Annotated in this window: 56 protein-coding genes (1 of these 56 running past the window's edge); 23 read left to right on the plus strand and 33 right to left on the minus strand. The window is 70.0% G+C overall.

Annotated features, from left to right (window positions below):
• The 4 genes from VF106_RS16555 to VF106_RS16570 form a co-directional block, all read left to right on the plus strand.
• Positions 1-352, plus strand: a 352-nt coding sequence (locus VF106_RS16555; RefSeq protein WP_330840610.1) for a roadblock/LC7 domain-containing protein, incomplete at its 5' end; no start/stop codon positions are given.
• A gap of 68 nt (positions 353-420) precedes the next feature.
• Positions 421-729 carry a DUF742 domain-containing protein gene (locus tag VF106_RS16560; protein ID WP_330840611.1) on the plus strand — a complete coding sequence of 103 codons (309 nt, stop codon included), beginning with the start codon at positions 421-423 and terminating at the stop codon, positions 727-729.
• Entirely contained in the window at positions 707-1309 is a 603-nt protein-coding gene (locus VF106_RS16565) for a GTP-binding protein (RefSeq protein ID WP_330840612.1), read from the plus strand. The genes VF106_RS16560 and VF106_RS16565 overlap by 23 nt, the downstream gene beginning before the upstream one ends.
• Positions 1306-1890, plus strand: a complete 585-nt coding sequence (locus VF106_RS16570; RefSeq protein WP_330840613.1) for a GAF domain-containing protein — start codon at positions 1306-1308, stop codon at positions 1888-1890. Before VF106_RS16565 ends, VF106_RS16570 begins: the two co-directional genes overlap by 4 nt.
• A gap of 693 nt (positions 1891-2583) precedes the next feature.
• On the opposite strand, the gene VF106_RS16575 is transcribed toward VF106_RS16570, so the two are convergent.
• From VF106_RS16575 to VF106_RS16635, 13 genes are all read right to left on the minus strand, one after another.
• Positions 2584-3819 carry an acyl-CoA dehydrogenase family protein gene (locus VF106_RS16575; protein ID WP_330840614.1) on the minus strand — a complete coding sequence of 412 codons (1236 nt, stop codon included), beginning with the start codon at positions 3817-3819 and terminating at the stop codon, positions 2584-2586.
• Between the two features lie 239 nt (positions 3820-4058).
• Positions 4059-7241 carry an FAD-dependent oxidoreductase gene (locus VF106_RS16580; RefSeq protein WP_330840615.1) on the minus strand — a complete coding sequence of 1061 codons (3183 nt, stop codon included), beginning with the start codon at positions 7239-7241 and terminating at the stop codon, positions 4059-4061.
• Complete coding sequence (locus VF106_RS16585) at positions 7238-8080, minus strand: ferredoxin (protein WP_330840616.1); 843 nt, start codon at positions 8078-8080, stop codon at positions 7238-7240. The genes VF106_RS16580 and VF106_RS16585 overlap by 4 nt, the downstream gene beginning before the upstream one ends.
• Entirely contained in the window at positions 8077-8802 is a 726-nt protein-coding gene (locus VF106_RS16590; protein WP_330840617.1) for a DUF4142 domain-containing protein, read from the minus strand. The genes VF106_RS16585 and VF106_RS16590 overlap by 4 nt, the downstream gene beginning before the upstream one ends.
• Positions 8803-9276: 474 nt before the next feature.
• A complete protein-coding gene (locus tag VF106_RS16595; protein ID WP_330840618.1) occupies positions 9277-9981 on the minus strand; it encodes an anti-sigma factor in 705 nt (234 codons plus the stop codon).
• Entirely contained in the window at positions 9978-10538 is a 561-nt protein-coding gene (locus VF106_RS16600; protein WP_330840704.1) for a sigma-70 family RNA polymerase sigma factor, read from the minus strand. The genes VF106_RS16595 and VF106_RS16600 overlap by 4 nt, the downstream gene beginning before the upstream one ends.
• A 94-nt stretch (positions 10539-10632) precedes the next feature.
• On the minus strand, positions 10633-11436 hold the full coding sequence (locus tag VF106_RS16605; protein WP_330840619.1) for a Rieske (2Fe-2S) protein: 804 nt from the start codon (positions 11434-11436) through the stop codon (positions 10633-10635).
• Complete coding sequence (locus VF106_RS16610) at positions 11437-12204, minus strand: DUF6529 family protein (protein ID WP_330840620.1); 768 nt, start codon at positions 12202-12204, stop codon at positions 11437-11439.
• 89 nt (positions 12205-12293) lie between these two features.
• Complete coding sequence (locus VF106_RS16615; RefSeq protein WP_330840621.1) at positions 12294-13019, minus strand: hypothetical protein; 726 nt, start codon at positions 13017-13019, stop codon at positions 12294-12296.
• A gap of 135 nt (positions 13020-13154) precedes the next feature.
• Positions 13155-14582, minus strand: coding sequence for a dynamin family protein (locus VF106_RS16620; protein ID WP_330840622.1), 1428 nt, complete (start codon positions 14580-14582; stop codon positions 13155-13157).
• Positions 14579-16309 carry a dynamin family protein gene (locus VF106_RS16625; protein ID WP_330840623.1) on the minus strand — a complete coding sequence of 577 codons (1731 nt, stop codon included), beginning with the start codon at positions 16307-16309 and terminating at the stop codon, positions 14579-14581. The genes VF106_RS16620 and VF106_RS16625 overlap by 4 nt, the downstream gene beginning before the upstream one ends.
• A gap of 5 nt (positions 16310-16314) precedes the next feature.
• Complete coding sequence (locus VF106_RS16630) at positions 16315-16956, minus strand: IniB N-terminal domain-containing protein (protein ID WP_330840624.1); 642 nt, start codon at positions 16954-16956, stop codon at positions 16315-16317.
• Positions 16957-17047: 91 nt separating this feature from the next.
• Positions 17048-17674, minus strand: a complete 627-nt coding sequence (locus VF106_RS16635; RefSeq protein ID WP_330840625.1) for a hypothetical protein — start codon at positions 17672-17674, stop codon at positions 17048-17050.
• 210 nt (positions 17675-17884) lie between these two features.
• Between VF106_RS16635 and VF106_RS16640 the strand changes: the two genes are divergently transcribed.
• Both VF106_RS16640 and VF106_RS16645 read left to right on the plus strand, forming a co-directional pair.
• Entirely contained in the window at positions 17885-19903 is a 2019-nt protein-coding gene (locus VF106_RS16640; protein WP_330840626.1) for an Hsp70 family protein, read from the plus strand.
• Complete coding sequence (locus VF106_RS16645; protein ID WP_330840627.1) at positions 19903-21270, plus strand: LuxR C-terminal-related transcriptional regulator; 1368 nt, start codon at positions 19903-19905, stop codon at positions 21268-21270. Before VF106_RS16640 ends, VF106_RS16645 begins: the two co-directional genes overlap by 1 nt.
• 158 nt (positions 21271-21428) lie before the next feature.
• Here VF106_RS16645 and VF106_RS16650 read toward each other — a convergent pair whose 3' ends face one another.
• A complete protein-coding gene (locus VF106_RS16650; protein ID WP_330840628.1) occupies positions 21429-22223 on the minus strand; it encodes an alpha/beta fold hydrolase in 795 nt (264 codons plus the stop codon).
• Positions 22224-22269: 46 nt separating this feature from the next.
• Here VF106_RS16650 and VF106_RS16655 point away from each other — a divergent pair, with 46 nt between their 5' ends.
• Positions 22270-22698 (plus strand): MmcQ/YjbR family DNA-binding protein, encoded by a 429-nt coding sequence (locus VF106_RS16655; RefSeq protein WP_330840629.1) that lies wholly within the window; start codon positions 22270-22272, stop codon positions 22696-22698.
• Here VF106_RS16655 and VF106_RS16660 read toward each other — a convergent pair.
• The gene (locus VF106_RS16660; protein ID WP_330840630.1) at positions 22613-23851 is read right to left on the minus strand and encodes an MFS transporter; all 1239 of its coding nucleotides are present in this window, start codon (positions 23849-23851) and stop codon (positions 22613-22615) included. The two genes, VF106_RS16655 and VF106_RS16660, sit on opposite strands and share 86 nt — an antisense overlap.
• A gap of 49 nt (positions 23852-23900) precedes the next feature.
• Between VF106_RS16660 and VF106_RS16665 the strand changes: the two genes are divergently transcribed.
• Positions 23901-24797, plus strand: a complete 897-nt coding sequence (locus VF106_RS16665; RefSeq protein WP_330840631.1) for an HxlR-like winged helix-turn-helix transcriptional regulator — start codon at positions 23901-23903, stop codon at positions 24795-24797.
• Here the strand turns inward: VF106_RS16665 and VF106_RS16670 are convergent.
• On the minus strand, positions 24765-25592 hold the full coding sequence (locus VF106_RS16670; RefSeq protein WP_330840632.1) for an ATP-grasp domain-containing protein: 828 nt from the start codon (positions 25590-25592) through the stop codon (positions 24765-24767). The two genes, VF106_RS16665 and VF106_RS16670, sit on opposite strands and share 33 nt — an antisense overlap.
• A gap of 19 nt (positions 25593-25611) precedes the next feature.
• Complete coding sequence (locus VF106_RS16675) at positions 25612-25977, minus strand: MerR family transcriptional regulator (protein ID WP_330840633.1); 366 nt, start codon at positions 25975-25977, stop codon at positions 25612-25614.
• 56 nt (positions 25978-26033) lie between these two features.
• Here VF106_RS16675 and VF106_RS16680 point away from each other — a divergent pair, with 56 nt between their 5' ends.
• Entirely contained in the window at positions 26034-26891 is an 858-nt protein-coding gene (locus VF106_RS16680) for a polysaccharide deacetylase family protein (protein ID WP_330840634.1), read from the plus strand.
• A gap of 8 nt (positions 26892-26899) precedes the next feature.
• On the opposite strand, the gene VF106_RS16685 is transcribed toward VF106_RS16680, so the two are convergent.
• Together VF106_RS16685 and VF106_RS16690 are read right to left on the minus strand one after the other, a co-directional pair.
• Entirely contained in the window at positions 26900-28057 is a 1158-nt protein-coding gene (locus VF106_RS16685; protein WP_330840635.1) for a 4-hydroxybenzoate 3-monooxygenase, read from the minus strand.
• A gap of 36 nt (positions 28058-28093) precedes the next feature.
• A complete protein-coding gene (locus tag VF106_RS16690) occupies positions 28094-28858 on the minus strand; it encodes an IclR family transcriptional regulator (protein WP_330840636.1) in 765 nt (254 codons plus the stop codon).
• A 71-nt stretch (positions 28859-28929) separates the two neighbouring features.
• Here VF106_RS16690 and pcaH point away from each other — a divergent pair, with 71 nt between their 5' ends.
• From pcaH to VF106_RS16720, 6 genes are all read left to right on the plus strand, one after another.
• Positions 28930-29712: a protocatechuate 3,4-dioxygenase subunit beta gene (pcaH, locus tag VF106_RS16695; protein ID WP_414638989.1), complete on the plus strand. Its 783-nt coding sequence runs from the start codon at positions 28930-28932 to the stop codon at positions 29710-29712.
• The gene (pcaG, locus tag VF106_RS16700) at positions 29709-30227 is read left to right on the plus strand and encodes a protocatechuate 3,4-dioxygenase subunit alpha (RefSeq protein ID WP_330840637.1); all 519 of its coding nucleotides are present in this window, start codon (positions 29709-29711) and stop codon (positions 30225-30227) included. Before pcaH ends, pcaG begins: the two co-directional genes overlap by 4 nt.
• A gap of 115 nt (positions 30228-30342) precedes the next feature.
• Complete coding sequence (locus VF106_RS16705) at positions 30343-31512, plus strand: thiolase family protein (RefSeq protein ID WP_330840638.1); 1170 nt, start codon at positions 30343-30345, stop codon at positions 31510-31512.
• Positions 31509-32204, plus strand: coding sequence for a 3-oxoacid CoA-transferase subunit A (locus VF106_RS16710; protein ID WP_330840639.1), 696 nt, complete (start codon positions 31509-31511; stop codon positions 32202-32204). The genes VF106_RS16705 and VF106_RS16710 overlap by 4 nt, the downstream gene beginning before the upstream one ends.
• Positions 32201-32821, plus strand: a complete 621-nt coding sequence (locus VF106_RS16715) for a 3-oxoacid CoA-transferase subunit B (protein WP_330840640.1) — start codon at positions 32201-32203, stop codon at positions 32819-32821. The genes VF106_RS16710 and VF106_RS16715 overlap by 4 nt, the downstream gene beginning before the upstream one ends.
• A gap of 94 nt (positions 32822-32915) precedes the next feature.
• Positions 32916-33692: a hypothetical protein gene (locus tag VF106_RS16720; protein ID WP_330840641.1), complete on the plus strand. Its 777-nt coding sequence runs from the start codon at positions 32916-32918 to the stop codon at positions 33690-33692.
• Positions 33693-33912: 220 nt separating this feature from the next.
• On the opposite strand, the gene VF106_RS16725 is transcribed toward VF106_RS16720, so the two are convergent.
• The gene (locus VF106_RS16725) at positions 33913-34578 is read right to left on the minus strand and encodes a GntR family transcriptional regulator (RefSeq protein WP_330840642.1); all 666 of its coding nucleotides are present in this window, start codon (positions 34576-34578) and stop codon (positions 33913-33915) included.
• A 125-nt stretch (positions 34579-34703) separates the two neighbouring features.
• Here VF106_RS16725 and VF106_RS16730 point away from each other — a divergent pair, with 125 nt between their 5' ends.
• Positions 34704-35915 (plus strand): threonine synthase, encoded by a 1212-nt coding sequence (locus VF106_RS16730; protein WP_330840643.1) that lies wholly within the window; start codon positions 34704-34706, stop codon positions 35913-35915.
• Between the two features lie 21 nt (positions 35916-35936).
• Here VF106_RS16730 and VF106_RS16735 read toward each other — a convergent pair whose 3' ends face one another.
• The 4 genes from VF106_RS16735 to VF106_RS16750 form a co-directional block, all read right to left on the minus strand.
• Positions 35937-37100: a pyridoxal phosphate-dependent aminotransferase gene (locus tag VF106_RS16735; RefSeq protein ID WP_330840644.1), complete on the minus strand. Its 1164-nt coding sequence runs from the start codon at positions 37098-37100 to the stop codon at positions 35937-35939.
• Positions 37101-37204: 104 nt separating this feature from the next.
• On the minus strand, positions 37205-39067 hold the full coding sequence (locus tag VF106_RS16740) for a GTP-binding protein (protein ID WP_330840645.1): 1863 nt from the start codon (positions 39065-39067) through the stop codon (positions 37205-37207).
• Positions 39068-39196: 129 nt separating this feature from the next.
• Entirely contained in the window at positions 39197-40033 is an 837-nt protein-coding gene (locus VF106_RS16745) for an MBL fold metallo-hydrolase (RefSeq protein WP_330840646.1), read from the minus strand.
• Positions 40034-40585, minus strand: a complete 552-nt coding sequence (locus tag VF106_RS16750) for a TetR/AcrR family transcriptional regulator (RefSeq protein ID WP_330840647.1) — start codon at positions 40583-40585, stop codon at positions 40034-40036. It lies immediately after the preceding gene.
• Positions 40586-40692: 107 nt separating this feature from the next.
• Between VF106_RS16750 and VF106_RS16755 the strand changes: the two genes are divergently transcribed.
• The gene (locus tag VF106_RS16755) at positions 40693-41880 is read left to right on the plus strand and encodes a cytochrome P450 (protein ID WP_330840648.1); all 1188 of its coding nucleotides are present in this window, start codon (positions 40693-40695) and stop codon (positions 41878-41880) included.
• Here the strand turns inward: VF106_RS16755 and VF106_RS16760 are convergent.
• Positions 41867-42205 carry a DUF6204 family protein gene (locus VF106_RS16760; protein WP_330840649.1) on the minus strand — a complete coding sequence of 113 codons (339 nt, stop codon included), beginning with the start codon at positions 42203-42205 and terminating at the stop codon, positions 41867-41869. The genes VF106_RS16755 and VF106_RS16760 overlap by 14 nt on opposite strands.
• Positions 42206-42414: 209 nt before the next feature.
• On the opposite strand from VF106_RS16760, the gene VF106_RS16765 reads away from it, so the two are divergent.
• Entirely contained in the window at positions 42415-45609 is a 3195-nt protein-coding gene (locus VF106_RS16765) for a S8 family serine peptidase (RefSeq protein WP_330840650.1), read from the plus strand.
• Here the strand turns inward: VF106_RS16765 and VF106_RS16770 are convergent.
• From VF106_RS16770 to hemE, 5 genes are all read right to left on the minus strand, one after another.
• The gene (locus tag VF106_RS16770; RefSeq protein WP_330840651.1) at positions 45591-46337 is read right to left on the minus strand and encodes a metallophosphoesterase; all 747 of its coding nucleotides are present in this window, start codon (positions 46335-46337) and stop codon (positions 45591-45593) included. The two genes, VF106_RS16765 and VF106_RS16770, sit on opposite strands and share 19 nt — an antisense overlap.
• A 4-nt stretch (positions 46338-46341) precedes the next feature.
• On the minus strand, positions 46342-47526 hold the full coding sequence (locus VF106_RS16775; protein ID WP_330840652.1) for a CoA transferase: 1185 nt from the start codon (positions 47524-47526) through the stop codon (positions 46342-46344).
• Complete coding sequence (gene hemQ / locus VF106_RS16780) at positions 47527-48219, minus strand: hydrogen peroxide-dependent heme synthase (RefSeq protein ID WP_330840653.1); 693 nt, start codon at positions 48217-48219, stop codon at positions 47527-47529.
• Positions 48220-48223: 4 nt separating this feature from the next.
• Entirely contained in the window at positions 48224-49630 is a 1407-nt protein-coding gene (hemG, locus tag VF106_RS16785; RefSeq protein WP_330840654.1) for a protoporphyrinogen oxidase, read from the minus strand.
• Between the two features lie 193 nt (positions 49631-49823).
• Complete coding sequence (gene hemE / locus VF106_RS16790) at positions 49824-50930, minus strand: uroporphyrinogen decarboxylase (RefSeq protein ID WP_330840655.1); 1107 nt, start codon at positions 50928-50930, stop codon at positions 49824-49826.
• Positions 50931-51063: 133 nt separating this feature from the next.
• On the opposite strand from hemE, the gene VF106_RS16795 reads away from it, so the two are divergent.
• Complete coding sequence (locus tag VF106_RS16795; RefSeq protein ID WP_330840656.1) at positions 51064-51627, plus strand: DUF3000 domain-containing protein; 564 nt, start codon at positions 51064-51066, stop codon at positions 51625-51627.
• 57 nt (positions 51628-51684) lie between these two features.
• Entirely contained in the window at positions 51685-51849 is a 165-nt protein-coding gene (locus tag VF106_RS16800) for a DUF397 domain-containing protein (protein WP_330840657.1), read from the plus strand.
• A gap of 45 nt (positions 51850-51894) precedes the next feature.
• Here the strand turns inward: VF106_RS16800 and VF106_RS16805 are convergent, their stop codons facing one another.
• Complete coding sequence (locus tag VF106_RS16805) at positions 51895-53043, minus strand: dipeptidase (protein ID WP_330840658.1); 1149 nt, start codon at positions 53041-53043, stop codon at positions 51895-51897.
• 254 nt (positions 53044-53297) lie between these two features.
• On the opposite strand from VF106_RS16805, the gene VF106_RS16810 reads away from it, so the two are divergent.
• From VF106_RS16810 to VF106_RS16820, 3 genes are all read left to right on the plus strand, one after another.
• Positions 53298-54014 carry a response regulator gene (locus VF106_RS16810; protein WP_133902500.1) on the plus strand — a complete coding sequence of 239 codons (717 nt, stop codon included), beginning with the start codon at positions 53298-53300 and terminating at the stop codon, positions 54012-54014.
• Positions 54015-54190: 176 nt separating this feature from the next.
• Complete coding sequence (locus tag VF106_RS16815) at positions 54191-55387, plus strand: HRDC domain-containing protein (protein WP_330840659.1); 1197 nt, start codon at positions 54191-54193, stop codon at positions 55385-55387.
• A gap of 36 nt (positions 55388-55423) precedes the next feature.
• Positions 55424-56269, plus strand: a complete 846-nt coding sequence (locus tag VF106_RS16820) for a DUF72 domain-containing protein (protein ID WP_330840660.1) — start codon at positions 55424-55426, stop codon at positions 56267-56269.
• Here VF106_RS16820 and VF106_RS16825 read toward each other — a convergent pair.
• Positions 56223-57368: a sensor histidine kinase gene (locus VF106_RS16825; RefSeq protein WP_330840661.1), complete on the minus strand. Its 1146-nt coding sequence runs from the start codon at positions 57366-57368 to the stop codon at positions 56223-56225. The genes VF106_RS16820 and VF106_RS16825 overlap by 47 nt on opposite strands.
• A gap of 27 nt (positions 57369-57395) precedes the next feature.
• Positions 57396-57671 carry the 3' portion of a response regulator transcription factor gene (locus VF106_RS16830; protein ID WP_330840662.1) on the minus strand. The gene runs 399 nt beyond the window's last position, so the window shows 276 of its 675 coding nt (coding positions 400-675); its start codon lies beyond the right edge, outside the window; its stop codon occupies positions 57396-57398.

The following is a 57671-nucleotide window of genomic DNA, read 5'->3' on the forward strand; positions in this document are numbered from 1 at the left end:
CGCGCTGTTGCTGTCGGTGGACGGCATTCCGAAGTACTGGTACGGACTCGACATCGACGACGCCGACAGGCTCGCGGCACTGGCGGCCAGCATGTGCTCGCTGGCCAACCAGGTCGGCAAGAAGTTCTCCACCGCCGGCTCGGACGGCGTGCGACAGGTGATCACCGAGCTCAACGAGATCATCCTGTTCGTCACGGCGGCCAGTGCGGGCAGCGTCCTGGCCGTGCTCGCGGCCAGAGAGGTCGACGCCGGCATCCTGAGTTACGAGATGCAGCGGCTGTGCACACAGGTGCCGGCCGTTCTCGTGACCCCGACACGCTTCACCGCACACCAGGTCAATGGAACGCGGTGACGATGACCGGTCCGGAGGAAGCCACTGGGGGCGAGGACCACGATTTGTTCGGTGTACGCCCGTATGCGATGACCAGCGGGAGAACCCAGCCCAGCACGCCGCTCGACCTCATGTCGTTGGTGCGAGCGACGGGGCGGGGCATGGTGGGACCAAGTCAACTGGGGGTCGAGCACGCGAAAGCGTTGGAACTGTGCCAAATACCCACGTCCGTCGCGGAGATCGCCGGCCGGCTGCGCCGGCCGGTCACCGTGACCAAGGTCGTGTTGTCCGACCTGATCGAGCTCGGGGCGGTGATCGCGAAGTTCGCGCCGAGCGAGTACTCCGACGACCCAGCCATTCTGGAGGCGGTGATTGATGGCCTCCGACGGCTTGTCTGATCTGTTCCCCATCCAGGTCAAGATCCTGATCGCGGGTGGTTTCGGTGTCGGCAAGACGACGTTCGTCGGCGCCGTCAGCGAGATCGAGCCGCTGACGACCGAGGAGACGCTGACCACGGCCAGCGCGCGCACGGACAGCGTCGCCGGTGTCGAGGCCAAGTCGACCACCACGGTGGCGATGGACTTCGGCCGGCTTTCCTTCACCGACAAGAACCTCGTGCTCTACCTGTTCGGCACTCCCGGCCAGGACCGGTTCTGGTTCATGTGGGACGAGCTGTCCCGCGGCGCGGTCGGCGCGGTCGTGCTCGCCGACACGCGCCGGTTGGCGGACTGTTTCGGCGCGGTCGAGTTCTTCGAACGGCGGAACATCCGGTTCCTGGTGGCGCTCAACGAGTTCGACGGCGCGTACCGCTACTCCGACGCCGACATCCGGCAGGCGCTCGCGTTGAAGCAACACGTGCCGCTCGTGCGGTGCGACGCTCGTACGACCACGTCCGCGAGCCAGGTGCTGATCACCCTGCTCGAGTCCGTCCTGGCGGCGAACCGCGCCAGTACCCCGATGATTCGGAGCCCACAGTGAACTATGACATCCTCGACCAGCGACTGCTGACGGCGCCGCACGACATCGAGATCCCGAAGCGGTTGGCACGCCTGCAAGAGCTGGCACAACTGGGCCTCGGCGACCGGCCGGACCCGGAGTTCGACGCGTTCGCGGCCCGCCTCGCCGCGGCGGCGAACGCACCGTACGCGATGGTCAACTTCGTCGGCGACGAACAACAGTACTTCGCCGGCCTGTACGGCCCGACGAGCACGAAGGCGGACGCACTCGAGGCGGCGTCGTCCGCGTCGCGCGAGACACCGGGGCGCACCATGTCCCGCGAGCACGGCTACTGCCCGCACGTCGTGGTGCGCCGCAAGGCTTTGGTGCTCGACGACGTGTGCGCCTACCCGAGGTTCGCGGTGAACCCGGTGGTGAACAGCATCGGCGTACGGTCCTACATGGGTGCACCGCTGATCGACCGCACCGGCACCGCGATCGGCACGATCTGCGTGGTGAACACGGAAGAAAGCACCTGGGGCCGCTCCGGCCTGGAAATGATCAAGTCAATGGCGTCCGAGGTAATGGACCTGATCCACCGCCGCGAACAACAACCCCGCTGAAACCCCGCGAGTCTCGCGTTCGGCCCCGGCGAGTCTCGCGTTCAGCACCCCCGAGTTACGTTTTCGGGAACGCCCGGGTGTACCCGAAAACGTAACTCGCAGGGGCCGAAAGCGCGACTCGCGGGAACCATCGATGACTCTGTGCAGCGGCGGCAAGGCGCCGGCACCGCACCGGCAAGCCGCCAATGTTGAACTCGCGGGTCCCCAATGTTGAACTCGCGGGTCCCCAGTGTTGGACACGCGGGTCTCCAGTGTTGGACACGCGGGTCTGGACGGTTGGACTCGCGCGCCGACCAGCCATCTGGCGTGGTGACCAACCCGAATGGGTTCGGTGGTGGCGGCGGGCCCGGGCCGGGCAGGCGCCAGCCTGCCCGGTGATTTGCCTGCCCCAGGGCGGTGGAGGCTCACGGGTCAAGGGTGGGCGAAGCCCATCGGCGAAGCCGACGCCGAAGGCGCCCTTGAGGCGTGAGTGCACCGCCCGTAAAATCCGCCGCCACCACCGAACCCACAAACCCCACAGACAGCACCAACACCCCCCGAACGAACACGAAACTCAAGGCTGCCGAACGCGCGACTCACAGGCGCCGAAAACGCGACTCGCGTGTACACGAAAACGCAACTCGCAGGGGCCGAACGCGCGACTCGCAGGGGCCGAACGCGCGACTCGCGGGGGCTGAACGCGCGACTCGCGGGTTAGCGGCGCCACCAGCGGGATGGGGTTGGTTCTGGGAGTGGGGTGCGGAGTTGGTCGGCGAATCGGGCTGACCATTCTTCGCGGTAGGTGCCGAGCGCGACCTCGGCCAGGCGTAAGCGTTGGACGTCGGAGGTGCCGGCGGGAGCGTAGATGTGGTTGGCGTCGCGGAGGAAGCGTTCGATGTGGCGGCCCGGGTGGAGGCCGTAGGCGGCGTGCACCTCCATCGCGGTGCGTGCGGAGTCCAAAGAGGACTCGACGTTGGTCAGCTTCGCACTGATCAGGTCCGCGTCGCACGGGGCGCCCTCGTCGAGCAGGTGGGCCGCGTGGTAGGCGGTGAGGCGCGCGGTCATCAGTTGTGACTGCAGCTGGCCCAGTTTCTGTTTCACCGTGGGGAGTTCGGCGAGCGGTTCGCCGTAGCGCCGGTGTGTCCTGGCGAACTCCACGGTGTGCTCGACGATCGCCTGGTGGATGCCGAGTGCGACGGCGGTCAGGTTGGGCCGGCCGTAGAGGACGCTGGACGAGTACGCGACCGCGAGGCCGTCGCCTTCAGCGCCAAGCAGGTTCGCCGCCGGGGCGCGACAGTTCTCGAAGATCAGTTCGCCGAAGCTGAAGCCGTGCAGGCCCATGGCAGGCTGATGCGGGCCGAGCGACAGCCCCGGTGCGCCGTTCTCCACCAGAAACGCTGACAGGCCACCGGAACCGGCGCCGGTCCGCACGACGACGCCGTGCAGGTCGCCGACGTGGCTGTTGCCGACGAACACCTTCCTGCCGTTGAGCACGTACTCGTCGCCGACACGTACGGCGCTGGCGGACATGCCGAGGACGTGCCCGCCCGACTCCGGTTCCGTCACGGCGATCGTTGGCATGCACCGGCCGTCGCTCACCGCGGGCAACCAGCGTCTTTTCTGTTCGTCGTTGCCAAAATGCACGATCTTCGCGACGCCGAGCTGGGAGGCCTGCACCATCGCGCCCATCGCGCCGCTGACCCGCGACAGCTCCTCGATGATGATGGTCTTGGCCAGATGTCCCATCCCCATGCCGCCATAGCTGGGATCCACCGTGACGCCGAGCCAGCCCTGATGGGCGATCAGCCGGGAAAGCTCGACGTGGACCGCCTTGCTCTCCTCCATCTCCGCGACGCGCGGAGCGACCTTGGCCTCGGCGAAGTCCCGGACCTGCGCACGCAATCGCTCATGCTCAGGCGTGGCGAAATAGCTTCCGGTTGCGGCGCTCACTTGACGACCCCCGATGATTCGTCACAGACCAACGCGAATTCATGGTTCTTTGTGTGCGGTGCACAACTTTGCCACCGATCAGACCACTTGCGGTACCTCCTTCTTGGTGACGCAGATTACTATGCGTTACGGAACGTGATACCCCAAATGGTCTACAAAGGACTGGCCGCGCGCCGCCATCGGATGTATGCGATGGTCAGGCGCGCGGCCAGACAGTATTTGGTTGTCCCTGTGACAGATCAGGCGCGAGCGCGCCGGCGACCCCCGGAAGAGTGAGCCGGGCGATCGACCGCCGGCATGCGGTCGTACGAGTCCTCCGGGCCGGGGCGGGTCGACGGCACGAACCCGTAGTCCTCGGGGCGACCGTGCTTCGGCATGCGGGCGGGCGGCAGGTTCTCGTACGAGTCGTCCATGCTGGACAACGCGGGCACGAGACGCAGGCTGCTCAACTCGGGGTTGACCTTCCGCCGCTTCCCGGGGACACCGAAGTCCGGTGTCAGGTCCTCGGCGCGGTGCGCACCCTGGTGGTTGTCCTCGATGGCCATGGTGCTGAACGAGTCCTCGGGGGCGCGACGCCGGCCGCCCGTGCTGCTCTCCGCGCCGTGGCGGGGCGGCGGGTCGCCGAACGGGTCGTTGGGACCGCGGACCGACGGCATACGGCCGAACGAGTCCTCCGCGGACAGGCTGGCCGCCGGCATGCTCGAGAACGACGACTCGGGACCACGGGTCGCCGGCGCGCGGCCGCTGTCCGACTCGCGAGCCACCGGCGGCAAGGCGCTGAACGACTCCTCGGCCCGACGCCGACCGCCTGACTCGCGTTGGATCGGCGGCAGCACCGGCGGAAGCCCGCTGAACGAGTCGTCCGTGCCACGCGAGGGGCGGCCATTGTCCGCGGCACGACGAGCGGGAGGCATGCTCCCGAACGAGTCCTCGGGACCACGCCCGGTCGCCCGGCGCGCCGGCGGCAGACCGGTGAACGACTCCTCCGGGCCGGTCGACCGGCGCCCACCCGACTCACGCCGGGCCGGCGGCATACCACCGAACGAGTCCTCCGGACCACGAGCCGCGGGCGTCCCGTTCGTCCTGCGACGAGCGGGCGGCAGGCCGGTGAACGAGTCCTCCGAGCCGCGGGGCGTCCCGTTGTTGCCACGGGACACCGGCGGGAGGCTGCTGAACGAGTCCTGCGAGCCACGCACGGGCGGCATCGCGCTGAACGAGTCCTGCGAACCACGCGCGGGCGGCATGGCGCCGAACGAGTCCTCCGGACCGCGAGCGACCGGCATCCCGTTCGAACCACGACGAACCGGGGGAAGGCTGCTGAACGAATCCATCGGACCGCGAGCCGGCGGCATGCCACCGAACGAGTCCTCCGGACCACGGGCGACCGGCATCCCGTTCGAACCACGACGAACCGGCGGGAGGCTGCTGAACGAGTCCTGCGAGCCACGCACGGGCGGCATCGCGCCGAACGAGTCCTGTGCGCCGCGGCGCGGCGGGACGTCCGAGAACTCCGGGGCATGCACGTTGCCGTTGGCGTCGAGCGGGGGCATCTGGCCGGTGACGTCGTTGCCCGGGTTCGCGCGGCTGTGCAACGGCTCGGGAAGGGAACGGATCTCCGTCAGCTCGGCCGCGCTGAACCGCGGCTCCCTCGGCCGGTCCGCCGGGGGCTTCTGCGCCGGGATGCGACCGGTGGGCGGGGTGAGCATCGGACGACCGTTCGGCGGCGTGGCGTCGCCGCGGGGGCCGCCGACGGCGGGGAACAAACCACTCGACGAGGCGCCGTCGCCGAAGGGGGCGCTGATCGGGCCGCGCGGGCCGGTCGGGGCGGCCGGGGTCGGGAAGGGGCCGGTGTTGGCCATGGCGCGGCTGGGCGGGGCGGGGGGAATGGGCGGAACCGGGGGAACCGGAGGAGGCGGCGGCGGAACCGGGCCCCGAGCGGCCGGGGGACGGGCGTTCATGGGCGGGAGGCCCTGCTGCGGCTGGCGAACGGCGACCGGGAGCATCCGGCTGAACGAGTCGACCACGTTCTGCGGGCGGCCGGCCGGCACCACGGCGCCGAGGCCGACGCCGACTGGGGTCGGCTGCTCGACGTAGCCGATCTCGGGGTCGCGGCGCTCGCCGCGCTGGAACTGCTTCTCCTTGGGCGGCGCCACGTGCTTGCCGGCGGGGCGCTTCTGCAGCGAGCCTCCGACGGTGATCGGCTGCTGCTGGCGCTCTTCCTGCGGAACGCGGGGCTTCGGCGCGGGGTTCTGACGGCTCAGGCTCTCCGTCCACGAGATCATCGCGGTCGGGCAGTCCACACCGGACACCGCCATGAGCCGGCCCTCCAGCGAGTAGCCGTACACCGTGCCGGTGCCCTCGTCCGGGGTGCCGAGCTTGACGATGTCCTTGCCCAGCTTGATCATGCCGGCCGCTTGGATGCGGTAGCTGTACTGGTCGGTCCAGAAGCGCGGCATCGGGCTGAACGGCTCGGCGTTCTCCCGGCCGGCAAGCAGGTTCTCGGCGGCCGCGCGGCCCATCTCGACCGCGTTCAGCCAGTGCTCGACACGCCGGGGAACGTTGTCGAAGCGGAGGTTCGGCCACTGGGCCACGTCACCGGCGGCGACCACGTCGTCCGCGCCGACCACGTGGCAGGTCGGCTCACAGACCACGCCGTTGTCCAGCGGCAGGCCGGAACCACGCAGCCAGTGCGTCATCGGCTTGGTGCCCGCGGCGAGGATCACGCAGGACACCATCAGCGTGCTGCCGTCGGTCAGCTTCAGGCCGACGCCCTCGGAGGTGGGGTTCCACTCCTCCACCGAGTTGCCCAGCGCCAGGTCGACGCCGTGCTCGCGGTGGGTGTTGGTCAGCCATTCGCCGAGCTCGGGGCCGAGCACGTTACCAAGCAGGTTCTTGCCACGACCGATGAGCGTCACCTCGCGGGAGAGGTGCCGGAGGCTGGCGGCCAGCTCGCAACCGGTGAAGCCACCGCCGATCACGGCGACCCGGCCCTTGGTCGCGCCGAGGACCCGCTCGAGGTCCATGCCGTCGGACATCGTCCGCAGCACCAGCACGCGCGGGTCGTGGTATGGCACGCCGCTCTGTCGCGTCGCCTCGACGCCGGTGGCGATGATCAGACCGTCGTAGGTCATCTCCTCGCCACCGGGCAGCAGCAGCGTCTTCTTGTTCGGGATCAGCTGGCGGACCTGGGTACCGAACCGCCAGCGGGCATTGAGGTCCTCGTATGCGGGCAAGGTGAGGTCGCTCGATCTCAGCTCACCTTTGAGCAGTTGCTTCGACAACGCTGGCCGGTGGTAAGGCGGCAGCTTCTCGTCGCCGAGGATCGTGATCTCACCCTCGAACTTGAGCTCGCGGAGCCGTTCCGCCGCCCGCAGGCCCGTGAGCCCGCCGCCGACGACAACGATCCGTTCGTCCCGGTTCATCGGGCACGTACCTCCTGCAACTGAATGGCCTGCATCGGACAGACCCGGGCCGCTGCCTGCGCCTGGGCACGGCTTTGTGTATCGGGATCACGGACGTAGCGCAAGCGTCCGTCTTCCATGAGTTGGAACAGGTTCGGGGATTCGGCCTGGCAGATGCCGTATCGCTTGCACCTCTGGTTGTCGACGCTGACCTGAACCTTCCGTCCCGCCCTCGGGGGTGGCGGTGGAGGTTCGACTGCGGAGAGCTGGGTCTCGGCGGCGGCCGGCGTACCGGCGAGCAGGCCGGCGCGGGTCAGGACCCGCGGTGGCATGAACCGGAGCACGGTCAGGGTCACCGCCGGGCTCAGCACCGTGATGCCACCGAGCCACACCACACCGAGGTGACCGTTGGCGACGGCACCGAACCAGGAGTGCAGGACCGTCATGGCGACCGCTGGATAGGCGAACTGGTGGAACCGCAACCAGTTCCGGTACCGGATGAACCGCCGCATCCCGGTCGAGATCAGGATTGCGGTCATGATCTCGAGGCCGAGGATGCCGAGCGTGTGCCGGAGCCGGCCACTGAACGGCACCGCGATCCCGAACACGTCCAACCCCTGCTCCCTTAGCAGGAGGAACACGATCGCATGCGTGAACCCGGTCGCGACCGTGAAGGTGGCGAGGATCATGTGACCGGAGCGGATGGCCTGGTGGCCGGTGAGCCGCTTGATCCAACCGGTGTAGGTGAGGATGCCCCAGCTGAGGGTCAGGCACATGAAGACATAGGACAGGCGGGCCGACATGGCGGCCACCTCGCGAACGCCGATGTCGTGCTGTGGCAGTGCGACGACGTCGATCATTCGGCCTTCCCGGGTGCGCTGAACGTGCGGACGACGCCGATCGTGGCCGCCATCATCAGGAACGCCACCAGGGCGGCGAGCAGCAGGTCACCACCTGACAACGAGTTCTCCGGTGTGTTGTAGCTCCTGGCGGCCGCCTCGGCGAACATGCCGTGATCGGTGGCGACGCCGCCAATGCTCTCCAGTAGGGTCATGTGCTTCATCACGATGTTGTTGGCCTGCGTCGCGAAGTCCCGGAGCTCCGAGTTGCGGGTGCCGGCACGGACCTCCGCGATCAGGCCGAACACCGTGCCGTGCGCGCCGCGCAACCGGTCGGAGAAGACCCGGTCGAAGTCCGCGCCGGACGTCGCGCTGATCTCGTCCATCCACTTCTGCGTGGACGAGGACGGCGTCTTCGTCAGCGGCACACCGTACTTGCCGGCGACGTCCGTCACGAGATCGGTCAGCTTGCGGTGGTCGGAGGCGATCGTGGCGCCCACGTCGCGAGCCCGCTGGGTGCTGCCGCGCTCCACGGCGAGGTCGCCCATCGGGACCTCCCACAGGTTCGCGAAGTTGATCACCACGAGGAACTCGCGGTCGAGGTCCGAGAGCTGACCCTGTGCGGCCTGCTGGTTCTGCTGGGGCTGTGCCTGGCTGGCCACGGCGAAGCCGACGGCGGGGAAGGTTGCACCCAGGATGACCAGGAACGAAGCCGCGATCCAGCGGATGAATTTACGTCGCATGGTTTTTAATTACCGCCCCGCGACTCAGTTGTTTACCGTTTCGTAATGCGCAATTAAAGTTTTCTCAGGCATGCTGCCGTACTCGCTGCTGGGACCCTCCCGCAGCTGGCAGCCACCAAGGAGGAGCGCGGAGACGGTTGCCAGCACTGCGATTCCGGCAACTCTAGAGCTTCGCATCCTCATGGATGAACTCCTCTGCAGTAGATATCAGAACGATTACGCCGCGTCAAGATTTTTCTTTCTGGCACACCTCGTCACAGGCGCGCTACAGGCATATACGTTTGATAACGACAGCTTCGTTCAGTTGCTCAGGGCCCAGATCTGTGACGTGGCTCACATCACCCGATCGGGCGATTAAGTTGATCACGCTTCTTACCGAATAGACAATCCCCCGAACAGCCGAATGCCCTGAAGGCCCCTTCGCGGATGTTGATCGTCGCGAAGAACCCTTCAGGGCATTCGGGAATCGGGCGCCTACATCGGCACTGTCACCTCGGTCTTGCCGGACATAGTCTTGATCTGGATCGACTCGACGTCGTCGGGTGCGACCAGCGCCATGCCCTCCATCTTGCTCATCTTCGCGCCCTCCTCGGACACCAGCCAGGTGCCCGCGGAGACCGGCTTGCCTTCCTTCGGGATCACCCACAGCTCACAGGGCGTGTTGGCGGGCAGGCCCGTCGCCGTGCCGTGCACCCACACCCAGCCCTTCTTCGGCTCCAGCGCGACGTTCATCGTCACACCGGTCTCCGGGTCGGTGGCCTCCGCGAGGCGGGCGTTCGTCGGGCTCGGCTCGACCGTGACCGTCCTCGGCGCCGCGGTCGCCGCGTCCCCTGTGGTCTCCCGGCCGACGAAGATCCCGCCCACCAGGGCCACCGCCGCGGCGGCGGCACCCACGACCACCAGGCCCGTCATGCTGCGGCGCGGTGGTGGGCCGGCCTCCGTGGCGACCCTGCGCAACGTGCGCCGTAGCAGCAGGTCACCGCTCTCCGGTGGGCCGTCCAGGAACGCCTCCGGCGGTACCTGGTCCAGCGCCCGCCGGATCATCATCAGCTCACTGACCTCGCGCTGGCAGTCCGCACAGCCAGCGAGATGCCCCTGCACCATGCGCGCCTCGACGGGGTCGAGCGCGCCGATCGCGTACGCGCCGAGCTGGGCCCGGTCGTGCGCGGGTCCGGTCATCGCCGCACCTCCCCCGACTTGCCTAGCGACTGTGCCAGCGTGGACCGCAGTGCGCGGACCGCGTGATAAGTCCTTGATTTGACGGTACCCGGCGCGATGCCGAGGACCGCGGCTGTTTCGTTGACCGTCCGGCCCCGGTAGTACAGCTCCACGAGCACGGCCCGGTGCTCCGGGGACAGGCCTTCGAGCGCACCCATCACGGTCATCGTGTCCACCACGGTGTCCGCGTGGTCGCGCTGCGCGGCTGGTACGTCAACCGGCTGGTTGACCTCCATGGGCCGCACCGCGCGGGCCCTGGCCCGGTCTGTCACGAGGTTCCTGGCCACGGTCAACAGCCATCCGCGGACCGAACCAACACCTGACCTCAGCGCGTCTGCGTGCTTCCAAGCCCGCAGCAAGGTCTCCTGAACGACGTCCTCCGCCGCTGCACGGTCTCCGGTCAACCTGGTCGCGTAGTCCAGGAGGCTTCGGCCGTGCTCGGCATAAAGGGTCTTGATCAGGTCTTCGCCGGGGTTCGCGGCGCGCGCACGCCGGGAACGCCTACCTATGATCGTCACGGCCGCCATCACCTGCCCAAGTGGCCGGTCGATGAGCAGGGTACTGGACGCAACTTCGCTCACGACTGGAACACGAGTGTGAACCGGGTTCGGTTCACGCCAACGAGATTTGATCTCCGGACACCTTAACCGTTCGTGCCGACAGCGGTTCGGTGGCCGGGCCCTGTGAAACGGACCCGTCCAGCTTGAACTTGCTGCCGTGGCACGGGCAGTTGATGGTGCCCCCGGAGATCGCATCGACAATACAACCCTGGTGCGTACACACCGCCGAGAAGGCCATGAACTTGCCGGCCGTCGGCTGTGTTACGACGAGCTCCTTGTCCTGCAGAATCATGCCGCCGCCGACGGGGATGGCGTCCGTTGTCGCCAGGACGTCCCCACCGCCACCCTGTGGCTCGGTGGTGCCCGGCGCGGTCGTCTCACCGGTTGTCCCCGGCGCGGTGGTCTCTTCGGTGCCTGGTGGCGCGGAACCGCCGGTGACCAGCTCGCCGTACTCGTTGACGGTGACGTTCATCGCCGCGAGCGGCGTTGGCGCGGGTCCCGCGGTCACCGATCCGTCCGTCACCTTGAACTTGCTGGCGTGACATGGACAGTTGATGGTGCCGTCGGCGACCGCGTCGACGAGACAGCCCTGGTGCGTGCAGACCGCGGAGAAGCCCTTGTACTGACCGGCCTCCGGCTGGGTCACCACGATCTTCTGGTTCGCGAAGACCTTGCCACCGCCGACCGGGACGTCCGCGGCCTTGCCGAGAACCTCCCCCGTCGACGTCTGCGAGCCGGCGGCCTGGTTGTCGCCCTGGTCCGGGGACTGTGGACCGCCGTATCGGGCGCAGGCCGCGCAGGCCGCGCCCACGGCTACGAACCCCACCGCGGCGCGGCGGGGGATCTGGTGTGTCATTTAGAATTTCACCCCGTACTCGGAGAAGAACCACAAGGAGGACGTCGCCCACAGGCCGACCAGCGCGGTGAATACTCCCGCGCCGACGACAGGCAGCACCCAGCCGGGTGTGCGGGAACGGGTCAGGACGATCATCTTGCAGACGAACAGGCCGTAGAAGAAACAGCCGAGAAGCGAGTGCATCAGCACCCGGGTGTCGAAGTCCTGGAAACCGAGAGCGTAGAGACAGTGCGCGGCGACCGGCAACGACACGATCACCGCGAGGCGACCTGACCAGCGGTGCATGAGCGCGGTGCCGTGCCCGGCGCTCCAGCCCGGCAACCGGCCCCACATGGCCATGGCCGACAGCACCTGGATGACCGCGAGCACGAACGCGATCGAACCCAGCCACGCCTTCGCGGACAGGCCGCTGGAGAAGCCGGCGAGGTTGAACGCGACGCCGGTGCCAACGTGCATCTTGCCGTACACGCCGATCCCGACGGCGATGAACGCGCCGACCGACAGCGCCGCGACGACGCCACGGATACCGCTTTCCTGCGGTTCCGGCTCGTCATCGTCGTCCTCGAACGCGAGAGGGGCGGCGGTGGAGGCGGACTGGTTCAGCCACTGGGCCGGGACCGGCTGTGTGTAGTCGGCTGGCGCGTTCTGCACGCGCTGGGTCGTGTCCGGCGACAGGTCCGGCAGGTCGGCGTCCGCCCACCGGTCGTCGTCCGGCCACTGGGTCTCCGGAAGTTGACCGGTCGGCCCGAAGTCAGGCGGCAAGGTCATCGGAATCTCCATTCGTGCTACCGAGGTGGAGGCCCCGGCACCCTCTTCGCTCGCACGAATCCCCCGCGGATCCGCGCCTGTCCAGAATGTCAGCCGAACCGGGTCTCGCCGGTGACCTTCTTCGCGGCCACGAAGCCGCCGTCCAGCGTCACGCCGCCGCGCGTCGTGTTCAGTGGGGGCGCGGGCTCGCTGCCCTGCGGCGTCTGCGCGATGCCGACCTGTGTGCCGTCCGCCAGGATGATCCAGCCGACGGTCGTCTGGCCGTCCTCACCGCGGTACAGCCCGGCGGGCGGCGGCGCGATGGAGGCGGAGAAGTCGAGCGTCTGCCCACCCGTGGTGACGGTGCCGACGAGCGTCTCACCCTCGAGAGCCGCGGTCAGCGTGTTGGCGTTGTCCTTGGAGGCGAGCTCGACCGCGCCGTCCTTGGCGGTGCCCTTGAGCCACGACTCGACGGCGTTCCCGTCGCACAGGTAGGCCGAGGCGTCCTCGCCCTTCACGGCCACCGCGATGTACAGCTTGCTGCCGTTCGCCTTACCCGCGTAGACGGCCTCCGCCGGGAACGCCACCTCGACCGGCTTGTCCTCGGTCGTCGGGACCTCCGACGTCTCCACCGGCGGCGCCGTCGTCTCCTGCGTCTCCGCGGGCGCCTCGGTGCTGCTGGTAGGAGGTTGTTCGTTCTGGGTCGCGCCAACCTGCGTCGGCGTCGGTGACGGACCGGCAGCCGTGACGAGGCCACCCGCCGCGTTGGCCGTCATCAGGCCGACGAGGCCGCCGACCGCAACGATCGCGGTGACCAGGGGACCGCGCTGCGCCATGACCTTCTCCCGTTCTTGTGTTTGCAGCGATGCTCGCACGGCAAGCTCCGATGCTCACTGTGCAAGTTCCGCTCGGAAACAATGAGCCACCCGCCCGCTGATGAGATACACGTGCGGGCGGGTGGCTCGGTTCAGTCAGCGTTGTCCCGGGGTCCGCGTGACCAGTCCTTCGCAGGTCCGGACGAGCACTCGGCAGGCGTCCGAGGCACGCCGGCCGAACGCCGGGTTCTCCGCGTGCTCGTGCCAGCGACGCAGTGCCTCGAGTGCTGCGGCCCGGGTGGCTCGCTGGTCAGCCTCCAACGGCAGGCCGAGGCGGACCGGGGCCGCGCCGCCGTCGTCGCCGAGGAGCCGCTCCGCCTCGCGTACCAGCGGTTTCGGCAGCGCGACCGTGCCGGCCCGCAGCGCGGAGAGCAGCCGCAGCTCGGCGAACTCGTGCGCGCCGGCGAGGATCCGCTCGATGTCCCTCGCGAGCCCTCGGTCGTCGCCCCTGGTCACCCGCTCCAGCGCGAGCAGCGCGGACCGGGCCTTCAACAGGTCGCGGCGTTCGGTGAACTGGGTGGTGAGCACCTTCTGGAGGTCGGAAAGGCCGCTGCGGGCAACCAACTCGTCGGCCAGCTCGGCCGGGGTTCTCGTGCCCTGCCTGATGAGGGAGGTCGCGAGCCGGATGCCGAACAGGCCGAACCGGGCCACCAGCTCCCCGTGCCCATGAACACGGGTGAACCGGTCGGTCGACAGCAGCGCCGACTCCAGGTCCTCGCGGGGCTTCGCGGCCAGCTCGGCCAGCGCGGTGAACTCGTTCTGCCGGAGCGTGCGGCCGGTGTGCGCGAGCAGACCGGCGACGGCGACGACGTTCTGGCACAGGCCGCGCAGTGCCGGCTCGGACCGGTAGCGGGTCGCGATGGCGCGGGCGGAGAACATGGCGTCGGCGCGGCCGCCGCCGATCTCGTCGGCGCGGGACAGCACGGCGACCGTGGTCACCGAGGTCGCCCGCGCCACGCCCCGGTCGCGGAACGACTCGAGGAAGTCGGCGTCCGCGCTGTGCAGGTGGCGCATCAGGTAGATGACGGCGTCGGCCTCGGTGGGCGTGTCGTCCTCCGGGTCGAGGAAGCGGTGCGCGCGGGCCGACACGTCGGCGTTGACCGACGCGACGCCGGGTGTGTCGATGAGCGTCGTGGTCCGCAGGCTCCTGGTCGGCCAGTCCACGACGAGCCGGTCCACGTCGTCGGCCGGACGTCCGAGGTCGATGTCGAGCGCGCCGTCACGCCGCACGACCGGCAGCTGAGCCGGGCCGCCCTGCTTCGGGTAGAGGGTGACGCGGGGGCTCAGCCCGTCTCGGTACCAGGTGACGACCTTGGTGCACTCGCCGGCGTCGGTCGGCGCGACCGCCTCGCCGACGAGCGCGTTGAGCAGCGTCGACTTGCCGGCCTTGACCTTGCCGGCGATCGCGACCCGCAGCGGCTCGTCGAGGCGGGCCACCTGGCGGCGGAGCAGCTCGACGGTGCGTGGCTGGTCGCCGTACCTGGCGATGGCCTTGTGCAGGACGTCGCGGACGGCGGCCTTCACAACAGCCCCCTGACCGTCTCCAGCTCGGCGATCTGGGCGTCCAGCTCGGCGAGCCTGCGTTCCCGCTCGGCCTTCGACGCCTTGGCGGCCTTCTCGGCGGCCTTCAGCGACTCCTGCAGCGAACGCTTCATCTCCTCGGCGCGGGTGGTGAAGTGGTCGCGCAGAACGCGCTGGACACCGCGCAGCATGTCGCGGGAGTCCTTGCCGACGTGGAAGGTGACGTCCTCGATGTAGCGGCGGAGCGCGGTCTTGGCGTCGTTCTGGCGTTTGGTGACGATCCGCTTGCGCTCGTCGCCGATGCTCCGCCGGCCCAGCAGCACCGCGGCGCCGACCGAGACCGGGTTGAGCAGAGCGAACCCGACGAGCGTGCCGAGCATGCCGAACATCAGCAGGCCCGCGTAGCCACCCTTCACCCCGGTGAGCAGGCGGCGGCCGACCGTCCACGACTCGGAGTCGCTGATCGTCATGTCCCGGACCGCGTCGAGCCCTGCCGCGGGCTCGATCCGCAGCGCCGGCAGCAACTGGGTGCGCTCGGAGTCGAAGTGCTCGGCCACCTTGCTCGCGAGCCAGCGGGCCCGCTGCGTCGCCCACACGAAGTTGGCGGACGCGGCTGAGGCGGCGGACTGCTGCACCCACTGCGCGAACTGGTCCCAGGTGCGGGTCGGGTCGCCGCCGTTCGTGATGGACTCCTCGGCGGCGCGGACGATCTCGCGGAGCCGGTCCCGCAGGTCGTAGTCGATGTCGGCGTTGAGGTCGGCGACACCGTCGTTGAGGGTCTGCTGCCAGCGCGCGGACCGTTCCTTCAGCGCGGTGGCCCGTGCCTCGGCCGCGGTCAACTCACGGAGCACGTCGCCGGGGTTGTCCTGCGCGGCGCGTTCCGCCTTCAGCTGGCCGAGGATCTGGTCGGTGACGGCGGCGATGTCGTGCGCGGTCGAGCGGCGGGTCAGCTCGGCGGCCTTGGCCAGCACCTCGTCACGCAGGTGGCGGACCAGCGGCGGGAAGCCGGACTCCTGTGACAGCTCGGTGTCGTTCGTGGTCAGCGCGTGCCAGCGCATGGTCGAGGACACCGGGAACAGCGGGATGTCGTCGAGGTGGCGCCGGTTGCCCTCCCAGATACGGCGCCACTCGGGGTACAGGTCGATCTTGGTGAGGACGCAGGCCACGGTGGGGCAGACGTCGGCGGCCTGGCGGAGGAAGTCCACCTCGGGCGCGGTCAGCTCCTGGGACGCGTCGGTGACGAAGAGGACCGCGTCGGCGGTGGCCAGCGCGGACCGGGTCGCGGCGCCGTGGACGGAGTTGAGCCCGCCAACGCCGGGGGTGTCGACGAGCACGAGCCCGCCCTTGAGCACCGCGCGGGGCACGCCCACCTCGACGTGACCGTCGTGGGTGCTCGGCTCGCAGGCGTGGTCGGCGAGCTGGTCGAGCGGGATGGGCGTGCGTTCGCCGTTCCTCCCGACCAGTATGACGGCGGCGGGATCGGCGTAGCGCACCTCGGTGGGGACGGCGGTCGCGATGTCGTCGGCCACCGGGCAGACCGGCGCGCTGACGATCCCGTTGACCAACATGCTCTTGCCCTGTTTGAACTCGCCGACGACGAGCACCCGCACGTCGTCGGCGAGCAGCCTCTCCCTGGCCTGCCGCAGCCGGTCGCCGAGGTCGGGCCGGTCGTACTTGGCGATGGCAGCGGTCGCCCGGTCGAGCGCGGCCGCGGGGTTGGGGGTCGCCATCGCGTTCACCCGACCAGCTCGTCGACCGGCTCGTCAGCCGGTGGCTCTTCCGCGGTGAACTCGGTCCCCAGGTCGGACGCCGCACCCAGGTCGGGTTCGGGGTCCGGGGCGAACCCCTCGCTCGCCCCGGAGTCTGGTTCCTCGGTCTCCGGCAGGTCCTCCGGCGGCTCCTCCCCGAGCGCCGGGTCGATGCCGGCCGCGGGGTCCTCCGCCGGCTCTTCTTCCTCGTCCCCTGGGGTCACCGTGTCGTTGTCCTCGATGCTGATCACGTCGACGTCGGTGGTGTCGTTGTCCTGGATCGCGACCACGTCGTTGTTGAACGAGTCCACGATCACGGTGTCGTTGTCGTTGACCGTGATGACGGTCGTGGTCATGTCACCCACCTCGAAGTGGGTGGTCGTGTGCTGGATCTCGCGGACCGGGTCGTTGTCGGAGCCGCTGTTGCGGTCCGGGCGGCTGCCCGCCCTCGGGTGGGCGGCGCCGGTGTCGGTCATCATGAGCCGCGCGTCCCGCACGTCCTGGCCGCTGACGTCGGCGAGGCCGCGGTCGGCGAGGGCGGCGTCCGGGTTCCGCTCGAACTCGGCGCGCGTGTCGTCGTCGCGCATGAGGCTCATGAGGAAGTCGATGAGTTCGGCGATGGACGCCATGTCGGTCACTCCTCTGTGTTCTGTCGGCTCGGGTGGCTGGGAGCCCCTGCACTCCCAGCCACCCTCGCTCCCCCGGTCAGGTGGTTCCTGTTCAGACCGTCAGGTCGAAGTCGAGGTCGTCGACCACGTCGTTGACCTGGTCCTCGATGGACAGACCGAGGTCCGAGCTCTGGTCGGAGTCCGCCACCTGCGTGGTGTCCTGGTCGGAGTCCAGGTCCGCGTCGTTGTCGGCGTCCAGGTCGTTGTCCTGGTCGCTGCTCTGGTCGGCGTCGACGTCCACATCGCTTGTCGCGTTGCCACCGTTGCCGCCGGACGCGTCCGCGTTGCCACCGTTGCCGGCGACCCCGCCGTTGCCGCCGACACCGACGCCGTCGCCACCGGTGCTGTTGCCGAAGTTGACGTTGACCTGACCGGTCTGCGAGATCGGGCCGGCCGCGCCACCGAGGCCCAACCCGGCGCCACCGTTCGCGCTGCCGCCGTCACCGGCCGCCGCGATGCCGCCGTTGCCGCCGTCACCGCCCTCCGTCTCGGTCACGGTGGTGGTGTCCTGGTCCTGCTCGGACCCGTTGACGGCCGCCTGGTCGTTGGCCTGGTCCGCGGTCTGCTGCCCGATGGTGGCCGACTCCTGGTCCTGCGTGGAGTCGAGGACGGTGTCCAGGTCGACGTCGGTGACGGTGGCCAGGAACTCGCTGAGGTTGATGGGCAATGGGTTCGACATTGTTTCGCACTCCCTGTTTTGGTTGGGGTCTAACGGTTTCCAACGCTAAGCGCGGATCCGGACGCCGCCATCGGGGCGATCTCCGGTCGATGACCTGGGCCGTTAGGGGGTTTTCCCTACTTCTGCGATCGAGGCCAATCCGTGACAACCGCGGCTACGAAGCACGCGTGTGGAAACAGATGCGCTGTTTCACGAGAGGGGAAAAGCGGGATGTCTTACCAGGTAGGAGTGGATGTCGGGGGAACATTCACGACCGCCGCCGTGGTCCGTGGTGGCCGAGCGGAGGTCGTGTCCGTGGTGCCGACACGGTTACCCGGCGTGCCACGCGGGTTCCTGAGCCGCGTCGGCGACGACACCCCGGTGTTGGTCGGCACACGACCGGTGCCGGCGGAGTCCCTTGTGGCCCAACTGGTCACGAACGTCGTGTCGACGATCGGCACACCCGCCCGCCTGGCCGTCACGCACCCGGTGACCTGGGGCCCGCACCGGGTCGCCGCACTGCGTGCCGCGCTGGGCGAGGTCACCCTGCTGTCCAGTGCCGCCGCGATCGCCTACCAGAGCGAGTACCCGACCGCGGTGCACGACCTGGGCGGCTCGACCTTCACCGCGGCGGTCGTGCGCGGCCTGGCCACGGTGGGGCAGCCTGTGGAGCTGGACCTGGGCGGCGCGGACCTCGACGAGCTGGTGTTCGACCACGTACAGGCCGCGGCCGGCGACGACTGGCCGACCGACCCGGCCGCGCTCTCCCGCCTGCGCCAGGCCTGCACGGCCGCGAAGGAGGCGCTGTCCGCGGACACGGAGGCGGAGATTTCCGTTGGGGGCACCCGGGTTCGGCTCACGCGCGCGGAGTTCGAGGAGATGGCCCGTCCGTTGCTGGCCGAGACCGCGATCGCCCTGCGCATGACGATCGAGGAGTCGGGCGTGACCCCGGCGACAGTCCTGCTGGCAGGCGGCGCGGCCTGGCTCCCCCTGCTGACGCAGGTGGTGTCGGAGGAACTGGGCCGCCCGGTGACAGCGACCCCACCAGGCGCGGCGGCCATGGGCGCAGCCCTGGCAGCGGCGGGCATCGGCCCGACACCCGCCCCCCGACCGGCCGCCGACCAGCGCAGGTCAGCACCGGAGGGCTTCGCCGACGCGGCAGGTTTCGCCGGCGCAGCGGGCTTCGCAGGCGCGGCCGCTGGCACAGCGGCGGGTTCTGCCGCCCGGTCGGCCAACCAGAACCAGGCCGGCGCGGCGGCGGGCTTCGCCGGCACACCCGGTTCGCCCGCCGACCCGCGCTGGTCGGCGGCTGAAAGCGGCTCGGCAGGCAGCGAGGCCGCCCGCGCGTCGAGCGACCAGCGCAGGTTGGCACCTGAGGGCTTCGCCGACTCGGCGGCCCGGTCCGCCGACCAGCGCAGGTCAGCACACGACGGCTTCGCCGACGCGGCGGGCTTCGCTGGCGCGGCCGCCGGCGTGGCGGCGGGCTTCGCCGGTACACCCGGTTCGCCCGCCGACTCGCGCTGGTCGGCGGCTGAAAGCGGCTCGGCAGGCAGCGAGGCCGCTCGCGCGGCCAGCGACCAGCGCCGGTCGGCCACTGAGGGCTTCGCCGGCTCGGCTGGCGGCGCGGACGGTCGTGCGGCCAACCAGAACCAGGCCGGCTCGGCCGGCCTTTCCGCCGCGCTCAGGCCGGCCACCCCCAGCGCCGTCGGCGCTGTTGGCCTGAGTGCGGCCCCAGCGGCCCGAGGGGTGAACTCGCCTACCCGCCTGGCTGTTTCCCTTGACTCGCCAGGGTTCGCGCGGGAGGTGCGTACCTCGCTCGTCGAGCCGGTGCGGCCGCCTGTGCCTTCGGCGGACGCGCCCACCACCGGTAAGGCGAAGAAGTCCCGGACGATGATCGCCGCCGCGGCCGCCGGGTTCGTGGTGATCGGCGCCGCCGCCGGGATCGCGCTCACCCGTGGGCAGCAGCCGGCCGGTGCGGGGGCCGAAACCGTGCCGACGACGACCACCGTCACCTCGACCGTGTCCGCCACCGTCACCCCCACGACGACCAAGGCGCCGCCGCCACAGACCACGGCTCGGCAGGCGCCGCCGTCCAAGAAGCAGACCACGACCACCAAGCGACCCGCCACGACCACCACGGCACCACCGACCACGACGACCACGACCACCAGCGCGCCCACCACGACGACGACCACCGGCGTGCCGACCAGTGCCCGCACACCCGACCAGGGCGAAGGAGGCGACAACTGATGCTCGCTTTAGCCGACCACGCCGACCAGGCCTGGCGCGCCGGTGACACGACCGCCGCCATCGAGGCCGCTGACCAGGTGCTGGCCGCCGGCACCGATCCGCACTTCCGTGCGGCCGGGGTCGCCGCCGCCGCGTCCGCCGCTGACGGGGCCCTTTTCGACGCCGCCGCGCGGTGGCGGGACATCGCCGCGAGCACCGAGGGCGCCGCGTCGGCGTTCGCGAGTGGGCGGGCCGCGCTGGCCGCCGCGCTCGTCGGGGACCTCGACGCCGCCGAGCAGGACCTGCTCACCGCGCGGCAGCTGAGTGGCCACCCGCCCCGCGGGCTCACCGTCCTCCTCGACGGGGTGACCGCGACGCTCGGCGCCGTCCGAGGGGACTTCCCCGCGGGCGCGCGGAAACTCGCCGGGCTCGCGGTCGCCACCGTGCCCGCCGATCCGTTCTCCGCGGAGCGGTGGGACAACCACGCCATGGTCGTGCTGGCCGCCGGCGAGGACGACGACACCGCACGCGCCATGTTCACCGCGCCCAGCCCGCGCCGGCTGCTCATCACCGCGTGGCTCGACCTGCGTGCCGGCCGGCTGGCCGACGCCCGTGCGGGTGTCGTCGCCGCAAGCGAGGCACCGCCGGTCATGCGCCGCGACGCGGTGCTCGCCGCCGCCGTGTCCGTCGGGCTCGCACGCCGTGCGGGCGACCGGCAGGCGCTGCGCACCACGTGGCACCGTGTCGCGCCGGTCGTCATGGGCGCCGACGTGGAGATCCTGCTGCTCGACGCCTGGGGCGAACTCGCCGCGGCCGCCGAACCCGTCGACCGCGAGATGATCGTCGCCGCCATGACCGCGGCCGTCGCCCGCGCCGGCAACCCGGCCTGGGCCGTGGCCACGCTCGCCTGGTGGGCACTGCAACGCGCCACCACCGCCGACGAGGCCTACGCCGCGGCAGCACACCTGCCCGACACCCCGCGCGGCCGCGCCGGTCGCGTGTGGGCCGCCGTGCTGGCCGGTGACGTCAACCCGGCCGCCGTGCGAGAGGCGGCAGCCGCCCTGGCCGACCGACCGTGGGAGGCGGCGGCACTGTGCGGACTGGCCGCCGCACGGGCCACCGACCCCGCCTCGGTCAAGCACCTGCTTGGCAAGGGCCGGGCACTGCGCGCGACCGTCACCAACGAGGACAGCACCGCCGGCCTACTGTCCAAACGGGAGCGCGCGGTCGGCGAGCTGCTCCTGGACGGCCTCACGCAGAAGGAGATCGGCGCGAAGCTGTACATCTCACCGAAGACCGTCGAGCAGCACGTGGCCAGGATCCGGCAGAAGCTGCCAGCGACCAACCGCGCGGAACTGATCGCGGCACTGCGGAAAGCACTGGCGTGACGGACCCGCACGACACCTGGCTCCACGACGAGCCAACCCGCCGACAGCCCACCGCCCGGCCTTGCCCCAGCCGGCCGCTGACACTCGGTCAGCAAGCTTCAACCGCGCGGAACTGATCGCGACGCTGCGGAAAGTATTGAGTTGTGGAAGAGAAAGACCTAGCACTCCACCTCCACTCGGTCGAGCCATTCGTTGACCAGTGCTTCGAACAGGGTCGGCTGCTCGATCTGCAGGTTGTGGCCGGCCACGTCCAGGACCGCGTACGTGGCTCTCGGGTAGTGGGGTAACAGCGCGAACTGGTCGACGTACCCGACCTGGTCGTCCTGACGGCCGGCGAGGATCAGCGCCGGGCGGGAGAACGGGTCACCGTCCTCGGGGTTCGCCGACAGCAGCCACCGTTGCCGGATGCGAGCCATGGCCTCTGTGTCGGCCGCTGCCAGGCCGGACAGGATCTCCTCCTGGAACCGGCGCACTGTCTCGGGGGTCTCGACCACCGCGATGTCCGTGAACTCCGCCGCCAGCGCTGGGTCCAGCGAGGAGATCAGCTCGGGCGCCGGCCGCAGTACCGCGCCCGGTGGCACGTTCCGGTCGGCGTGCTCGACGTTCACCCCGATCGGGCACACCAGCGCAAGCCCCAGCACCCGCGGCCCCAACGCCCTGGCCAGCCCGCGCGCCAGGTACCCGCCGTAGGACTCGCCCACCAGGAGAAACGGCTCGTCGCCCACGGTGGCGGCGACGAACTCGCGGACCGCCGCCAACATGTCGTCCGAGCTGGTCACCGAGGTTGCCGGCGACTTGCCCATGGCCGGTAGGTCCGGGTACAGGCGCCGGTAACCGGGCCGGCGGGCGAACACCGGCTCCAGGCAGCCGAGCATCAGACGGTGGTCCGGGGTCCAGCCGTGCAGGGCCAGCACCGGGGTACCGGTGCCGATCTCCACGTGGTTGAGCGTCATGCGGGGCATCATGCACGAGGGCACCGACAATTCCTGGGGAGGCGACATGGACAGGCCCGACGTGCCGGACCACGTCATCATCCGGCTGCGCGCGATCTGCCTCGCCCTCCCCGAGGCGCACGAGGAACAGGCGTGGGTCGGCACCCGCTGGCGCATCCGCACGCGGACGTTCGCCCACGTCCTCGGCATCAGCGACCAGTACCCGCCTGCCTACGCCCGGGAGGCGCCGCTCGTCGGGGACGCCACCGTGCTCACGTTCCGCGCGGCGGGCCAGGAGCTGCACGCGTTGGCCAACGGGGGCCTCCCCTTCTACAAACCCCGCTGGCATCCGCAGGTCGTCGGCATGATCGTCGAGCCGGACGCCGACTGGGACGAGATCGCCGAGCTGCTCACCGAGAGCTACTGCCTGCTGGCACCGAAGAAGCTGGCAGCGCTTGTGCCGAGGCCAGGTCCCTCAGCCGACGAACCGGGCTGAACCACATCACCGCGGGCCCGGCCAGCGTCAGCAGGCACGCCACCCACAACCCGCCACGTGGCCCGATCGCCGACGCGACCGCGCCGCCGAGCAGCGCGCCGAACGGGATCGCACCCCACGACACGAACCGCACGGTCGCGATCACCCTGGACAGCAGTTCCGGCGGGCTCGCCACCTGCCGGTGCGTCCGCGCGTTGATGCTGAACACCACCACGCCCATGCCGAAACCGACGTTGGCCACGGCGAACGCCACCATGCCCCACACCCCGTGGCCGAGCGGCATCAGCAAAGCCGCCGCCGCACCGCCGAACGCGGCGACCATCAGCGCCCGCGCGCTGCCCAGCCGAGCGGTCAACCGGGGTGCGATGGCCGCGCCGATGAGGCTGCCGACGCCGTCCGCCGCGATCAGGAGGCCGACCAGAACCGGCGAGGCGTGCAGGTCACGCACCAGGAACACCGGGATGATCGCCATCAGCGCGCCGTTCGCGAAGTTGTCCGCGGTGGCTCCCCACATGCACGGCCGCATCACCGGATGGCGCGCGACGAACCGCCAGCCCTCCCGGATCATCGCGCCCATGGCCGGGCGCTCGGTCGCCTGCGCGGACCCGCGTGGCAACCCTCGCAGCAGCACCGCGGACACGACGAAGCTCACGGCGTCCACCAGCAGCGTCGGCACGGCACCCAGGACCTGCACGACGATCCCGCCGAGGCTCGGCCCACCCAGGGCCGTCGTCGAGTACGTCGCCGAGACAAGACTGTTCCGCGCGGTCAGCTCGTCCCGGCTCACGATCGAAGGCAGGAACGTCTGGTTGCCGACGTCGAACACGACGTTGGCCAGGCTGATCACCAGCGCGGCCGCCACGAGGTGGGGCATCGTGAGGTGTCCCAGCCACCACGTCACCGGCACCGACGCGATCGCGACCGCGCGCACGAGATCCATCGCGACCTGCGTGCCCCGCAACGGCAAGCGCTGCACGAACACGCCCGCCGGCAGCCCGATCACCGCCCACGCCAGGTAGGTCGCGGCCGTCAGCAGGCTCACCTCGAACGCGGACGCGTCCAGCGTGGTGACCGCCACGAGCGGCAACGCGACCACCGTCACCGCCGTGCCCGTCTGGCTGACCGCCATCGCCGACCAGTAGCGCCAGAACATCCAGCCTCCCCATAGTGAGTTCCTAATGGGAACTTACTATGATGGACGCGTGAAGCACAGCGAGCTGGCGGACGCCGAGTGCGCCATCGCGCAGTCGCTCGGCGTGGTCGGCGACTGGTGGACGCTGCTGATCGTGCGGGACATCGCGGGCGGGACGACCCGGTTCGACACGTTGCAGCGGGACCTCGACCTCAGCCGCAAGACGCTGACCGAGCGGCTGAAGGCGTTGGTGTCCAACGGGGTCCTGGAGAAGGTGCACTACTCGGCGCACCCGCCGAGGTACGAGTACCACCTGACCGACAGGGGCCGCGGCCTGCTGCCGGTGCTCATCGCCCTGCAGGACTGGGGCACCCGTTTCGTCTCCGGCGACGGCTCACTGACCGCGACCACGGCACCGACCTCGGCGGAGGCGCGCCGCGTGCACGGCCTCGTCGGCAAGAAGGTGCCGGCCATCAGGCTGTGGTCGGACGGCGACAGCCTGACCGATCCGCTCGGCGACTCGTGGACCGTGCTGTACGCGTTCCCTGGCGCGTTCGCCCCGGTGGGCAACCCGCTTCCCCCGAACTGGGGCGACATCCCCGGCGCGGCGGGCTGCACCCTCGAGTCGACCACCTACCGCGACCGGTTCGCCGACTTCGACCAGGTGGGTGTCGCCGTGTGTGGGCTCAGCACCCAACGCCCGGACCAGCTGCGTGCCTTCGTCGAGTACGCGAACCTGCCGTTCGGCTTGCTGTCGGACGAGGACCTGGCCCTGACCGCGGCACTGCGCCTGCCAACCTTCCGCGCGGCGGGCGCCGACCGGCTCAAGCGACTGACCATGATCGTCGACCCGGACCGGACGATCCGCGCGGTCCAGTTCCCGATCACGGACCCGGCCGGCTCGGTCGCCGAGTCACTGGCCCACGTCACCCGCCTACGCGAGAAGCGCGACCAAGTCACTGGCTGACATGCTCGCCGGGCGGTCGCTGACCTGGCCGTCGCCCAACTCGACCACCCGCCACCGGCCGTCATCGTGGCGAACCAGGTCGACCGTGATGAACGGCAGAGCCAGCGCCGTGACGAGCGGCGTCACCTCGGCGAGATCGAGCCCGTCCGGTGTCGTGTCTGGCGTGTCCGGGTGCGCGCCGACCAGCCGGCACTCGCCGCCGTACCACCACGTCCGAACCTCCGCACCGGTGAACGACTCGAAGCGGCGCAGCACGAAACCGCCGGCGAAGTCGTCGGCTCGCAGTTCGAGGAAGCGGCTCGCCACCCGCCATGCCGCGTCCGCGTCGGTCAGCGACGGGATGTAGACCGCCTCGTCCCAGTAGTGCTTCATCGACTTCGTGTAGTCCCGCAGCACGGCAGGCCCGTGGCCCAGCCGCCGTCGGGCCTCGTCGAACTCGGCACGGCCCGCGCCGGAGGTCCACTCGGCGGCGGGCGTCACCGGTTCGAGAGCCGCGTGCCACCCCGGCAACTCGTGGGCGGTGCGGTACTGGGCGGCGGTGGTGCGCAACGTGGCACCCCGCTTCGCCAGTGCAGTGTCGAACGCCGCGTACTCATCGGACGTCAGCATCCAACCGCGGTAGATCGCCTCGCCCTCGGGCACCTTCGCCACGGCACGGGTCGCCTCACCCGAGGTCAACGCGTTGTGGTCGACGAGCGCGTACGGCACGCCCAGCTCACGCGCGGCCTCGGCCTCCGGCACGAAGTGGTCGTCCACCCGACGGGGCCGCAACACGTCGGCAGGGAACAGCAGCATGCCCACATCCTGCCGACCGCTACGGACGCGGTTGCACCGCCGCGGTGATGACCTCGTCCAGGACGGCTCGGGAGTTGGCCAGGTCGCGCATCATGCGGTCGATGCGGTCGCGTTCGGCGGTCAGGTCGGCGACCAGCTTCGGGGTGGCCTTCTCGGACGGGCCGCCGTCCGCGTCGCGCATGCACGGCAGGATCTCGGCGATCTTCCTGCTGTTCAGGCCCGCCGCGAACAGTTCCTGGATGTGGATGACCCGGTCCACTGCCCGCTCGGGGTAGTCCCGCTGCCCGCCGGGCGAGCGGTCGGCCGCGAGCAACCCCTGCTGCTCGTAGTACCGCAGCGACCGTTCACTCACCCCGGTGCGCCGGGCCAGCTCACCGATTTTCACGAAACCAGCCTCCAGGACTTGAAGCTGACACTGATGTCAGATTCTACCGTGTCGGCATGACGAACCCACTCTTCGACTACAGCCCCATCACCGAACGTCCGGAACTGCGTTGGCCCAACGGTAAGCGGGTCGCCGCGTACATCGGTCTCAACGTCGAGCACTTCCTCATGGGCAGGCCCTCCACGAGCATCTGGCCGGGCACCGCCGAGCTGGTGCCGGACGTGCTGAACCACGGTTGGCGCGACTACGGCGTCCGTGTCGGCATCTGGCGCATGGCGGACATCCTGGACCGGCACGGGATCCGGGCGAGCGTGCTGCTGAACTCCGATGTCGCGCACCACTACCCGCAGATCATCAAGGCCGGGCTGGAACGGAACTGGGCCTGGCTCGCGCACGGGAAGACCAACTCGGTCCTGCACACCGGGTTGTCGGAGGACGAGGAGCGCGGCGTGCTCACCGAGATCGTCGACACCATCGCCGAGGCCACCGGCCAGCGGCCGAAGGGCTGGATGGGGCCGGGGCTCACCGAAACGTTCAACACCCCGGCCCTGCTCGCCGAACTCGGACTGTCCTATGTGCTCGACTGGACCAACGACGACCAGCCCTACCGGCTCAACGTGCCCGGCATGCTCAGCGTCCCGTACACATTGGAGCTCAACGACCTCAACCTGTTCGGGGACAAGGGAACCACGGGCCCGGAGTTCGTCCAGATCGTGAAGGACCAGTACGAGCAGCTACACGCCGACGCCGAACACGGCGGCCGGGTCATGGCGATCGCACTGCACCCGTTCGTCACCGGGCAGGCTTTCCGGGCCAAGTACCTGGACCAGGCACTGGCGTTCCTCGCCGAGCAGCCGGACATCTGGCTGACCACCAGCGACGAGATCGCCGAGCACTACCTGCGCTCCGCGTGATCACACGCCTAGAAACCAATGGGTAGACCGGCGTAGTTCTCCGCCAAACCCGTTGCGCCGGCGACGCTGCTCGCCACCCACCGCAGCTGCGACAGTTGGAGCTGCGCGTCGAACGGGTCGGGGCTCGTGTGCAGCATGGTCGTCATCCACCACGAGAAGTGCGTGCACCGCCAGACGCGGCGCAGTGCGCGGTCCGAGTACTCGTCGGCGAGTCGCGGGTCCTTCTCGGTCAGCAGCGCGACCAGTGCCGGGGCGAGCAGGGTGACGTCCGCGACCGCCAGGTTCAGGCCCTTCGCGCCGGTCGGCGGGACGATGTGCGCGGCGTCGCCTGCGAGGAAGACGTTGCCGCGCCGCATCGGGGCCTGCACGAAGCTCCGCATGGGCAGCACGCTCTTCTCCATGATCGGGCCGCGGGTCAGCTCCCACCCGTCCTGGCCGTGGCCGAGCCGGATGGACAGGGCGTCCCAGATCCGCTCGTCCGACCACTCCGCGATGTCCGTGTCCGCCGGGACCTGCAGGTACAGCCGGGTGACCGTCGGGGAGCGCATCGAGTTCAACGCGAACCCGTCCGGGTGCCAGGCATAGATCAGCTCGTCGGTGGACGGCGCCACGTCGGCGAGCACGCCGAGCCACGAGTACGGGTAGGTCCGCTGCCACGTCGTGCCAGGCACCACCGCGCGGGTCGGGCCGAACGAGCCGTCGCAGCCCACGACCACGTCGGCGTCGAGCCGATGGGCGACGCCGTCGACCGTGAACGTCACGTGCGGCTCGGTGGAGTCGAACACCGCCGTGTCCCGCACGTCGTAGATCACCTGCTGGCCGGCGGCCTCGCGGGCGCGGCCGAGGTCCTTCTGCACCTCGGTCTGCCCGTACACCCAGACGCTGCGCCCGACGAGGTCGAGGAAGTCGAGGTGGTGCCGCTCCGACGGCCACTGCAGGTAGATCCCGCGGTGCTCGTGGCCCTCCCGCATCAGCCGGTCGCCCAGCCCGACGGACTTCAGCAACTCGACCGTCGAGTGCTCGAGGATGCCGGCCCGGATCCGGGACTCGACGTAGTCCCGCGTGCGGGTCTCGACGACGACCGACTCGACGCCACCCTCCGCGAGCAGATGCGAGAGCAACAAACCGGCGGGGCCGGCGCCGATGATGGCCACCTGGGTACGCATGGGACAAGTGAAGACCGGCGGTGCGGTTCGCACCAATCAGCGGCTTTCACCCAGTGGAAGGCTGCGACCGATCCCCTGTGCCGCCACCTGCAACGCGGCCACGAGCCGTGGCCGGTCCCGGCCGATGCTGGGCACGACGATGCCCAGTGCCGCGACCACCGGACCTCCCGGCACCGCGATCGGCACGGCCACCGAGGACGCGCCGAGGCTCATCTCCTCGCTGGTCTGCGCGAAGCCGTCGCGCCGCACGCGCCGCAGCTCGGAGCGCAGCCGTCCCGGTTGGGTCACGGTGTACGGGGTGATGCGGGTCAGGTTGGTGAACACCCACGCCCGCACGTCCTCCGGCGCGTGCGCGAGCAACACCTTGCCGACGCCGGTCGCGTGCATCGGCAGCCGCGTGCCGACGTCGCTGACGACGGGCACCGACACGTGCCCGGCCAGCCGGTCGACGTACAGCACCGACGTGCCGTCACGGACCGCGAGATGCACGGTCGCGAGCGTCGCGGCGTAGAGGTCGTGCAGGAAGGGCGACGCGATCTGCCGCAGTCCTGACTGGACCGGCGCGAGCAGCCCGAGGTCCCAGAGCTTCCTGCCGACCACGTACTCGCCGGACGCCCGCCGCACCAGGGCACCCCAGTCGACCAGCTCGCCGACCAGCCGGTACGCGGTGGCCAACGGCAGCCCGGCCCGGTTGGCCAACTCGGTGAGCGTCATGGCCCGGTGGTCGGTGTCGAACGCGCCGAGCAGCGCGAGCACGCGTGAGGCGACGCTCACACCAGGCCGGCCGCTGTTCCCCGCCACCAGGTCAATCCTTCCACTCAGTGGAAGCCAAGTCTCGCACCCGCGGGACCGTCCGGCCTAGTTTGCAAGGTGTGACCGAAGCACCCCCACGGGTCGCGGCGTCCTCCGACGCCGCGGCCGCCACCCAGGACGAGATCAGCGCCGAGATCGCCGCCGTGGCCGCCACGCTCACCGGCGACGAGCCCCAGCCGCGGCTGGACTACGCGCCGTACCGGAGCAGCATCCTGCGGCACCCGACCAAGGCGCTCCACCAGGCCGACCCCGAACTGGTCGAGCTGTACGCGCCGGTGTTCGGCAACCAGGACGTCGACCCCCTGGAGGCGGACCTCACGATCCAGCACCTCGGGCAGCCGGTCGGCGAACGGATGATCGTGACCGGCCGGGTCGTCGACGGCGACGGGCGTCCGGTCGCGGGTCAGCTGGTCGAGATCTGGCAGGCCAACTCGTCCGGCCGCTACGCCCACCAGCGTGACCAGCACCCCGCGTCGCTGGACCCGAACTTCACCGGTGTCGGCCGCTGCCTCACCGGCCCGGACGGCTCCTACCGGTTCACGACGGTCAAGCCCGGCCCGTACCCGTGGCGCAACCACCACAACGCCTGGCGGCCGGCACACATCCACTTCTCGTTGTTCGGCACCGAGTTCACCCAGCGCATGATCACGCAGATGTACTTCCCGGGTGACCCGCTGTTCCCGCTCGACCCGATCTATCAGTCCATCGTGGACCCGAAGGCACGGGAGCGGCTGATCGCGACCTACGACCACGACGTCACACAGCACGAGTACGCCACCGGCTACCGCTGGGACATCGTGCTGACCGGCAGCCACCGCACCTGGACGGAGGCCGCCGAATGAGCGCGACTCCGGGACAGACGGTCGGGCCGTTCTTCGGCTACGCGCTCCCTTACGCCGGCGGCCCGGATCTCGTCCCGCCCGGTCACCCGAACGCGATCCGCCTGCACGGCTATGTGCGTGACGGCGCTGGCGCGCCGGTGCCGGACGCGCTGCTGGAGATCTGGCAGGCCGACGGCAGCGGCAACGTGCCACGGGTGGGTGGCTCGTTGCGCCGCGACGGTCACACGTTCACCGGCTGGGGCCGCGCCGCGACCGACAACACCGGCCACTACACGTTCACCACCGTCGAGCCGGCTGCCCCGTTCATCGCGCTGACGGTGTTCGCGCGTGGGCTGATGAACCGGCTGTTCACCCGGATCTACCTCCCGGAGGCGGTCGACCCCTTCCTGCTGTCCGTGCCGGCGGACCGGCGCGGCACGCTGGTCGCATCGCGGGAGGCGAACGGGCTTCGCTTCGACGTGGTGCTTCAGGGGGATGGGGAGACCGTGTTCCTTGCTTACCCTGGACAGTCATGAGCGGAGCTTGCGGAGCGAACCATCGACGTCCAGGACGGCGCCTTGACCGCGGAGGGCGCCGGAGTAGCGGAGCCTGCGGAGCGTTCCGGCGCCACGGAGCGGGCAAGGTGGCGTCATGAGCAGCGCTTTCTTGTACGACGCGGTCCGCACGCCCTTCGGCAGGTTCGACGGTGGGCTGGCCAAGGAACGACCGGACGACCTCGCGGCCACGGTCGTGGGGGCCATCGCCGAGCGCACCCCCGGGCTGGACACCAGCGCGGTCGACGAGGTGGTCCTGGGGCTCGCGAACGGCGCGGGTGAGGACAACCGCAACGTCGGCCGGATGGCGGTGCTGCTCGCCGGCTACCCGGTGACCGTGCCGGGTTCCACGATCAACCGGCTGTGCGGGTCCGGTCTGGACGCGGTGATGTCGGCGTCCAGGCAGATCGAGACCGGCGACGCGTCGATCGTCGTGGCCGGTGGTGTCGAGTCGATGACACGGGCGCCGTGGGTGCTGCCGAAGCCGGACCGCGCGTTCCCTGCCCGGGACGTGACGGCGGTGTCGACCACGCTCGGCTGGCGGCTGGTGAACTCGAAGATGCCGCGTGAGTGGACCGTGTCGCTCGGCGAGGCGAACGAGCAGTTGCAGCAGGAGTTCGGCATCTCGCGCGAACGGCAGGACGAGTTCGCCGAGCGGTCGCACAAGCTGGCGCACGCCGCGTGGGAAGCCGGCTTCTACGACGACCTCACGGTGCCGGTCGGGGACCTCGTGCGCGACGAGGGCATCCGCGCGGACACGTCGCTCGAGAAGCTCGCTCGCCTCAAGCCGTCGTTCCGTCCGGACGGGACGATCACCGCGGGGAACGCGTCGCCGCTGTCGGACGGGGCGTCCGCGGTGCTGGTGGCGTCCTCCGACGTGGACCTGGGGCGCGACCCGCTGGCACGCATCGCCGGCCGGGCCGCCTTCGCGCTGGAGCCGCAGCGGTTCGGGTACGCCCCGGTGGAGGCGGCGAACCGCGCACTGGCCCGTGCCGGCATCGACTGGTCGGACGTCGGCGCGGTCGAGCTGAACGAGGCGTTCGCGGTGCAGTCGCTCGCGTGCGTCGACGCGTGGAAGGTCGACCCGGCGATCGTGAACACCCGCGGCGGCGCGATCGCGATCGGGCACCCGCTCGGCGCGTCCGGCGGCAGGATCCTCGGCACGCTCACGAAAGTGCTCCGCGAGGACGGTCACCGGTGGGGCGTGGCCGCGATCTGTATCGGGGTCGGTCAGGGGCTAGCGGTGGTGTTGGAGAACGTGTCGTGACGCTAGTTGTGGAGTCCGCCGACGAGGCAGTCGCCGGCGTATCCGATGGCGCGACGGTGCTCGTCGGCGGGTTCGGCACGGCCGGTCAGCCGATGGAGCTGATCGACGCGCTGCGCCGGTTGGGTGCCAAGGACCTGACCGTGGTGTCGAACAACGCGGGCAACGGCTCGCAGGGGCTGGCCGCGTTGCTGGCGGCGGGTCAGGTACGCAGGATCGTGTGCTCGTTCCCCCGGCAGAAGGACTCGTACGTGTTCGACGAGCTGTACCGGTCGAAACGTATCGAGCTGGAGGTCGTGCCGCAGGGCAACCTGGCGGAGCGGCTGCGGGCGGCCGGCGCGGGGATCGGGGCGTTCTACTGCCCGACCGGCGTGGGCACACCGCTGGCCGAGGGCAAGGAGACGCGGACCATCGACGGCCGTGAGTACGTGCTGGAGTTCCCGATCCACGGTGACGTCGCGTTGATCAAGGCGCACCAGGCCGACACGCTCGGCAACCTCGTGTACCGCAAGACCGCGCGGAACTTCGGCCCGGTCATGGCGACGGCCGCGAAGCTGACCGTCGCGCAGGTGACGTCGGTGTCGTCGCCGGGCTCGATCGACCCGGAGGCGGTGGTGACGCCGGGGATCTTCGTGGACCGGGTGGTCGCCTGTCCGTCGCCGGCTGTACTGGCGGAAGAAGGGGCGGCGGGATGAGCCGGTTGGATCGCGCTGGCATCGCTCGCCGGGTGGCGGCTGACATCCCGCCCGGCTCGTACGTGAACCTGGGCATCGGCCAGCCGACGCTGGTGGCGGACTACCTCGCGCCGGACTCGGGCGTCATCCTGCACACCGAGAACGGGATGCTCGGCATGGGCCGGGCCGCCGTCGGTGACGAGGTGGACCCGGACCTGATCAACGCGGGCAAGGTACCCGTGACGGAGCCGCCCGGTGCGTCGTACTTCCACCACGCGGACTCGTTCGCCATGATGCGCGGCGGCCATCTGGACGTGTGCGTGCTCGGCGCGTTCCAGGTGTCGTTCGCCGGCGACCTCGCGAACTGGCACACGGGCGAGCCGGACGCCATCCCCGCGGTCGGCGGCGCCATGGATCTCGCGATCGGCGCGAAGTCGGTGTACGTGATGATGACGCTCTTCACCGACGCGGGAGCGCCGAAGCTGGTGCCGTCGTGCACCTACCCGCTGACCGGGCTGCGGTGCGTGAGCCGGGTCTACACCGACTACGGCGTGTTTCTGATTGAACCGGATGGCGTGACGATCCGTGAGACATATGGGATCGAGGAACCGGATCTGCGAGGAAAGTTAGGCCTCTAACAAGTTTATTGGCCCGAGATTGAACCGTGATCGTCACGGTTCCGTATTGAGCTGTGTAAGACGGCGTGTCCCTTTCCCCATAAGAGGTGTCGTAATGTCGCCTGCCCACACACAGCCAAAACGAAAGAAACGCGTCGCGATTCTGGTCGCCGGACTGGTCACCGCGGGAGGCGTGGCATGGGCCACGTCCGCCTTCGCGGCGACCAACAACACGGCGGCCACCGCGCAGCAGATCGTCTGTCCCACCCCACAGATCGGCGCCGTGCCCGCCGCGGCACAGGCCGAGGTCAACCGCGAGTTGGCCAACCTGACCAAGCAGATCAACGAGGCCAACACCCGACTCCGCAACACTGTCGGGCAAGGCGGCCCCAACTTCGTACAGAACGCCATCCTCGGTCCACTCGCGAGCAAACGCACCGCCGCGCTCGACCGGATCGCCATCGCCATCGGCCGGGTAGCCGCCCGCCCGCAGGGCCTGGAACGGTTCGCCACCTGCAGTTTGGGCAACGGAACCGCCCCGCCCGCGACCGCGGCACCGGTCATCACCACGCCGCCCGCGACCACCACCGCGCCCGCGGCGAACGTTGGTCAGATCGTCTGCCCGACCCCGCAGATCGGCGCCGTGCCGGCCGCCGCGCAGGCGGAGGTCAACCGTGAGCTCGCCAACCTGAACACCCAGATCAACGAAGCCAACACCCGTCTGCGCAACACTGTCGGCCAGGGCGGCCCCAACTTCGTACAGAACGCCATCCTCGGCCCGCTCGCGAGCAAACGAGCTGCCGCACTTGACCGGATCGCCATCGCCATCGGCCGGGTAGCCGCCCGCCCGCAGGGCCTGGAACGATTCGCCACCTGCTCACTGCAACGCTGAGAATTGGTCAGACCTGAACCCGCGTGTCCAACAATCTGGACGGGTGAGTTCGACAATTAGTGCACGTGACTGAATTGTCGAACTCACCGGTCTGGAGCGTTGGACACGCGGGTCTTGGGCGTTGGACACGCGGGGGGTGTGGACAGCCGCGGGCTGCGTCGGCGGAAATGTCGGTGGTCTGCCGTAGGCTGGTGACCGGGGGCCGGAGGCCAGGCCTGGTTCAGGACGCTCGGCCTTGTCGGCTCAGGTAGCGGTCCAGTGCGTTCGCCGACTTTCGGACGTGCCGGCGGGCGAGGCGTTCCGCCTGTTGCGGCTGTCCGGCGGCGATGGCGGCGACGATCTCCTCGTGCTCGGCCAGCGCCGCGGCCGGTCGGCCAGGGACGCGGGCGGACGTGGCCCGCCCCAGGCGCAGCTGGCCGATCATGTTCTCCGCCACCTGCTGCAGCCGGCCGTTCCCCGACGCGACCAGGATCTCCTGGTGGAAGCGCACATCCAGGTCGCCGTAGCCGGACAGGTCGTTCGCGGCGACCGCCGCCTGCTGGTCCGTCACCAACGAGGTCAGCCGGCCGACCAGCGCCTCCCTCGTCGGCAGCGCCGCGACCCGCCGCGCCGCGATCCCGTCAAGGACCTCCCGCAGCTCATACAGCTCCCGCATGTCCTCGCGGTCGACCTCCGGCACGAAGAACCCCCGGTGCGGGTGCTGCACCAGAAAACCCTCGCGCTCCAACGCGGTCAGCGCCGCCTTCACCGGTGTCGCCGACAGGCCGAACTCCTCGCTCAGCGGCCGCACGGTCACGTGCGCGCCCGGCGCCAGCCGCCCACTCAGGATCGCCTGGCGCAACTGGCTGTACGCCAGGCCACTCAGGGTGCTTCTCGGCAGCGACACTGCGGTCCTTCCCACTGTCCGGTGACCGGGGACACATTACCCACCGCCGCTCAGAAAGACGTGAAGTGATCGACTTCTACGGCATATTGGATCTAAAATCGTAGTGTCGACGAAGGGAGAACCGGGTGGAGTCGTGGAACAGCGCACTATCGCACCTGGAGTGCGGGCGATGCGGCACCTGGCACGAAGCGGACGAGCCGCAGAACCTGTGTGAGTGCGGCACGCCCCTGCTCGCCAGGTACGACCTGACGGCGGTCCAGGTGTCCACATCGGACATCGCGAGCCGGCCGGCGAACCTCTGGCGGTACCGCGAACTCCTGCCCGTGCGCGACCCGGCGAACGTGGTCACCCTCGGCGAGGGCATGACACCGATCCTGCCGCTCCACACCTACGGCGCCCGCATCGGCGTGCCGAACCTGCTCGTCAAGGACGAGGGCGCCCTGCCGACGGGCAGTTTCAAGGCACGCGGTGCCGCGGTCGGCGTGTCCCGGGCGCGCGAGCTCGGCATCGAGCGGATCACCATGCCCACCAACGGGAACGCCGGCGCGGCGTGGGCGACGTACGCGGCCCGCGCCGACATGGGCTCGCTGATCGTGCTGCCGAAGGACGCGCCGCCGATCACCCGCATGGAGTGCACGATGGCGGGCGCCCGTCTGTACATCGTGGACGGACTGATCGGCGACGCAGGACGCCTCGCCGCGCAGGCCGTCGGGGACGGCTGGTTCAACACCGCGACGCTCAAGGAGCCCTACCGCATCGAGGGCAAGAAGACGATGGGGCTGGAGATCGTCGAGCAGCTCGGCTGGCGGGTGCCGGACGTGATCGTGTACCCGACGGGCGGCGGCGTCGGCCTGATCGGCATCCGCAAGGCACTCGACGAGCTGGTCACGCTCGGCTGGCTCACCGGCCGGCTACCCCGACTCGTGGCCGTGCAGGCGAGTGGCTGCGCACCGATCGTGCGTGCCTTCGAACAAGGCACCGACACGGCCGCGCCATGGGAAGACGCGGCCACGGTGGCGTTCGGCATCAACGTCGCCAGCGCGATCGGCGACTTCCTGATCCTGTCGGCGATCCGCGACACCGGCGGCACGGCGATCGCGGTCGACGACGAGGCAATCCTGGCCGAGCAGGCAACATGCGCGGCGACCGAAGGCATGCTGATGTGCCCGGAGGGCGCGGCGACACTGGCCGCCGTGTCACAACTACGCAGGAGCAACTGGCTGGACGGCTCCGAAGAGGTAGTCGTCCTCAACACAGGAACCAACCTGAAGTACCCACACACAGCGCGGTACGAAGAGCCACCACTACTGGCCAAAGACGCAACCCTCCCGCTCTGAACGTCGCGAGTCTCGCTCGGTTCAGGCAGTGCGGGTTTCGCGGCGTTCGGCCAGTTCGTCGCTCCAGTTCGGTTGCAGGAAGTCGTCCAGACCTTCCATGAGGCGGGCCACGTCCTGTTGCGGCCGGACGACGAGGCGCAGGAACTGGCTGCTCATCCCGAGTTTGTTGCCGCACTCGCGGATGAACACCTGGTGCCGGCCGAGGAGATGGTCACGCAGCTGCGTGCCCTCCACACCCTGACCGAGCTTCACGAGCAGGAAGTTGCCCTGCGAGGAGTACACCGACAGCTCCGGCACACGGGCGAGCTGCATACCCATGCTGTACCGGTCGCGGGCCAGGAGCCGCAGGCTCTCCCGGTACTCCGCGCCGTGCGAGGCGAGCATGAAGATGATCGTCTCGGCCAGAGAGTTGAGGTTCCACTTCGGCAGGGTCTTGCGCATCTTGCCCGCGAGGCCAGGGTTCGCCACCAGGTAGCCGAACCGGATGCCGTGCAGGCCGAAGTTCTTGCCGAGGCTCTTCAGCACCACCACGTTGGGCCGGATCGCCGCCTCCATCGCCACCGATGGCGCGGGCTCCGCCTCCACGAAGTCGATGAACGACTCGTCGATCACCACGAGGTCGAGGTCGGCCAGCTCGTCCATCAGCCGGATGACCTCGCGCCGGGGCAGGTAGCCGCCGTCCGGGTTGTTCGGGTTGCACACCACGGCGACGCGCGAGCCGCGCTGGCGGATGAAACGCACGTACTCGTCGACGTTCAGCTGGAAGAAGTCGACCTCCCGCAACGGGAACATGTCCACGCGCTTGCCGGTCTCCATCGGCTGGTCGGTCCACCGGCCGAACGTGGGGATCGGGATCGCCAGGCTTTCCTTCACCCACATGTGGTCCATCCAGGTGATCAGCTCGGTCGAGCCGTTGGCCATGGCGACCGTGGCCGGGTTGAGCCCCAGTACCCGACAGAGCTGGTGGGTGATCGTGTCCGAGCTGCTCGGGTAGAACTTGAGCATCTTGGTCAGGTTCGCGGCCAGCTCGTCGAACATCTCCGGCGTGGGGAAGTACGGGTTGCACGGGATGCAGAAGTCGACCAGATGACGGCCGTGCTCCCCCATCTGCCTGGAGAGCTCGAAGAACGACGGGCTGTGCGCGGTGTTCTGGAACATCGACGCCGCGTCCGCGCTATGACGCACTGGATCACGTCCGTTCAACTCGTACTGGTGGGACACCAGCAGATACGTACGGCGATGCCTCTCAGTTCACGGCCGGGTCTCGCCGACATCTCACCCGGATAACGTCAGATCCTCCTGACCACGTGCAACAGGTATTCCTTGCGGTTGAGCGGGTTGTGGTCTGACCGGGCCCGCGTCGGAAAGGCCCCGGTCACAGCCCGGTAACGATCGAATGTGTTCTCCAACACACCCTCGCCCCGGGTGAGCGTCGGGACCCTTTGGGACAACGTGTGGACATGTCCAGCTGGGATGTCACCCTCCACAGTGCACGGGTTGCCCATCGTCGAGTTCAACGGCACCGCGCCGTGCCGGGCCAGCACCGGTAGCACCGTGCCGTAGACGTCCTCCGGCAGCTCCAGCCGGAAGCGGTGCACGGGCTCGTACACACGCGTACCCGCCTGTGCGAGGGCCGTCATCAGCACGAGCGGGGTCAGGTTGCGGAAGTCACCCGCGGTGCTCGACATGCTCTTGTCGAACGTGCCGTGGGAGTGGCTCTGCCGTGCCCAGTACCCGGAATGGGTCATCGTCACGACCACATCGGTCACCGCCCAGCCGAACAGTCCCTGTGCCAGTGTCGCGTGCACGGTCTCCTCGACGGCCACGAAGAACGCGTACGGCATCGAGCCCAGCTCCACCTCACGCCGGAACTCCACCCCGGAACCGACCGGCCCCGGCTCGACGCGCAGCCCGATGGTCGCCAGGAACGGACCCGTGCCGATGAACTCGACGGCCGCGCCCGTGCCGACCGGACGTTCGATGTGGATGGTCGTGGTCTCCCGGAAGGACACCGCGATCCCGTACTCGTCGAGCAGCGTGGCCTCGATGACCTCCTTCTGCACCTCGCCGTACAGGGACACGGAGATCTCCTCACCGTCCTGCCGGAGGTTGATCAGCGGGTCCTGCTCGGCGAGCTGCGTCAGGGCGGCGTGCAACGCCCCCTTGTCGGACCGCCGCACCGGCGTCACCACGGTCTCCAGCGTCGGCGGCGCGAAGTGCTGCCGGGTAGCGGACCGCGGTGTGCCGATGGCGTCGCCGACCCGGATCCCGGTGAGTCCCCACAGCTTCGCGATGCGCCCGGCGCCGACCTGGTCGGTGGCGTCCTCGCCGAACACGCGGATCGCGGTGACCTTCCCGGCCGGCAGCCGGTCCCGCACGCGGAGCAGTCCGGAGAACATCCGCACGTACGCGATCTTCTCCCCCGCCGGGCCACGCTCGACCTTGAACACCGTGCCGGCGGCCGGGCCGTCCTCTTCGGACACCGCGGGCAGCAGAGCGGTCAGACCAGTCATCAGGTCCGCGACGCCGTCCCCGGTGATCGCGGAGCCGAAGAACACCGGGTGCACGTCGGCGGACGTCCGCGCGAGCACGTCCCGCAGCCGCCGCGCCGGCACCGGCGTGCCGTCGACGTACGCGGCGAGCAGCGTGTCGTCGTGTTCGGCAAGGGTTTCGAGCCCGTCGGACAGGTCGGCTCTGACGGCAGGCGCGAGCCGCGCGACGATCTCGCGGTACACCCGCTCGGGATCGGCGCCCCGCCGGTCGGTCTTGTTGACGAAGATCAGTGTGGGAATGCGCAGGCGGCGCAGGGTCCGCATGAGCACACGGGTCTGGGCCTGCACACCCTCCACGGCCGACACCACGAGCACGGCGCCGTCGAGCACGGACAGCACCCGCTCCACCTCGGCGATGAAGTCCGGGTGGCCGGGTGTGTCGATGAGGTTGACGGCGACCCCGTCGAGGACGAACGACACCACGGCCGAGCGGATGGTGATGCCACGCTGGCGTTCCAGCGCCATGGAGTCGGTCTGGGTCGAGCCGGCGTCGACGCTGCCGAGCTCGTCGATGACGCCGGCGGTGTGGAGCAGCCGTTCGGTCAGGCTGGTCTTACCGGCGTCGACATGCGCGAGAATCCCGAGGTTCAAACAAGGCAAGGAGGTTCATGTCCTCTGCGTAGGCGGCAGTTGGCTGGATGGACATGAACGCTGGCCGCATGACGGAACCCCCTCGGGTCTGTTGCCTACCCATTCACCAAAACAGACCCGTCAACCGGATTACCGGCGTCACCCGCCGACCGCGGCCTCCTGGTAACGCCTCAGCTCAACGGGATCGTGGGCGCTGATCGTCTCCACCTCGTCCCCGTGCTCGGCGACGAGCGTGCGCAGTCGATCCTGATTGGACAGTCGGGCGGCGCGGTCGGTCTCCACGATCCCTTGGAACAGGCGCAAACCAGTCGGACAGTCCGCGGCGGAACGGGTCTCGCCGTGGAAGAAGTAGGCGTCACCGCAGTGCAACAACCATGTGTCGTCGGTGCGGACGGCGACGCCGGCGTGTCCGAGGGTGTGCCCACCGAGCGGTACGAGCAGGATGTCCGCCGGCAGCCCGTCCAGTTGCCGGACGGCGTCGAACCCGAACCAGGACTCGCCCGCGGTGTCGTAGGTCTGCCAGTTCGGGCCGTGTGACCACTGCGCGGCCCGGTACCGGGCCCGGTCGCGCCCGTTCACCCGAGCCGTGGCGTTGCGCAGTTCCTCGCCGTAGACGTGGACCGTGGCGTGCGGGAAGTCGCGTAGCCCGCCGGCGTGGTCGAGGTCGAGGTGCGTGACCACGATGTGCCGCACGTCCTCGGGCCGATAGCCGAGCTTGACCACCTGCCGGCTCGCGGTTTCCTCGATGTCGAACAGCGGGTGCGTCACGAACTGGAACTGTTTGGGCAGCGAGCCGTCGGGGTTGGTGACGTCGTCGACCCCGAGTCCGGTGTCGACGAGCACCAGTCCGTCATCGGTCTCCACGAGCAGGCAGTGACACACCATGGTGGCCCGCCGCAGGAACCCGCCCCGGCCGTCGACCAGACGGCCGCCGAACGGCCGCATGGTGCCACAGTTCAGGTGGTGCACGCGCATTTACTTGGCCCCTTCGATGAGAACACGCAGATCAGCGGCGACCTGGCGCAGCGGCGCCACGTCACGCTGGGTTTTGGCGAGCAGCAGGGCGCCTTCGACCGCGGCCAGGACCGTGGTGGCGAGCCCGGGTGCCCGTTCCGTGCTGACTCCTTGCCGCAGAAGGAAATCAACCACGACGTCCCGCCAGGAGCCGTACGCGTCCGCACACGCGACCCGGATCGGCTCACTGTCCCCGGCCGCGTCGAGCGCGACCGTCGCGATAGGACACCCATCACGGAAGCCGGACGCCACGAGCCGGGTGGCGAACACCTCGAGCGCGGCGTCCAGATCGCGCGCGCCGCTCAGCCGACGCCGGACATCGTTGGCGGACAAGACAAGCGACTCCGCGGCGAGTTGCTCCTTCCCGCCGGGGAAGTGAAAGTAGAGAGACCCCTTGGGCGCCCGCCCTTCGGCGACCACCTGGTTGAGCCCGGTCGCGTGATACCCCTGCGACTGGAACAGGGTGGCCGCGGTCTTCAGCAGCCGCTCTCGAGTCTCCCCACGCTTAGCCATGCCCAAACTATATAGACCGGTCTAGTCCAAAGCAACCGCGAGACTCGCGAGGCGGCTGCGCCACCCGGACGATTTCGTCGCGAGCCGGCGACGGGGAGGATTGACCCATGGTCGTGCGCTCGTACCCGTTCGGGCCGGTGAACCGTCTGCGGATCGATCCGATGTACGGCTGGCTGCGGGACAACGAGCCGCTACCGCGGGTGAAGCTGCCCTACGGTGACGAGGCGTTCCTGCTGGTGCGGTACGACGACGTGCGCACGGCGCTGGGTGACGCGCGGTTCAGCCGCGCCGAGGCCGTGACGCGCGACGTGCCCCGGCTGCACCCGGACAAGGTCGGCGTGCTCCTGACCGACCTCGACCCGCCGGAGCACACGAGGTTGCGGCGGCTGATCGCGAAGGCGTTCACCGTGCAGCGCGTCGAACAGCTGCGGGCCAGGGCGGAGCAGGTCGCCGCGAGCCTGCTGGACGCGATGGTGCAGGCCGGGCCACCGGTCGACCTGACGGAGTCGTTCGCCGTCCCGCTGCCCAGTCTGATGATCTGCGAGCTGATGGGCGTGCCGTACGAGGACCAGGACAGGTTCCGGGACTGGGTCGCGGCGTTCATGTCGGTCACCGCGCTCACCAACGAGGAGCGGCAGGCGAAGGTCGGCCGGCTCGCCGCCTACCTCGGGGAGCTGGCCGCACAGCGCCGGGAAACGCCGGCGGACGACCTGCTCGGCGCGCTGGTCGTCGCCCAGGAGGAACAGGACCGGCTCACCGAGGACGAGCTGGTCCAGCTGACGCTGCTGATCCTCGCCGCGGGCTACGAGTCGACCGCGAGCCAGATCGTCAACTTCACCTACACGCTGCTGGGCCACCCCGACCAGCTCGCGTTGCTGCGGGCACAGCCTGAGCTGATGCCGGGCGCGGTGGAGGAGCTGATGCGGTGGGTGCCGCTGCTCGCCACCGCGGACACGCTTCCCCGCTACGCGCTGGCGGACGTCGAACTGAGCGGCGGCACCGTGCCGGCGGGCGATCCCGTGCTGCTGGCGAAGCACGCCGCCAACCGCGATCCACGCAGGTATCCCGACCCGGACCGGCTCGACGTCACCCGGGATGCCAAGGGCCACCTGGGTTTCGGGCACGGCGCACACCACTGCCTCGGTGCGCCGCTGGCACGGATGGACCTACGGGTGGCGCTGGACGCACTGCTGATCCGCCTGCCCGCACTGCGCCTCGCGATCCCGGGGGACGAGATCGAGTGGAAGACCGGCATGGCCGTACGCGGGCCGGTCACCTTGCCTATCGCCTGGTAGGACGCCGGACCTTGATCAGGTCCCTGTCCGTGGCCGAGGCACGCAGGTCGCGGAAGTCGACGCCGAACGCCTCCACCGCGCGGGCCGCGAGCGCGAGGCCGCGGTCGCACACCGCGCGGTCCGTCTTCTCGACCTCGGCACGTAGCTCGACACGAAAGCTGAAGAAGGCCAACGCACGGTCGTAGGACAGCACTCCCTCCTCGGAGAAGCCGCTGTCGAGCATGTCGTGCTCGTCGGCGGCGGCCAGCAGCCGGGCACGGCCGGCCGTGTCGAGGTCGGTGAACCGGCCGCGCACGAGTACGCGGTAGGTGTGCTGATCGGGCATGTCGTCCCCTCAACGATCGTGGTCGGGCGACAGGGTGGCGGAACGAGCCCGTCCAGGCAAACGATTTCCCCCAATGTCCACATAGGACACTGAGCCGTTCGGCCTATTGCCAGCACATCCGAGCGATGGATACGTTGCGTACACACGCGGACGCTGGGGGTGGCCGCCGTCTGGGGCACCCTGCCGCACCGGAAACGGAAGGGCTCAGGGTGCGAAAGATCGGCTTACGAAGAATCGGCACCGGCGTGGCCGTCATGGGGTTGGTGCTCGCCACCGCCCCCGCGGTGCACGCCCAAGCACGCACCACGGCAGAGCTGGGCCGGACGGTCACGCTCGTCACCGGCGACCAGGTCGTCCTCCACGGCGGCGTGGCACGCGAGGTGCGTCCCGGCCCCGGCCGTGAGGGCATGCGGTTCTCGGTCCACAAGGCCGCCGGCCACCTGTACGTCATCCCCGCGGACGCACTGCGCGCGGTCGCGTCCGGCCGGGTCGACCGGCGCGTCTTCGACCTCACCACGCTGACCGAGTTCGGCTACGACCGCCGTGACACGGTCCCGCTCATCGTCACCGGGCCGAGCGCGACGAGGGTCGCCAACACGGGCCGGGCGCTACCCAGCATCGACGGCTACGCGTTCGACGCCGCCAAGGGCTCGGCCTGGCGCACGGTCACGGCCTCGCGCGGGATCAGCAGGATCTGGCTCGACGGCAAGCGCAAGGCCGTCCTGGACCACAGCGTGCCGCAGATCGGCGCGCCGGCCGCGTGGCAGGCCGGCTACACCGGCGCGGGCGTCACGGTCGCGGTCATCGACACGGGCGTCGACCAGACCCACCCTGACCTCGCCGACCGGGAGATCGCCGAGGAGAACTTCAGCGGCGCCGACGACAACGTCGACCACTTCGGGCACGGCACCCACGTCGCCTCGATCGTCGCCGGCACCGGCGCGAAGTCCGGCGGCAAGTACCGCGGCGTCGCGGCCGGCGCGTCGATCCTGGACGCGAAGGTGCTGGACGACTCCGGCTTCGGCCTGGACTCGTGGATCATCGCCGGCATGGAGTGGGCGGCCAAGGAAGGCGCCGACATCGCGAACCTGAGCCTCGGCGGCACGGACACGCCCGGGATCGACCCGCTCGAAGCGGCCGTCAACTCGCTGTCGGCCGAGTACGGCACGCTGTTCGTGATCGCGGCCGGCAACTCCTTCCGAGACGGCACGATCGGCTCGCCGGGCAGCGCGGACGCCGCGCTCACCGTCGGCGCCGTCGACCGTGACGACAACCTGGCGGTCTTCTCCAGCCGAGGACCGCGCGTCGGCGACGGCGCGATCAAGCCGGACGTCACCGCGCCGGGCGTGGACATCGTGGCCGCGCTGCACTCCGACGGCACCATCGGCGAGGAGGTCGAACCCGGCTACACGGCCCTGTCCGGCACCTCGATGGCCACTCCGCACGTCGCGGGCGCGGCCGCGTTGCTGGCCCAGCAGCACCCGGACTACACGGGCGCACAGCTCAAGGCCGTGCTGTCCGCGTCCACGAAGCCGCATCCCGACCTGACCGCGTTCCAGCAGGGCTCCGGCCGGATCGACGTGGCACGGGCGATCACCCAGACCGTGGTGAGCGAGCCGACGAGCGTCAGCATCGGCACGGTGCGGTGGCCGCACGACGACGACGCGGCGGTCACCAAGCCCATCACCTACCGCAACCTCGGCGACGCGGACGTCACCCTGTCGCTGGCGCTCGACACGAAGGCGCCGGCGGGCATGTTCTCGTTGAGCGCCAACGAGGTCACGGTCCCGGCCGGCGGCACGGCCGAGGTGACCGTCACCGCCGACGCGCGTACCGGGAGCGTGGACGGGTTCTTCTCGGCGGCGGTCGTGGCGACGTCGGGGACGTCCGTGACCCGCACGCCGGTCGCGCTGGACCGCGAGGTGGAGAGCTACAACCTGACCCTCGAGGTGGTCGACAGGAACGGTGCGGCCACCAGCGAGTACAGCGCGCTGCTCATCGGCATGACCAACAACGCCTTCGCGCTCCCGTACGACGAGGACGGCAGCGTCGAGGTGCGGCTGCCGAAGGGCCAGTACCTGCTCGACAGCACGATCGTGACGCCGGCCGGCGAGCGACCGGACTTCTCCCTGCTCATCCAGCCGAACCTGGTGCTGGACAAGGACACCACGGTCCAACTGGACGCGCGGGTGGCCAAACCGCTCAACATCAAGCCACCCGCCGAGGCGAAGCTGGCGATCGGTGACATCGGCTACACGATGAGCAGCGAGACCAGCAGCATGGGTTCGGCGTTCCTGACCGACGACGTGAGCAAGGTGTACACGGCCCACCTCGGCGCGCCGGTGCCGGGCACCGCGTTCACCAGCAAGATCAACACTCAGTGGTTCGGCGAGGACGATTCGTTCTACGGCCTGTCCTGGTTCTCGCACGGCACCATGCCGACCGGGTTCACGAAGGTGGTCCAGCAGCGGGAGCTCGCGACCGTGCGGTCCGACCTCGGCACACCGACCCCGGACCGCGCCGGCGGCGCGATCACGTTCCCGTTCCCGGTCGAGGGCGACGGTTTCGTGTTCGGCATCGTGCAGGACGTGAAGCTGCCCAGCACGCGGGTCGCGCACCTCACGACGGACGCCGTGCAGTGGCAGTCGATGCTGCTGCAGGTGAACGAAGAGGGGATCGAGGAAGCGCAGTTCACCTCGCCGTTCCAGCGGTACCGAGCCGGCCGGACGTACGGGTTGCGGTTCAACCACGGCATGTTCGGCCCGTCGATGACCGACGACGGGTTCGTTGGCGACGCGGTGTACCGGTTCGGCGACGAGCTGTACGTCGCGCCTGCGCTGTACGGCGACGGCGCGGGCAACGTCGGCTATTCCGTCCTGTCCTCGGCCACGTTCGAGCTTTACCGCAACGGTGAGCTGATCAGCTCGTCCAACGAGCCGGGCGGGATGGCGGTGGTGCCGCCGGACGACGCGGAGTACCGGGCAGTGGTCAAGACCACGCGGGCACGCGACGTGTTCGACGTGAGCACGGCCGTTGACGTGTCCTGGACGTTCCGGTCCGCACACGTTGACGACGAGACGCTGGTGCCGCAACCGGTGTCGGCGGTCCGGTTCACTCCCCGACTGGACGACGACAACTCGGCCAGGGCGGGCAGGCCGTTCGTGGTGCCGGTCTCGTTGCAGCACAACGAGACGGGCGCACTCGACCGGCCGCGCACGCTGAAGGTCGACGTCTCCTACGACGAGGGCAAGACGTGGCGGAAGGCCGATGTCCTGCTGAACCTGGCGGTGCTGCTGCACCACCCGGCAGGCGCCGAGTCCGTGTCACTGCGGGCGACCGCCACCGATCGGGACGGGAACTCCGTGACGCAGACGGTGATCCGGGCCTACAAGCTGCGGAAGTGAGTGACCAGCCCGCGATCGTCGACCACGTGGAAGGCGATCGCGGGCGGTAGGCCGAAGTCGACGATGTGGTCGCCCTCGGCCGGGAGAACCAACGTCGACACCACGCCGGGCGCCACGACCAGTGGCCGCCCGGCGAAGGTCGTCGTGGCCGCGGTGTGCGCGTGTCCACAGAGGACCGCGAGCACCTTGTCGTTCAACACTTCCGCGAGCTGTACGTCGTTCCCGAGCCGGATGTCGTCGACGTACGGGACGTGCAGTGCGACCGGCGGATGGTGGAAGCAGACCAGCGCGGGATCCTCGGTGTCGGAGAGGACCTTGTCCAGCCAGGTCAACGTGGTGTCGTCGAGGAGCCCGTCGGCCCGGCCGGGAATCGACGAGTCACACATGGCGATCGTGAACCCCGCGAGGTGGTGCACCTGGTTGACGGGCTCGCCACTGCTGTCCTCACCGAGCAACGTGGCGCGGTACGCCTCGCGCACGTCGTGGTTGCCGGGACACGGGAGCACCGGAAACCGCAGAGAGCCAAGGAGTTCACGCACGACCCGGTACTCCTCGGGAGCACCGTGGTCGGCGAGGTCACCGGTCGCGAGCACCCCGTCGACATCGCCGGGCAGGGCGTTGACGTAGTCGATCACCTGCTGGGCACGGCGAAGCGCGCGGGCGCCGCCGTCACCCTGGTAGTCCTGGCCGATGTGTAAGTCGCTGATGTGGGCGAGCGTCAGGGGCACGGGTTCACCACCAGGTGGCCGGGTCGCGGCCGGGTTGGCGCGGGCCGGCCAGGGCGACCGACGCGCACGGGACGCGGATGTGGGTGAGGCGACCGAAGTCGCTGTCGGTCTCGGTGAGCCAGGGCGTCGGGTCCACTTCGGACACAGGACCCTCCTGCCGGCCGAGATCGTGCAGCCATTCCGCCGTTCTGGCAAGGGAAAGCCGCACGTGCCACGAGCCGCCCTCGGTGGCCCGACGACGCAGTGCCGTCATCGCCCCGTACGCGGCGAGCCAGCCAGTGGCATGGTCGAGTGCCTGCGCGGGCAGCGGGCGCGGCTTGTCCGTGCCGGCGTGCGCGGCGATGCCGCAGGCCATCTGCACGAGGCTGTCGAAGCCGCGTCGGTCCCGCCATGGCCCGGTGTGTCCGTAGGCGGCGAGGCTGACGACCACGATGCCGGGGCGCGTCGCGGCGAGGTCGGCGGGACCGAAACCCTTGCGTGCCAGGGAACTCGGTCGGTACGACTGGACGAACACGTCCGCGCCGGCCACCAGCGCCCGCAGCTCGTCGCCGAGGCCCACAGTGCACTGCCGCTTGCCGAAGTCGGTGTCCCGCACCAGGTCGAGGAGCACCGGCCAGCCCGGCGGGGTGACGTGGAGGACGTCCGCGCCGTGCGCCGCGAGCACGCGACCGCACACGGGCCCGGCGATGACGTGGGTGAGGTCGAGCACCCGCGCGCCGTCGAGCGTGAACGCCTCCGGTGCCGCCTCGCCGATCTTCTCGATGGCCACCAACGGTTCTTCCCGGACCGCTCCGCCGGGACCGGTCTCGAGCCATTCCTCGCGGGTGCGCATCGCGGCGGCCGCGCCACCCGCCGCCAGCACCCGCTCCTCCACCTCGACCGCCGAGTGGCGGGCCACCTCGGGGGCGGGGTCGGCACCGAGGGCGTCACGGATCGCCGCCGCGTGGTGCGGGTAGTTGGCGTGCAGGCGTACCCAGCCGTCAGCGGCGCGGTAGTCGCCGGACAGCGGCGCCCACAACGGTTTCGCCGCCTCGCCGACCACCCTGGTGTGACGCTCGCTGCGGAACGCCTCCGCCGCGTGCCCGACGTCCACGGTGAACCCCGTGTCACCGCGTGCGGCCTCGGTGGCCATCCGCACACAGGTGGCGGCCAGCTCCGCCACCCGATAGGGGCCGGGGAGAGGATTCATCTACGGCAGGTTGGCGACCAGCTCGGCGGGGGCGATCTTCGTGCCGGTGTAGAACGGGATCTCCTCGCGCACGTGCCGCCGCGCCGTGCTGCCACGCAGGTGGCGCATGAGGTCGACGATCCGGTGCAGCTCGTCCGCCTCGAACGCCAGGATCCACTCGTAGTCACCGAGGGCGAAGGACGCGACCGTGTTGGCGCGCACGTCCGGGTAGTCGCGGGCCATCTTGCCGTGCTCGGCGAGCATGCCGCGCCGCTCCTCGTCCGGCAGCAGGTACCACTCGTAGGACCGCACGAACGGGTACACGCACACGTACTTGCGTGCCGGCTCGCCGGCCAGGAACGCCGGGATGTGGCTCTTGTTGAACTCCGCGGGCCGGTGCAGCGCGACCTGGCTCCACACGGGCGTCGACGCGCGGCCGAGCGCGGTGCGGCGGAAGCCGGCGTACGCGGCCTGCACCTGCTCGATCTCCTCGGCGTGCCACCAGATGAGGTAGTCGGCGTCGGCACGCAGACCCGCCACGTCGTACACGCCCCGGACCACGACGCCCTTGCTCTCCAGACCGTCGAGGTACTCCTGCGCCTCGGTGGCCGCGGGGCCCCGGTCGTCGCCAAGGCGACCCGGTTCGGCGCGGAACACCGACCACATGGTGTAGCGGATCGTGTCGTTGAGCTCGGCGTAGTTCAGGCGGGCCATGACTTCATAGTGCCAGGTGCGCGGCCACGCGTTCCGCGGCGGCGGTCGCGGTGCGCACGCACGCGGGGATGCCCACCCCGCGGAACGTGGCCCCCGCCACGGCCAGCCCCGGCACGGCCGCGACGGCCCGCTCGATCACGCCGACCTCGGCCGCGTGTCCCACCCCGTACTGCGGCAGGCCGCCACCCCACCTGGTGACCGCCCACGCCACCGGTTTCGCGTCCACACCGGACAGCTCGGCGAGGTCGGCCAACACGTCGGTCAGCAACGCGTCGTCGTCGCGGCGCAGTGACTGCTCCTCGCCGACCCGGCCCACCGACGCACGCAGGCGCACCCGCTCACCACCCCACTTGCGGCTGGTGAAGGTGAACGCCTTCGCGGTGAACGGGGTGCCGTCGCGGTACCGCTCCCCCACGGCGAGCAGCACACCGCTCGCGTCGGGGAGCCTGACGTCCTCGGGCAGGACCATGGACACCACGGCCATGGACCCGACCTCGATCCGGGCGTAGGCGGCGGACGCCTCGGGAGCGGCCTCGTCCAGCAGCCGCCGGGCGGCCGGCGGCGGCACGGCCAGCACCACTGCGTCGGCCTCGATGAACCGCGGCCGGGGCACCGGTCCCACCTCGACCCGCCACCCCTCGGCGCGCTCCTGGAGAGAGCCTTCCGGACGTGCCAGCCGGCGAACCGTCGTGCTCAGGCTGATCTCGGCGCCGGACTGCCGGGCCAGCTCGTCCACCAGCGCCGTCATACCGCCACGCAGCGCACCGAAGATCGGTTTCGGGGTGCCCTGGGCACTCGGCAGAAGACGACTCGCCGCCGCCGTCAGCGAGCCCGTCTCGTCGAGCGCGGCGACCAGTGCCGGCATGGTCGCCCGCAGGCCAAGCCGGTCCGCACGGCCCGCATACACGCCGCCCAGCAGCGGCTCCACCAGGTGGTCCACCACCTCGCGGCCCATCCGCTCCGCCAGGACCGCGCCGACGGCGACGTCCTCGTCCTGCTCCAGCCGCAGCGGCGGCAGCGACGCCTCCCCGGCCACCCGCTCGACGGCCTCCGCCGACAGCACGTCCCGCACCGCGTCCGGACCCGCCGGCACACCGAGGAACGTCCGCTTCGGCAGGGAGACCGTCGCGCCGCCCGCGTGGATCGTCGCCGCGGCCTTCTCGGGGTGCACGAGCGCCGCACCCAACCCCAGCTCGGCCACCAGGTCGGCGGCGGCCGGGTCACGCATGACAAACGCCTCGGCACCGACGTCGGTCGGCGTGCCGTCCAGGTCGACCGTGCACAGCTTGCCGCCCAGCCGGTCGGACTGCTCCAGGACCGTCAGCCGCGCGGCCGGCCCGAGCAGTTTCCGGAGTCGGTACGCGGCGACCAGCCCCGAGACACCGCCACCGATCACGACGACGTGGCTCATGTCGGTGTCCCAAGGGTGCCCTTCAGGGCACTCAACCCAGGTCCACCGATGGTCTTGGTGGCTTGCGTGCGGTTCGGTGGTCCCGCGGTCACGCCACGGGCGATGTCCTGAAAGACGCGCTCGTGTCGTTGAACGTCCCCATAGCGTCTTTCAGGACACCAGCCATGTCCCCACCGCGTCCTTCGCGGCGCCATCAGGGCTCCAGGCTGTGCACCAGTTCGACCACCCGAGTGAGCACGTCCGGGTCGGTCTCCGGCAGCACGCCGTGCCCGAGGTTGAAGATGTGCCCCGCGGCGGCGCGGCCCTCCGCGTGGATGCGCCGCACCTCGGCCTCCACCACGGAGAAGTCCGCCAGCAGCAGCGCCGGGTCCAGGTTGCCCTGCACCACCGGCCGTTCCGCACCGGCTACGGACAGCCGGCGCACGGCCTCGTCGAGCGGCACCCGCCAGTCCACGCCGACGACGTCCGCGCCCGCCTCCCACATGGCCGGCAGCAGCTCGCTCGTGCCGACCCCGAAGTGGATGCGGGGCACGCCGGCGTCCCCGAGCGAGCCGAGCACGGCCGTGGAGTGCGGCAGCACCAGCTCGCGGTAGTCCCGCTCGGACAAGGCACCCGCCCACGAGTCGAACAGCTGCACCGCGTGCACCCCGGACGCCACCTGCATCCGGAGGAACTCCCGTGTGATGCCGGCCAGCTTGTCGAGCAGCGCGTGCCAGGTCGGCTTGTCCGAGTGCATGAGCGCCTTGGTGCGCTCGTGGTGCCGGCTCGGCCCGCCCTCGATGAGGTACGACGCCAGCGTGAACGGCGCGCCCGCGAACCCGATCAGCGGCGTCGCGCCCAGCTCGTTGCGCAGCAGGCCGATGGCACGGGCGATCGGGCGCAGCTGCTCCGCGGTCACCGTCGGCAGCGCGGCCACCTGCTCAGCCGTGCGGATCGGCTCGGCCACCACAGGACCGGTGCCTGGCACGATCTCCACCCCGACGCCGGCCGCGACCAGCGGCACCACGATGTCGCTGAACAGGATCGCCGCGTCGACGTCGTGCCGTCGGACCGGCTGCAGCGTGATCTCGCAGACCATCTCCGGGTTGAAGCAGGCCTCGAGCATCGGCATGCCCTCGCGCAGCTTGCGGTACTCGGGGAGCGAGCGGCCAGCCTGCCGCATGAACCAGACCGGCGGGCGGCTCGGCGCCTCACCGGCGGCAGCCGCCAGGAGCGGCGCGGTCTGCACCTGCTCCGTTGGCTGGTTCTCGTGGCTGGCGGGCCGGTCGGCCGCCGCTCCGGTGGCCATGTCAGCGCTCATGTAGCCAGCCTGCCACGCGCTCGTCCGATGATCGCCAGGTGGCCCGTGAACGACTGTCGGTGTGCATAAGTCGGTGACCACACCGGCGCGCCGTCCCCACTCACTGACTCGGGTGGTCCTACAGTTACGAGTCGTGACCAGTACGTCGGGAGCGCCCGAACTGTTCACTCAGGCCGTCGCCGCCCTTCAGGGACTGCGGCCCCGGCCCGAGTTGCAGCTCGGCGTCGTTCGCGCTCCGCAACGCCTCGCGCCGTGGGCGTACGCGTTCACGGCGGAGATCACCGGTCCGGAAGACGAGCTCGCCACCGGCCGGCTCATCCTGCTGCACGACCCGGAGGGCCAGGAGGCCTGGGACGGCGTGCTGCGGGTGGTGGCCTACGTGCGGGCCGAGCTGGACGCGGAGCTGGCGGCCGACCCCCTGCTGCCGGCCGTGGGCTGGTCGTGGCTCACCGACGCGCTGGAGGCCACGGGCGCCGAGTTCCGGGCGCTCGGCGGCACGGTGACCGACACGTCCTCGGCGCGTTTCGGCGACATCGCCGGCCCGGCCAGGACCGACGACCTCGAGCTGCGTGCGTCGTGGACCCCGGTCGACGCGAACCTGGCGCCGCACGGCGAGGCCTTCTTCGACCTGATGGCCAGCGTGGTCGGGCTACCGCCGGTCGGCGTCACGTTGTTTAGTCAACGACAAGGATTCTGAGGGTCGCGCTTATTAGCCTGCTCTGGTTCTACGTGGAGCAAGCGATTGGGAGGACCCGTGTTCCGCTGGCGCAAATCAAGCTATAGCGGTAGCGACGGTGATTGTGTCGAGCTGAGCCGCGACGGGGCGGTTCGGGACAGCAAGAACCCTGCCGGGCGGCTCATCCGTGCCGACCTCAGGGTTCTTGTGAGCGCGATCAAGTCCGGTCGATTCGACCGCTGAAACAGACCGACCTGGCCAGGCGGGGGCCTGGCCAGGCCAATTCCATCACTGCTTTGCCGCGTAGGCCTCCGCGTCGGCCAGCACACGCAGCACGTTCTCGCCCGCGAGCTTCGCGCACTCCTCCTCGGTCCACCCTCGGTCCAGCAACGCGGCGAACAGCGCCGGGTAGCGGCTCACGTCCTCCAGGCCCACCGGCAACTCGCTGACCCCGTCGTAGTCACCGCCGAGCCCGATGTGGTCGATCCCAGCCACCTCCCGCGCGTGCTCGAGGTGCGTGAGAACCGTGTCCAGGCCGACCTTCGGCTGCGGCGGACCGCTCCAGGCGGCCAGGAACTCGTCGCGTTCCTGGAGGTCCGAGTGTTTGGCGCCGGCGGCGGCCATCGCCGCCGCCACCTCGCGGTCCCACTCCACCAGTTCCGGCGACACGAATCGCGGCACGAACGTCACCATGCAGACGCCGCCGTTCTCCCTGAGCCTGCGCAGCACGTCGTCCGGGACGTTGCGCGGATGGTCGGCGACGGCCCGGCACGACGAATGGCTGAAGATGACCGGAACTTCCGCACAGTCCAGCGCGTCCCGCATGGTCGTGGCGGCCACGTGCGACAGGTCGACGAGCATGCCGATCCGGTTCATTTCCCGGACCACGTCCCGGCCGAAGTCGGTCAGACCACCAGCCACCGGTTCGTCGGTGGCGGAGTCCGCCCACGACACATTGTCGTTGTGCGTGAGTGTCATGTACCGCACACCAAGGCGATAGAGCGCCCGCAGCACGCCGAGCGACTCGTTGATGGCGTGCCCACCCTCGGCTCCGAGGAACGATGCGATTCTGCCGTCCGCGAACGCCGCCCGAGCCTCTGCCGCGGTCCCGACCACACGAAGGTGCGACGGATACCGAGCGGCTAGGGTGTGGACAAGTTCAGACTGTTGGATGACAGCCGTTACGGCGGCGTCTCCGGTGAACCGGCACGGAACGTAAACAGACCAGAACTGCATTCCGACCCCGCCGGCCCGCAGTCGTGGGATGTCCGTCTGGAGCCGTGGTTGCGGCTCCGTCAAATCCACCTCAGCGGCCTCGGACCGGGTCTCGTCGACCTCGGGAAGTTGACGTAACGCCCATGGCAGGTCGTTGTGCCCATCAACCAGCGGGGTGGACTTCAACAGCGCCTGAGCGCGTTCGAAGGAAGGGCTGTGCACTACCGCGACCTCGTTTCATCGAGTTCCAGGCCATCGACGTTACGTCACTGAGCAGAAGTCACCCGATCGTGTTACACCTGCCCACAAGTGTGATGTCTCGATTGGATAGATAACGAATTGATCATCCCGCTAACCCGCTTGGGGGGCTAGGCTGCGGACGTCGACACCACTTTCGGTCCAATGGCGGCGCGGCTGTTTGGCCGAAGGTCCCGGTGTAGGTCGGGGGGCACGACCGACTCCAGGGAGGTAGTGACGTGGCTGCCGTCGGCTTAGGTCAGGCCGCTCGAACCACGCCAGCCGGCGTCTTGCCGGCGAACATGGTCCCGCACCCGCGGGAGGAACTGTTCTCGGTGCTGGTGGTCGATGACCATCCGTTACTAAGGGAGGCGATAGCCGCCCGCTTGACCCAGATGGGTGCGGGCACCGTCCACGAAGCCGCCACGGTGGCTGAGGCAAGGGCGCGAGCGTTGGCCACAGGGCCGTGCGATCTCGCGATTCTCGACCTCGGACTACCGGATGGCTCTGGGATTGAGCTGGTTACCGAGCTGCGTGGCCATGGTTGGCCCCGCATCGTGGTGCTGGCTTCGTCCGATGACCCGTACGCCGTGCGTTCGGCCTTCCAAGCAGGGGCTCAGGCCTACCTGCTGAAGTCGGCCTCGCCGGTGGTCGTGACCGACGGGGTTCGTCGGGTGCTCGAAGGCGGCGTCTACGCCGACCCGAGCGTCGCGCCGATCCTCGCAACGGGAACGCGGGTCCCCGGCACCGACAACACACCGCGTGAGCTTTCGGCGCGCGAGGTGGAGGTGCTGCAGCTCGTCGCGGACGGGCAGTCCAACAAGGAGATCGGCGAGGGACTCAACCTGTCAGCCTTGACGGTGAAGTCCCATCTCTCGCGGATCGGCAGGAAGTTGGGCACCGGTGACCGGGCACAGATGGTCGCTCTGGCCATGCGTGCTGGCGTGATTCGCTGAGCAGTTGAACCGTTCGGCCGGGCTTGCGAGGGCATTCGCGAGCCCGGCCGAATGGCCACAAAGCGTAACGAAAGGGTCGCTGCCTGCGGAACTGTCCCGCGCGTGACGTATGGTCATCCGCCGTGGGTGAGACGGGGACGGGAGCTGGGACGACTCAGCCGGCACAGCCTGAGCCGGTGCTGCTGACACAACCAGCGGAAGGCACACCGGACGTCGTTGAGACGTTCGAAGCACTGCGTACGGCCTCGGCGGCGTTGGCCGCCGGACGTGGGCCGGTCGCGGTGGACACCGAGAGAGCCTCTGGCTACCGGTATTCCCAGCGTGCGTACCTCGTACAGATACGCAGGGAGGGTTCCGGCACGTTCCTGGTCGACCCCGTGGCGCTGGACGATCGCATCGACCCGTTGATCAAGGCACTGGACGGCACCGAGTGGGTGCTGCACGCGGCGTCACAGGACCTGCCGTGCCTGGACGAGCTGGGCCTCAAACCGGCGAAGCTGTTCGACACCGAGCTGGCCGGCCGGCTCGCCGGCTTCGAGCGGGTCGCACTGGGCACGCTCGTGGAGCTGATGCTCGGCTACCGCCTGGAGAAGGGCCACGGCGCCGCGGACTGGTCGCGCCGCCCCCTGCCGCAGGACTGGCTGGACTACGCGGCACTGGACGTCGAGCTGCTGATCCCGCTGCGCGACGCGCTGGAGGAGGAGCTGGCGACCCAGGGCAAGCTCGAGTGGGCGCTGGAGGAGTTCGAGGCGCTGCGTACGGCACCGCCGGCACCGCCACGGGCCGAGCCGTGGCGCCGCACGTCCGGGATCCACCGGGTTCGCTCCCCACGCGGCCTCGCCGCGGTCCGGGCGCTGTGGGAGGCCCGCGACACGCTCGCCCGGCAGCGGGACATCGCACCGGGGCGCGTGCTGCCCGACGCGTCGATCGTGCAGGCCGCGACCACCGCGCCGACCAGCGAGGAGGCGTTGCTGCAGCTGCCGGTGTTCAAGGGCCGCGCACAGCGCCGGATAGCGGATGTCTGGCTGCGTGCGTTACGCACCGCCGCCGGCCTCCCGAAGAGCGAGCTACCGGACCCCTCACCGCCACACGACGGCCCGCCGCCGCCGAACCGCTGGGGCGACCGCGACCCGGCGGCCGCCGCCCGGCTGTCGGCGGTGCGGGCCGAGCTGGTCAAGATCGCGGAGGCCAACCGGCTGCCGGTCGAGAACCTCCTCCAACCGGACCTGGTCCGCCGCACCTGCTGGCGGCCGCCCGCCGAGCTGTCGGTGGAAAGGGTGGCGGAGGCGTTGCGTGGTGGCGGCGCCCGCGAGTGGCAGGTCACGCTGACCGCGGAGGCGCTGTCCTCCGCGCTGAACGGCGCCAAGCCGTAGTCAGCGACGCCCGGCTGCTCCTGCGACCATGGAGAGATGCCCGGCAAGGCGTGGATCGGCACGTCAGGGTGGCGCTACCCACCCTGGCGAGGTGTGTTCTACCCGCCCGGATTGCCGCAGCGTCGTGAGCTGGAGTTCCTGTCGAGCCAGCTGACGTCCGCGGAGATCAACGGGTCCTTCTACTCGTTGCAACGACCCGAGTTCTACCGCCGCTGGTACGCCGAGACCCCGCCGGAGTTCCTGTTCGCGGTCAAGGGCGGCCGGTTCATCACCCACATGAAGCGGCTGCGGGGCGTGGAGACGCCGCTGGCGAACTTCTTCGCGAGCGGTGTGCTCGCGCTCAAGGACAAGCTGGGCCCGGTCCTGTGGCAGCTCCCGCCCAACCTGCGGTACGACCCCGAACTGCTCGCCGACTTCTTCGACCTCCTGCCCCGCGACACCACCGCGGCGGCCATCCTCGCCGGCAAACACGACGAGCGGCTCGAGGACCGGGCACTCACCGAGGCCGACGAACACCGCCCGCTGCGACACGCGCTGGAGGTCCGGCACGGCAGCTTCACCGACCCCACACTCCCCGACCTGCTGCGACACCACGACATCGGGCTCGTGACCGCCGACGCGGCCGCCGACTGGCCCTACCTGGAAGACGTGACCGCCGACTTCGCGTACGTCCGCCTCCACGGCGCCACCGAGCTGTACGCCAGCGGCTACGACGACGAGGCGCTCGACACGTGGGCCGACCGGGTCCGTGGTTGGACGGCAGCCGGTTTCGACGTCTACGCCTACTTCGACAACGACATGAAGGTGCGGGCGCCGGTCGACGCGATCGGGCTGCTCACGCGGCTGGCAGGTGGACCGTCACGGTCAGACCACCGCCGTTGACCGCCTCGGCCGTGGCCGTGCCGCCGTGCGCGCGCACCACCGCCCGCACGATCGAAAGGCCAAGACCCGTGCCCGTGTGGGCTGTTCGAGTCGCGCCACCGCGGCGAAAGGACTCGAACAGCTCGTCCACCCGCTCGGGATCGACCTGCGCACCGGAGGACGACACCCGCAGCATCGCCCAGCCGGGCTTGGAAATCCCCGTGCGCACGTCCAGCCAGCCGCCGTCCACGTTGTGCCGCACCCCGTTCTCCAGCAGGTTGCCGGCCACCCGCTCCAGCAGCGCGGGATCACCGGCGACCGGCGCCGGGGAGCACGCGAAGGAGGCCCGCACACGGCGCCGCTCGGCCTCGACACGCACGGCCTGCCACGCGCTGCCCACCACGGTCGCCAGGTCGACCCGCTCGACCACGCCGATGCCCATGCCGTCGGTGCGGGCCAGCAGCAACAGGGCGTCCACGAGCTGGTTCGCCCGCAGCGCGGCCGAACGCACCACGTCGGCCATGCGGCGCAGCTCGTCGGTGTCGGCCTTCGGGTCGGCCAGCGTGACGTCCAACTCGGTGCGGATCACCGACAGCGGGGTCCGCAGCTCGTGGGAGGCGTTGGCGACGAACTGGCGCTGCGCGGAGAACGTGGCCTGCAGCCGGTCGAGCATGGCGTCGAACGTGTCGGCCAGCTCGGCGACCTCGTCCCTCGGACCGTGCAGTGCGATCCGCTCGCCAAGCGACTCGGCGGACAGCCGGCGCGCGGTGCCCGTGACGTCCCGCAGCGGTTTGAGGACCCGGCCGGTGAACGTCCACGCGAGCAACGCGGTCGCGACGACCACGCACACGAACGCGACAGAGCCGGCCACGAGCACGCGGCTGCGGGCATTGTCGCGCAGCACCTCGTTGAGCTGGTCGGCCTTCACGAGCACGCCACCGACCCGGACCGTCGTGCCGGCCGGCAGGGACGGGTTCACGACCGACTCGCCGGCGAGCATCCAGCCAAGCCACAGGAGCAGCGCCGCGGCGATCGCCACCAGAACGGTGGCCAGAAGCGTGATCCTGGCGCGAAGTCCTGGCCCGCGCCGCGTCTTCGTCGAGCTGGACGCCTCGCTCATCGACTCAGCCTTCGCCGCGCTCGGGTGTCACTCCACCCGGCTCGCTGCCGGCACCCGGTAGCCGGAGCCGACCACGGTGTCGATGATGCCGGGTTCGCCCAGCTTCTTGCGCAGTGTCATGACGGTCACGCGCACGGTCGTGGTGAACGGGTCGGCGTGCTCGTCCCACACGCGTTCCAGCAGCTCCTCACTGCTGACCACCGAGCCGCTCGCCGCCAGCAGCACCTCGAGGACCCCGAACTCCTTGCGGGTCAGGTCGACCTGCTGGCCGGCGCGGGTGACGGTACGGCGAGCCGGGTCCAG

It is taken from the genome of Actinophytocola sp., assembly GCF_036378875.1.
Lineage (GTDB): Bacteria > Actinomycetota > Actinomycetes > Mycobacteriales > Pseudonocardiaceae > Actinophytocola.

Coding starts and splice junctions, on each gene's coding strand:
- VF106_RS16820 (WP_330840660.1), top strand. CDS start 55,424: ATGCCCGGCAAGGCGTGGATCGGCACGTCAGGGTGGCGCTACCCACCC.
- VF106_RS16625 (WP_330840623.1), bottom strand. CDS start 16,309: ATGGCGACCCCCAACCCCGCGGCCGCGCTCGACCGGGCGACCGCTGCC.
- VF106_RS16595 (WP_330840618.1), bottom strand. CDS start 9,981: ATGACCGGACCCGCGCACGACCGGGCCCAGCTCGGCGCGTACGCGATC.
- VF106_RS16685 (WP_330840635.1), bottom strand. CDS start 28,057: ATGCGTACCCAGGTGGCCATCATCGGCGCCGGCCCCGCCGGTTTGTTG.
- VF106_RS16750 (WP_330840647.1), bottom strand. CDS start 40,585: ATGGCTAAGCGTGGGGAGACTCGAGAGCGGCTGCTGAAGACCGCGGCC.
- VF106_RS16640 (WP_330840626.1), top strand. CDS start 17,885: ATGTCTTACCAGGTAGGAGTGGATGTCGGGGGAACATTCACGACCGCC.
- VF106_RS16775 (WP_330840652.1), bottom strand. CDS start 47,526: ATGAATCCTCTCCCCGGCCCCTATCGGGTGGCGGAGCTGGCCGCCACC.
- VF106_RS16680 (WP_330840634.1), top strand. CDS start 26,034: ATGACGAACCCACTCTTCGACTACAGCCCCATCACCGAACGTCCGGAA.
- VF106_RS16590 (WP_330840617.1), bottom strand. CDS start 8,802: ATGCGACGTAAATTCATCCGCTGGATCGCGGCTTCGTTCCTGGTCATC.
- VF106_RS16585 (WP_330840616.1), bottom strand. CDS start 8,080: ATGATCGACGTCGTCGCACTGCCACAGCACGACATCGGCGTTCGCGAG.
- VF106_RS16670 (WP_330840632.1), bottom strand. CDS start 25,592: ATGCTGCTGTTCCCTGCCGACGTGTTGCGGCCCCGTCGGGTGGACGAC.
- VF106_RS16645 (WP_330840627.1), top strand. CDS start 19,903: ATGCTCGCTTTAGCCGACCACGCCGACCAGGCCTGGCGCGCCGGTGAC.
- hemQ (WP_330840653.1), bottom strand. CDS start 48,219: ATGGCCCGCCTGAACTACGCCGAGCTCAACGACACGATCCGCTACACC.
- VF106_RS16715 (WP_330840640.1), top strand. CDS start 32,201: ATGAGCCGGTTGGATCGCGCTGGCATCGCTCGCCGGGTGGCGGCTGAC.
- VF106_RS16605 (WP_330840619.1), bottom strand. CDS start 11,436: ATGACACACCAGATCCCCCGCCGCGCCGCGGTGGGGTTCGTAGCCGTG.
- VF106_RS16650 (WP_330840628.1), bottom strand. CDS start 22,223: ATGACGCTCAACCACGTGGAGATCGGCACCGGTACCCCGGTGCTGGCC.
- pcaG (WP_330840637.1), top strand. CDS start 29,709: ATGAGCGCGACTCCGGGACAGACGGTCGGGCCGTTCTTCGGCTACGCG.
- VF106_RS16560 (WP_330840611.1), top strand. CDS start 421: ATGACCAGCGGGAGAACCCAGCCCAGCACGCCGCTCGACCTCATGTCG.
- VF106_RS16615 (WP_330840621.1), bottom strand. CDS start 13,019: ATGGCGCAGCGCGGTCCCCTGGTCACCGCGATCGTTGCGGTCGGCGGC.
- VF106_RS16610 (WP_330840620.1), bottom strand. CDS start 12,204: ATGACCTTGCCGCCTGACTTCGGGCCGACCGGTCAACTTCCGGAGACC.
- VF106_RS16825 (WP_330840661.1), bottom strand. CDS start 57,368: ATGAGCGAGGCGTCCAGCTCGACGAAGACGCGGCGCGGGCCAGGACTT.
- VF106_RS16745 (WP_330840646.1), bottom strand. CDS start 40,033: ATGCGCGTGCACCACCTGAACTGTGGCACCATGCGGCCGTTCGGCGGC.
- VF106_RS16720 (WP_330840641.1), top strand. CDS start 32,916: ATGTCGCCTGCCCACACACAGCCAAAACGAAAGAAACGCGTCGCGATT.
- VF106_RS16565 (WP_330840612.1), top strand. CDS start 707: ATGGCCTCCGACGGCTTGTCTGATCTGTTCCCCATCCAGGTCAAGATC.
- VF106_RS16760 (WP_330840649.1), bottom strand. CDS start 42,205: ATGCCCGATCAGCACACCTACCGCGTACTCGTGCGCGGCCGGTTCACC.
- VF106_RS16655 (WP_330840629.1), top strand. CDS start 22,270: ATGGACAGGCCCGACGTGCCGGACCACGTCATCATCCGGCTGCGCGCG.
- VF106_RS16635 (WP_330840625.1), bottom strand. CDS start 17,674: ATGTCGAACCCATTGCCCATCAACCTCAGCGAGTTCCTGGCCACCGTC.
- VF106_RS16755 (WP_330840648.1), top strand. CDS start 40,693: ATGGTCGTGCGCTCGTACCCGTTCGGGCCGGTGAACCGTCTGCGGATC.
- VF106_RS16630 (WP_330840624.1), bottom strand. CDS start 16,956: ATGGCGTCCATCGCCGAACTCATCGACTTCCTCATGAGCCTCATGCGC.
- VF106_RS16660 (WP_330840630.1), bottom strand. CDS start 23,851: ATGTTCTGGCGCTACTGGTCGGCGATGGCGGTCAGCCAGACGGGCACG.
- hemE (WP_330840655.1), bottom strand. CDS start 50,930: ATGAGCGCTGACATGGCCACCGGAGCGGCGGCCGACCGGCCCGCCAGC.
- hemG (WP_330840654.1), bottom strand. CDS start 49,630: ATGAGCCACGTCGTCGTGATCGGTGGCGGTGTCTCGGGGCTGGTCGCC.
- VF106_RS16705 (WP_330840638.1), top strand. CDS start 30,343: ATGAGCAGCGCTTTCTTGTACGACGCGGTCCGCACGCCCTTCGGCAGG.
- VF106_RS16580 (WP_330840615.1), bottom strand. CDS start 7,241: ATGAACCGGGACGAACGGATCGTTGTCGTCGGCGGCGGGCTCACGGGC.